This window comes from Enterovibrio baiacu (assembly GCF_004120195.1).
GTDB classification, from domain to species: domain Bacteria; phylum Pseudomonadota; class Gammaproteobacteria; order Enterobacterales; family Vibrionaceae; genus Enterovibrio; species Enterovibrio baiacui.
The window spans coordinates 57,672-115,342 of the sequence record NZ_SCHN01000008.1 but is presented as its reverse complement, the minus strand read 5'-3'; the positions used below and the strand labels follow the sequence as shown (position 1 = coordinate 115,342).

At 48.5% G+C, this 57,671-nt stretch carries 52 protein-coding genes and 1 tRNA gene (2 of these 53 cut by a window edge); 13 read left to right on the top strand and 40 right to left on the bottom strand.

The window, feature by feature from the left end:
• From fliL to EQP46_RS07330, 17 genes are all read right to left on the bottom strand, one after another.
• Nucleotides 1-483, bottom strand: the 5' portion of a protein-coding gene (fliL, locus tag EQP46_RS07410) for a flagellar basal body-associated protein FliL (protein WP_129493042.1). The gene continues 21 nt to the left of window position 1, outside the view; only the first 483 of its 504 coding nucleotides appear in the window; the start codon lies at nt 481-483; the stop codon falls past the left edge of the window.
• Between the two features lie 71 nt (nt 484-554).
• The gene (locus EQP46_RS07405) at nt 555-2,501 is read right to left on the bottom strand and encodes a flagellar hook-length control protein FliK (RefSeq protein ID WP_129493041.1); all 1,947 of its coding nucleotides are present in this window, start codon (nt 2,499-2,501) and stop codon (nt 555-557) included.
• Nucleotides 2,502-2,591: 90 nt separating this feature from the next.
• Complete coding sequence (gene fliJ, locus EQP46_RS07400) at nt 2,592-3,041, bottom strand: flagellar export protein FliJ (protein WP_129493040.1); 450 nt, start codon at nt 3,039-3,041, stop codon at nt 2,592-2,594.
• Nucleotides 3,042-3,048: 7 nt separating this feature from the next.
• A complete protein-coding gene (gene fliI, locus EQP46_RS07395; RefSeq protein WP_017009366.1) occupies nt 3,049-4,368 on the bottom strand; it encodes a flagellar protein export ATPase FliI in 1,320 nt (439 codons plus the stop codon).
• A complete protein-coding gene (gene fliH, locus EQP46_RS07390; protein ID WP_129493039.1) occupies nt 4,352-5,443 on the bottom strand; it encodes a flagellar assembly protein FliH in 1,092 nt (363 codons plus the stop codon). Before fliH ends, fliI begins: the two co-directional genes overlap by 17 nt.
• A gap of 64 nt (nt 5,444-5,507) precedes the next feature.
• Nucleotides 5,508-6,557 (bottom strand): flagellar motor switch protein FliG, encoded by a 1,050-nt coding sequence (gene fliG / locus EQP46_RS07385; RefSeq protein ID WP_017009364.1) that lies wholly within the window; start codon nt 6,555-6,557, stop codon nt 5,508-5,510.
• A complete protein-coding gene (fliF, locus tag EQP46_RS07380; RefSeq protein WP_129493038.1) occupies nt 6,541-8,304 on the bottom strand; it encodes a flagellar basal-body MS-ring/collar protein FliF in 1,764 nt (587 codons plus the stop codon). Before fliF ends, fliG begins: the two co-directional genes overlap by 17 nt.
• A gap of 15 nt (nt 8,305-8,319) precedes the next feature.
• Nucleotides 8,320-8,631, bottom strand: a complete 312-nt coding sequence (gene fliE, locus EQP46_RS07375) for a flagellar hook-basal body complex protein FliE (RefSeq protein ID WP_129493037.1) — start codon at nt 8,629-8,631, stop codon at nt 8,320-8,322.
• Nucleotides 8,632-8,757: 126 nt separating this feature from the next.
• The gene (locus EQP46_RS07370; protein ID WP_129493036.1) at nt 8,758-10,239 is read right to left on the bottom strand and encodes a sigma-54-dependent transcriptional regulator; all 1,482 of its coding nucleotides are present in this window, start codon (nt 10,237-10,239) and stop codon (nt 8,758-8,760) included.
• Entirely contained in the window at nt 10,236-11,285 is a 1,050-nt protein-coding gene (locus EQP46_RS07365) for a sensor histidine kinase (RefSeq protein WP_129493035.1), read from the bottom strand. Before EQP46_RS07365 ends, EQP46_RS07370 begins: the two co-directional genes overlap by 4 nt.
• A gap of 162 nt (nt 11,286-11,447) precedes the next feature.
• Entirely contained in the window at nt 11,448-12,923 is a 1,476-nt protein-coding gene (locus EQP46_RS07360) for a sigma-54 dependent transcriptional regulator (RefSeq protein ID WP_129493034.1), read from the bottom strand.
• A 174-nt stretch (nt 12,924-13,097) separates the two neighbouring features.
• The gene (fliS, locus tag EQP46_RS07355) at nt 13,098-13,502 is read right to left on the bottom strand and encodes a flagellar export chaperone FliS (protein WP_129493033.1); all 405 of its coding nucleotides are present in this window, start codon (nt 13,500-13,502) and stop codon (nt 13,098-13,100) included.
• 12 nt (nt 13,503-13,514) lie between these two features.
• On the bottom strand, nt 13,515-13,808 hold the full coding sequence (locus tag EQP46_RS07350; protein WP_129493032.1) for a hypothetical protein: 294 nt from the start codon (nt 13,806-13,808) through the stop codon (nt 13,515-13,517).
• Nucleotides 13,809-13,819: 11 nt separating this feature from the next.
• Complete coding sequence (gene fliD / locus EQP46_RS07345) at nt 13,820-15,187, bottom strand: flagellar filament capping protein FliD (RefSeq protein ID WP_129493031.1); 1,368 nt, start codon at nt 15,185-15,187, stop codon at nt 13,820-13,822.
• Nucleotides 15,188-15,203: 16 nt separating this feature from the next.
• Nucleotides 15,204-15,626: a flagellar protein FlaG gene (locus EQP46_RS07340; RefSeq protein WP_129493030.1), complete on the bottom strand. Its 423-nt coding sequence runs from the start codon at nt 15,624-15,626 to the stop codon at nt 15,204-15,206.
• A 68-nt stretch (nt 15,627-15,694) separates the two neighbouring features.
• Nucleotides 15,695-16,828, bottom strand: coding sequence for a flagellin (locus EQP46_RS07335; RefSeq protein ID WP_129493029.1), 1,134 nt, complete (start codon nt 16,826-16,828; stop codon nt 15,695-15,697).
• Between the two features lie 443 nt (nt 16,829-17,271).
• Complete coding sequence (locus EQP46_RS07330; RefSeq protein WP_129493028.1) at nt 17,272-18,414, bottom strand: flagellin; 1,143 nt, start codon at nt 18,412-18,414, stop codon at nt 17,272-17,274.
• Between the two features lie 463 nt (nt 18,415-18,877).
• On the opposite strand from EQP46_RS07330, the gene EQP46_RS07325 reads away from it, so the two are divergent.
• Nucleotides 18,878-20,980, top strand: a complete 2,103-nt coding sequence (locus EQP46_RS07325; protein ID WP_129493027.1) for a tetratricopeptide repeat protein — start codon at nt 18,878-18,880, stop codon at nt 20,978-20,980.
• A gap of 100 nt (nt 20,981-21,080) precedes the next feature.
• On the opposite strand, the gene EQP46_RS07320 is transcribed toward EQP46_RS07325, so the two are convergent.
• Nucleotides 21,081-22,298, bottom strand: coding sequence for a sugar efflux transporter (locus tag EQP46_RS07320; RefSeq protein ID WP_129493026.1), 1,218 nt, complete (start codon nt 22,296-22,298; stop codon nt 21,081-21,083).
• Between the two features lie 185 nt (nt 22,299-22,483).
• Between EQP46_RS07320 and EQP46_RS07315 the strand changes: the two genes are divergently transcribed.
• Nucleotides 22,484-23,368 (top strand): AraC family transcriptional regulator, encoded by an 885-nt coding sequence (locus EQP46_RS07315; RefSeq protein ID WP_129493025.1) that lies wholly within the window; start codon nt 22,484-22,486, stop codon nt 23,366-23,368.
• A gap of 181 nt (nt 23,369-23,549) precedes the next feature.
• Here EQP46_RS07315 and flgL read toward each other — a convergent pair whose 3' ends face one another.
• The 14 genes from flgL to EQP46_RS07245 all read right to left on the bottom strand — a co-directional run bounded on the left by flgL (nt 23,550) and on the right by EQP46_RS07245 (nt 36,840).
• Entirely contained in the window at nt 23,550-24,743 is a 1,194-nt protein-coding gene (gene flgL, locus EQP46_RS07310) for a flagellar hook-associated protein FlgL (RefSeq protein ID WP_129493024.1), read from the bottom strand.
• Nucleotides 24,744-24,754: 11 nt separating this feature from the next.
• Entirely contained in the window at nt 24,755-26,632 is a 1,878-nt protein-coding gene (gene flgK, locus EQP46_RS07305; RefSeq protein WP_129493023.1) for a flagellar hook-associated protein FlgK, read from the bottom strand.
• 158 nt (nt 26,633-26,790) lie between these two features.
• On the bottom strand, nt 26,791-27,240 hold the full coding sequence (locus EQP46_RS07300) for a hypothetical protein (RefSeq protein WP_129493022.1): 450 nt from the start codon (nt 27,238-27,240) through the stop codon (nt 26,791-26,793).
• Between the two features lie 78 nt (nt 27,241-27,318).
• Nucleotides 27,319-28,299: a flagellar assembly peptidoglycan hydrolase FlgJ gene (gene flgJ, locus EQP46_RS07295; RefSeq protein WP_129493021.1), complete on the bottom strand. Its 981-nt coding sequence runs from the start codon at nt 28,297-28,299 to the stop codon at nt 27,319-27,321.
• Between the two features lie 4 nt (nt 28,300-28,303).
• The gene (locus EQP46_RS07290; RefSeq protein ID WP_129493020.1) at nt 28,304-29,395 is read right to left on the bottom strand and encodes a flagellar basal body P-ring protein FlgI; all 1,092 of its coding nucleotides are present in this window, start codon (nt 29,393-29,395) and stop codon (nt 28,304-28,306) included.
• Nucleotides 29,396-29,422: 27 nt separating this feature from the next.
• Nucleotides 29,423-30,208 (bottom strand): flagellar basal body L-ring protein FlgH, encoded by a 786-nt coding sequence (gene flgH, locus EQP46_RS07285; protein WP_129493019.1) that lies wholly within the window; start codon nt 30,206-30,208, stop codon nt 29,423-29,425.
• A 15-nt stretch (nt 30,209-30,223) separates the two neighbouring features.
• Entirely contained in the window at nt 30,224-31,012 is a 789-nt protein-coding gene (flgG, locus tag EQP46_RS07280) for a flagellar basal-body rod protein FlgG (protein WP_129493018.1), read from the bottom strand.
• Between the two features lie 16 nt (nt 31,013-31,028).
• Nucleotides 31,029-31,778: a flagellar basal body rod protein FlgF gene (locus tag EQP46_RS07275; protein ID WP_017009341.1), complete on the bottom strand. Its 750-nt coding sequence runs from the start codon at nt 31,776-31,778 to the stop codon at nt 31,029-31,031.
• A 185-nt stretch (nt 31,779-31,963) separates the two neighbouring features.
• Nucleotides 31,964-33,271, bottom strand: coding sequence for a flagellar hook protein FlgE (gene flgE / locus EQP46_RS07270; RefSeq protein WP_129493017.1), 1,308 nt, complete (start codon nt 33,269-33,271; stop codon nt 31,964-31,966).
• Between the two features lie 20 nt (nt 33,272-33,291).
• Complete coding sequence (locus EQP46_RS07265; protein WP_129493016.1) at nt 33,292-34,044, bottom strand: flagellar hook assembly protein FlgD; 753 nt, start codon at nt 34,042-34,044, stop codon at nt 33,292-33,294.
• Nucleotides 34,045-34,061: 17 nt separating this feature from the next.
• Complete coding sequence (gene flgC, locus EQP46_RS07260) at nt 34,062-34,475, bottom strand: flagellar basal body rod protein FlgC (protein WP_129493015.1); 414 nt, start codon at nt 34,473-34,475, stop codon at nt 34,062-34,064.
• A gap of 3 nt (nt 34,476-34,478) precedes the next feature.
• Entirely contained in the window at nt 34,479-34,874 is a 396-nt protein-coding gene (gene flgB, locus EQP46_RS07255; RefSeq protein WP_017009337.1) for a flagellar basal body rod protein FlgB, read from the bottom strand.
• Between the two features lie 202 nt (nt 34,875-35,076).
• On the bottom strand, nt 35,077-35,904 hold the full coding sequence (locus EQP46_RS07250) for a CheR family methyltransferase (RefSeq protein ID WP_129493014.1): 828 nt from the start codon (nt 35,902-35,904) through the stop codon (nt 35,077-35,079).
• 3 nt (nt 35,905-35,907) lie between these two features.
• Complete coding sequence (locus tag EQP46_RS07245) at nt 35,908-36,840, bottom strand: chemotaxis protein CheV (RefSeq protein ID WP_129493013.1); 933 nt, start codon at nt 36,838-36,840, stop codon at nt 35,908-35,910.
• A gap of 129 nt (nt 36,841-36,969) precedes the next feature.
• Here EQP46_RS07245 and flgA point away from each other — a divergent pair, with 129 nt between their 5' ends.
• The 3 genes from flgA to EQP46_RS07230 all read left to right on the top strand — a co-directional run bounded on the left by flgA (nt 36,970) and on the right by EQP46_RS07230 (nt 38,509).
• Entirely contained in the window at nt 36,970-37,668 is a 699-nt protein-coding gene (gene flgA, locus EQP46_RS07240) for a flagellar basal body P-ring formation chaperone FlgA (protein ID WP_129493012.1), read from the top strand.
• Nucleotides 37,669-37,753: 85 nt separating this feature from the next.
• Nucleotides 37,754-38,071, top strand: a complete 318-nt coding sequence (gene flgM, locus EQP46_RS07235; protein ID WP_129493011.1) for a flagellar biosynthesis anti-sigma factor FlgM — start codon at nt 37,754-37,756, stop codon at nt 38,069-38,071.
• A gap of 6 nt (nt 38,072-38,077) precedes the next feature.
• Nucleotides 38,078-38,509, top strand: a complete 432-nt coding sequence (locus tag EQP46_RS07230; protein ID WP_129493010.1) for a flagella synthesis protein FlgN — start codon at nt 38,078-38,080, stop codon at nt 38,507-38,509.
• A gap of 124 nt (nt 38,510-38,633) precedes the next feature.
• Here the strand turns inward: EQP46_RS07230 and EQP46_RS07225 are convergent, their stop codons facing one another.
• Nucleotides 38,634-39,062 carry an LPP20 family lipoprotein gene (locus tag EQP46_RS07225; protein ID WP_129493009.1) on the bottom strand — a complete coding sequence of 143 codons (429 nt, stop codon included), beginning with the start codon at nt 39,060-39,062 and terminating at the stop codon, nt 38,634-38,636.
• A 42-nt stretch (nt 39,063-39,104) separates the two neighbouring features.
• Nucleotides 39,105-39,740: a FlgO family outer membrane protein gene (locus EQP46_RS07220; protein WP_102318276.1), complete on the bottom strand. Its 636-nt coding sequence runs from the start codon at nt 39,738-39,740 to the stop codon at nt 39,105-39,107.
• A gap of 208 nt (nt 39,741-39,948) precedes the next feature.
• On the opposite strand from EQP46_RS07220, the gene EQP46_RS07215 reads away from it, so the two are divergent.
• Both EQP46_RS07215 and EQP46_RS07210 read left to right on the top strand, forming a co-directional pair.
• Complete coding sequence (locus EQP46_RS07215) at nt 39,949-41,082, top strand: flagella assembly protein FlgT (RefSeq protein WP_129493008.1); 1,134 nt, start codon at nt 39,949-39,951, stop codon at nt 41,080-41,082.
• Nucleotides 41,083-41,162: 80 nt separating this feature from the next.
• Nucleotides 41,163-41,238 (top strand) — tRNA-Arg (locus tag EQP46_RS07210).
• Nucleotides 41,239-41,421: 183 nt separating this feature from the next.
• On the opposite strand, the gene EQP46_RS07205 is transcribed toward EQP46_RS07210, so the two are convergent.
• The 6 genes from EQP46_RS07205 to ligA form a co-directional block, all read right to left on the bottom strand.
• The gene (locus EQP46_RS07205; protein WP_129493007.1) at nt 41,422-42,081 is read right to left on the bottom strand and encodes a YccT family protein; all 660 of its coding nucleotides are present in this window, start codon (nt 42,079-42,081) and stop codon (nt 41,422-41,424) included.
• Nucleotides 42,082-42,262: 181 nt separating this feature from the next.
• A complete protein-coding gene (locus tag EQP46_RS07200) occupies nt 42,263-43,309 on the bottom strand; it encodes a porin (RefSeq protein ID WP_129493006.1) in 1,047 nt (348 codons plus the stop codon).
• Nucleotides 43,310-43,806: 497 nt separating this feature from the next.
• A complete protein-coding gene (gene gltX, locus EQP46_RS07195) occupies nt 43,807-45,228 on the bottom strand; it encodes a glutamate--tRNA ligase (RefSeq protein ID WP_129493005.1) in 1,422 nt (473 codons plus the stop codon).
• Nucleotides 45,229-45,784: 556 nt separating this feature from the next.
• Nucleotides 45,785-46,435, bottom strand: a complete 651-nt coding sequence (locus tag EQP46_RS07185; RefSeq protein ID WP_129493004.1) for a YccT family protein — start codon at nt 46,433-46,435, stop codon at nt 45,785-45,787.
• Between the two features lie 188 nt (nt 46,436-46,623).
• Entirely contained in the window at nt 46,624-47,664 is a 1,041-nt protein-coding gene (locus EQP46_RS07180) for a porin (protein WP_129493003.1), read from the bottom strand.
• Nucleotides 47,665-48,192: 528 nt separating this feature from the next.
• On the bottom strand, nt 48,193-50,202 hold the full coding sequence (ligA, locus tag EQP46_RS07175) for an NAD-dependent DNA ligase LigA (protein ID WP_129493399.1): 2,010 nt from the start codon (nt 50,200-50,202) through the stop codon (nt 48,193-48,195).
• 229 nt (nt 50,203-50,431) lie between these two features.
• Between ligA and EQP46_RS07170 the strand changes: the two genes are divergently transcribed.
• From EQP46_RS07170 to EQP46_RS07145, 6 genes are all read left to right on the top strand, one after another.
• Nucleotides 50,432-50,908 carry a hypothetical protein gene (locus EQP46_RS07170; RefSeq protein ID WP_129493002.1) on the top strand — a complete coding sequence of 159 codons (477 nt, stop codon included), beginning with the start codon at nt 50,432-50,434 and terminating at the stop codon, nt 50,906-50,908.
• A 164-nt stretch (nt 50,909-51,072) separates the two neighbouring features.
• Nucleotides 51,073-52,887, top strand: a complete 1,815-nt coding sequence (secD, locus tag EQP46_RS07165) for a protein translocase subunit SecD (RefSeq protein WP_129493001.1) — start codon at nt 51,073-51,075, stop codon at nt 52,885-52,887.
• Between the two features lie 2 nt (nt 52,888-52,889).
• Entirely contained in the window at nt 52,890-53,786 is an 897-nt protein-coding gene (secF, locus tag EQP46_RS07160; protein WP_129493000.1) for a protein translocase subunit SecF, read from the top strand.
• Between the two features lie 667 nt (nt 53,787-54,453).
• On the top strand, nt 54,454-56,565 hold the full coding sequence (locus tag EQP46_RS07155) for a protein-disulfide reductase DsbD family protein (protein ID WP_129492999.1): 2,112 nt from the start codon (nt 54,454-54,456) through the stop codon (nt 56,563-56,565).
• Nucleotides 56,558-57,094 carry a protein disulfide oxidoreductase gene (locus tag EQP46_RS07150; RefSeq protein ID WP_129492998.1) on the top strand — a complete coding sequence of 179 codons (537 nt, stop codon included), beginning with the start codon at nt 56,558-56,560 and terminating at the stop codon, nt 57,092-57,094. Before EQP46_RS07155 ends, EQP46_RS07150 begins: the two co-directional genes overlap by 8 nt.
• Nucleotides 57,095-57,113: 19 nt before the next feature.
• Nucleotides 57,114-57,671, top strand: the 5' portion of a protein-coding gene (locus EQP46_RS07145) for a DsbA family protein (protein WP_129492997.1). 183 nt of this gene lie beyond the right edge of the window; 558 of the gene's 741 nt are visible here — the first part of the coding sequence; its start codon is at nt 57,114-57,116; its stop codon lies beyond the right edge, outside the window.

Below are 57,671 nucleotides of genomic sequence, written 5' to 3'. Positions count from 1 at the left end.
AAACAACACCCGCTCAACCACAGTTTTGCCGGTGACTTTTTCCATCGCCGCCTGAACGGTATCGACGGCTTGCTTTCGGACTTCCAGTTGCCCTTGTGGCGTACGCAGTTGCTCAACGGTTGCAGCCCCGAACGTGGTCAGAAGGCTATGTTCAACCAATGGCAAATTCTGCTTCGCCATCACTTCATTACTATCACCACGCACCATCAACTGCACTTTTACCTGTACCAGTCGTTGTTGCATGTCACCCGTGACGTTAAACACAAACGGTTGCGGCAGCGTCACGTAAATCGCTTGGAGACTCACCGGATCGGGCTCTTCGATAACGATGTCTTCTTGCGAAGGCTCATCGCCACCAGACATGATGAAGAATGCAGCACCACCACCGCCACCTAACAGCAGCAAAGCCGCCACAATAATGATGATAAGTTTCTTTTTACCACCACCGCCGCCTTCGCCTGCTTCGATATCTTCATCTGCCATATTTCACCTCAGCCCTAAGTCAATCCATTGTGGGGTTTCATCCCCTAAACATGCGGAGCAAGAATGCTACATTAAGCATAATAGTCAACACGATCTTTTGACGCGTTAACATAAACATCGCGATTTATGCCATTGAGATCTGTGTCTTGTTCCAAATCATTCCGTCCAGAGCGATTACCACCTTGTTGACCGCTCTGTCCGCCTTGTTCATTACCTTGTGCTTGGTTGCCTGTGAAGGCTTGTCGTCCACCCGCATCTTGTTGTTGAACAGACGACTGCGCAAGCTGCAAACCTTGTTGCTGCAGCATTTCACGAAGGCGTGGCATAGATTGTTCAACCAGGTCTCTTGCCTGTGTGTTTGCCACGGTGAACTGCACGGTCGCTTGGTCTTGATTCATCGACAGCTTGATTTGCATGCGACCCATTTCTGGTGGGTCAAGACGAATATCTACGTGTTTGAGGTTCTTCGACAGCATCATGTTGACGCGTTCCGACAAGGCATTTGCCGCTTCGGCTTGGTTTTGGCTCATTTGCAGTGGGGTTTGTGCCACGGCATTGTCTAATTTGGCTGCCGTCGTCGTGCTTTGATTCCCCAAGCTCGACGCCAACTGCTGTGCGAGATGTTCAGCTTTCACCTCTTTGCCGGCTTTCCCCGTCTCACTCAATGTCTTGGCGGCGGTAGCATCAAGCAACGCAGCACTCGATGCCGATTGCGTCAGCGTTGGGTCGGCCTGCATGTTTGCAGGGGTCCATGGAATCGCAGCGAAAGCACTCAACGGCGTTGATGCCTGTGCTTGCGGGTTTACGGCAGCTTGGACGGCAGAGGCCGCTTGATTCATGGTGGCTTGGGGCGCGAGGCCGCGTGCTGCCATGTCATTAAGCGTGGCTTGAGCATCGCCCTCCGCCATGGTGGGGGCAACAATTTGTGCCGCCTGCTGCATTCGCATCATGGCTTCTTGCCCCGCTTTACCTTGCCATTCAGGGTTTGCCCCTGCTTTAGCAAGCATCTCAGGCGTTACTTCGCCATCCACCAGAGGAGCTTGAGGCTGCACAGCGTTCAGTGCGGCAACAGATGCCAGTGTTGGATTTAGTACGTCGTTATCTATGTCTGATGCATCTTGCGCCACAATACGTCGTGTCATCTTAGGGGCATCAGACAATAATTCTTCAGGCTTCACGCCACTGCGTTGAATGGCCACCGCCAAGGCGAGTGCATCTTCACTGACCGCTTCATCTGGTGAGGCAGGTTGTGCTTTTTTCAGCAGTGCGACCAGTTCCGCATCAGACAAGGTTTTTAATGTTTCAGGGGCAACGCCCAATTTTTCGGAGACGGCATCAACGTGCTGTTGTGCAAGCTTAACTTCTTCAGTCTCTACGTTTTGCATACCTTGATGACGGATTGCAGGCTCATCCGCTTTCAGTTCGTCGTCCTGCAGTAACGGCAATGCTTTGCCAGCAACAACAGGCGCATCATCATTCAGCAACGCCATTTTTTCGTCGCTGAGAGAAACAGACTGTTCAACCGGTTTTAACACCGCATTGGCTTCATTCAAGCGCTGTAACAGGGCTTCACCGTCTTGCTTGGCGAGATGCTGTCTTTCAGGTTGAAGGAATTCACCGTCAACGTGTTTTGCGGTTTGAGCCAGAAGCACATCTTGGCTTTCTGATTCGAGGCCTGTCGCCTTAGCGCCGTCTGACGCGAGGCTTTCACCTTCAAGCAGCGCGTCATCCACTAACTCACCGTCCAGTAACACTTCTTCGCCATCACCTGACGCTGCCACGCTCTCGAGTAGCGCATCAGAAATAGCCTCTTCACTCGCCATTGCATCTCCGGATACAAGGTTTTCCGCAGAGACTTCTGCGGTGCCTTCTCCGTCGCCAGAGACAAGTTGAGCAAGTTGTGCAAAGAAGCCTTCGCCATCAGCACTGGAGGTTTCAGGCGACAGTACGCCTTTGGTCTCGCCTATCAGCGCTTTCTTAGATGACACATCGGAAAGTAAGAAACTGGTTTGGTTCATAATGATCCCGCTTCGGATACTTTATCGGTTTTGCCAGTCATACTGCTGCTGGCGAATCGTTAAAAAGTTTGAAGCAATTATCAGGCCAAGCTAGTAGGAATTGCGTTGTTGTCGGGAAAAACTCAGTGTCGCAAACTCGTCCATCTGCTTTTGCTCTTGCCTTTCAGCCCGCATTTTTGCTTCTTTCTGGCGTTTTTCTATGAGCCATTCGAGTGAACGCGTTTTTTGTCGACATTGCTGCCAATGCTCTTGGCAACGTTCAACGTTGTCTTCAAAGTCGATTGCCGCCTGGCGTTGTTTTGCCAACGTTTCATCGAGTTGAACGATAAATCGGTTGAGGTGACCATAGCTGCTGGCGCTCAGCCCTTCTTTGCCGCGCTCCGACATTTGGCGGAAATAATCCAAACGGTAGCGTTCAATCTGTTCAAGCTGAACGTAGTAGCCTTGTAACTCTTGTTGCGCTGACACCAAGGCAAGTTGGGCTTTATGCTCAAGGCCTTTCGCTTGCTCGAGTAACAGGGACATGGCGTTATCAGACATACGTTAGTTACCCCTGCAGCGTTGAACGCAACATGTTGACGCACATGTCGTAAGGCACCACATCTTTCATACCTTGTTGAAGGTAACCGTCAAGGCGTGGCTTTAACGTGAACGCTTGGTCGATCCCCTGATCGGTGCCCGGCTTATACGCGCCAATAGACACAAGATCCTGATTTTTCCTACAAACGGACAAAATTTGCCGCACCGCGCGAGACATCAACATGTGCTCGTCGTTCACGATATTTGGCATCACACGGCTCACCGAGCGCTCCACATCAATCGCGGGATAATGCCCTGCATCGGCCATTTCACGAGAGAGGACAATGTGACCATCCAAGATCGCACGTGCGGCATCCGCGATGGGGTCTTGAAGGTCATCACCTTCCGTCAATACGGTAAAGAACGCGGTGATCGAACCTTGTCCGTCACTGCCGTTACCCGCTCGTTCAACCAACGCCGGTAGCTTGGCAAATACCGAGGGCGGATAACCTTTGGTCGCTGGCGGTTCACCCACTGACAACGCTATCTCACGCTGCGCTTGGGCAAAGCGCGTCAGTGAATCCATCAGTAACAAAACGTCTAAGCCTTGGTCGCGGAAGTACTCTGCGATGGTGAGAGCGGTTTGGCAGCCTTTCAAACGCATCAAAGGGGAGGCATCAGCCGGTGCTGCGATCACGACAGAACGCTCACGCCCCTCTTTGCCGAGGATTTCATCAATGAATTCTTTAACTTCGCGTCCACGTTCACCAATCAAGCCAACGACAACCACTTGCGCCGTCGTGCCTCGGGTCATCATGCCCAAGGTGACCGATTTACCAACACCGGAACCCGCGAACAAGCCAATACGCTGGCCTTTGCCCACGGTCAGCAAGCCATTAATGGCTTTAATGCCCACATCAAGGGGCGTATCAATGGGTTTTCTTGCGAGCGGGTTGATGGTTGCAGGCACAAAAGGCGCGGTTTGACCCGTGAAAATATCGCCCAAGCCATCAAGAGGATTACCAACGCCGTCAATCACTCGGCCCAATAATTCAAGGCCGACAGGAATGCCTTGCTCTTCTGAGATTGGCGTGACACGCGCACCAGGCAAAACACCCGAGATTTGCTCACTTGGCATGAGATAAAGCGTGTCACCGGAGAAGCCGACCACTTCCGCTTCAATGCTGCCATGCAATGTTTCCACACTGCACAAACTGCCAATCGACGCGCGGCAACCAATGGCTTCGAGGGTTAACCCCACCACACGCACAAGCTTGCCTGATGCAACCGGACGTGTAGCAAGGTTTTCAAATTTGAGGGTATTTAGGCGTTCAGACAAGCTGACCATCTTCGTCTCCCGCATCGTCTACAGGCGATGGATCAGGTTCGCTGGTCGAATGCATATCTTGAGGTTCAGTGTCTTCGCTTGTTTCAGCGACTGTCTGCTCAGCCATGTTTACGGCGTCCGTATCGCTGTCGCTTTCCGTCTGATCGACGTGTGCATCGTCTGTTTGCACATCACCAGCTGCTAGCTCTGGTTCAGGCTTGCTTTCTTCTGCAGGAATGTCGCTGATATCCACATTGCGAAGCACATCTGCGCCCACGCCATCTTCTGGCTGTTCAGGCTCGCTCGTAAGATTTTGACCGACAAAGCGCGTCAGCAATTGTTTGATGCGATCTTCCATGCGGTAGTCGACCACAGAGTCGCCGCACGCAACTTGAATATCACCGCGGTTAAGCGATGGTTCAGAGAACAGTTTCCACTGACGGTCTTGCAGAGATTCCGCATTATGCGCTTCCATCACCACATCCATGTCTTCAGGATGCAGGTAGATGGCAATCTGTCGTCCCGCCATTGGCAAGGCCGACACCGCTTCACGCAAGGTGTTGAGAATCACTTGAGAATTGGTCGACACCTCGGTTTGAATGACCGCTTTCGTCAACTGAATCACCATCTCCATGATTTGTTGATGCACCTGATGGTCCACTTGCGTCAAAGGAAAGGCGAGTTTTTCGACAATAGCGTCAAGATGCTGACAGCGGTTTTCAATCAGTTGCTGACCTTCGGTTAAGCCTTCTTGAAAGCCTTCTTCTTTGCCAGCATCAAACCCTGCGGTTTTACCTTCTTCAAACCCCGCGTCACGGCCTTCAGTGAACCCTGCTTCTCGCCCTTCTTCCATGCCTTCTTCATAGGCAGAGTGGCGGATTTGCTCTAACGCATCGGGCGTAAGCATTTTGAAATCGATTTCGGGCTCTTCTGGCTCCTCCTCGATATCAGACGGTTCCCAGCTTGGGTCGTAATTAAGCGCGGTCTCTTTCGGCAAGGCCGAGTTGGGATCGTAATTCGGAATGGACCAGCGCTCTAAAACGCCTTCTTCCTGTTCCGTTGATCGGATGTAACCACGACGGCGATCTAAGCTCATGCAGCAACCTTACGCGATAGCGCAGACATCATGCTTTCTGAGGGCAAAACGGACATTTTCATGATTATAAGAACTCGTCCGCGCCACCGCTGCTGAGCATGATTTCGCCAGCATCGGACAAACGTCGCGCAACAGACAGGATTTCTTTCTGTGCCGCTTCCACATCGGCAACGCGAATGGGGCCCATGGCTTCCAAGTCGTCTTGCAGCATTTCGGCCGCACGCTTCGACATGTTGCGGAAAATCTTCTCGCGAAGGCCTTCTTCTGCACCTTTGAGGGCTTTTTGAAGCGCTTCTTGAGGAACGTCTTTGAGGATGGCCTGAATACCACGATCGTCCACTTCGGCAAGGTTGTCGAAGACGAACATAAGATCCTGAATTTGCGATGCCATTTCTTCGTCGTTCTGCTCGATTTGTTCCATCAATGCAGACTCGAGCGCGTTGTCCATGTAGTTCATGATATCGGCAGCGGCTTTCAGGCCACCAATCTTCGCGGCTTGTGCACCGGCTTGACCCGCGAACTGTTTCTCCATGATCTCATTAAGCTCATGAAGTGCCGCTGGTTGAACTTCTTCAAGGTTGGCAATACGCATGACCAAGTCGAGCGCATCACGCTCAGCAAACTGGGTCAAAATCTCTGCAGATTGCTCTGGTTCTAAGTAAGACAGAACAATGGTTTGGATCTGCGGGTGCTCGTTGATGATGATTGACGCCACCTGGCGTGGGTCCATCCATTTGAGGGAATCGAGGCCTTTTGAGCCACTGCCCAGCAAGATTTGGTCAACCAAGTTCGTTGCTTTGTCTTCACCCAGTGCTGCCACAAGCGCATTCCGGACGAAGTCTTCACTGCCCATACCAATGGCCGTGAACTGTTGAATTTCTTCTAAGAACGTACGATGAACAGCATTCACCTTATCTTGGTTCAAGTCAGTCATCATGGTCATTGCACCACCGACTTTTTGAACCTGCTTAGGCTCAAGGTGGCGGATGATCGCCGCCGCATCTTGCTCGGTCAAACTCAGCAGCAAAATGGCTGCTTTATCAAAACCCGACAGGGTTGATACATCAAAGTCGGACTTGCCGTCTTCTCTATCTTCTTTAGCCATCGCCGTCATTCACCCAACTTTTCACGACTTGTGCTGCAAGGTCTGGTTCATTTGCAACCAAGGCGCGGACTGCTTTCAGCAAGTCTTCATCTTTATGTAAGTCTGGCAGGTTGAGGTTCGAAGACCCCATCGAGAAGTTGCCAGAACCATCCAAATCGGAGCCAATCAAGCCGATGTCATCATCAGGGCTGAGCGGCAATCCATCAGGGCCAAGCATTTCGCCATTCGGGCCCAACATGCTGTCTTCGTCTTTGTGAGGATTGAGCAGTTTCGACAATGCTGGACGAATCAGTGCAAAAATCACCACGATGAACACAAGCGACGCCGCCAGCCAACGTACCCAGTCATTAAAGTTAGGATGCTCGTAAATAGGCACGTCACCGAGCACTTCAACTTCTGGCACAACAAACGGCACAGAAATCACTTCCAGCACATCACCACGCAACTCAGAATAGCCAACGCCACCAATCAAGAGGCGACGAATTTTCTCAAGCTCCGCGTCACCCACGGGTACACGCACTGTTTCGCCGGATTCGACATTGATATTTTCGAGGTAATCGACCGCAACTGACACTGTTTGACGTGAGACGACACCTGTTTGCGCACGACGGTGGCTGATGGTGGTATCCAATTCGTAGTTACGCGTTGCTTCACGGTTAAGCGTGCCCTTGTCGCCCACGCCACCGTTTTTCAAATCTTGCACATCTTCAGGGATTGCGGCGTTTGCAGGCGGTTGGTTACTGAGCGCGCCAGGGATGCCCGCAACAAGATCGCTGTTGTTGTAGTTTTCACGCGTGTATTCACTGCGCGTTGATGGGGTTGAAGGATCGAAACGTTTACGCGTTTCCTCCACCGCACTGAAATCCATGGTCACATCGACTTGTGAGGTGAAGTTACCCAACCCAAGAACAGGGATAAGAATGGAATTAATCTTATCTTGTAGCGCAGCTTCTTGTTTACGTTCTAGCTCGTATTCTTTGCGGCGCTGAGATGCCATTGCATCTTCGCTACCAGAGCTGAGCAAACGGCCATGTTGATCGGTCACGGTGACACGTGACGGTTTCAAGCTCGGCACTGCAGACGCCACCATATCAACAATGGAATCCACTTCTTCTTGGCCTAGCATGGTCGTGCCGCGCACGGTAAGGAAAACAGTGGCTGTGGCTTCTTGATTGTGGCGAACAAACACGCTTTGTTTTGGCATGGCCAACAACACGCGCGCTTTGCTTACACTGCGGATTTTTTCGATAGCGGCAGCAAGCTGACGTTCACGGCTCAACTTCAAGCGTTCACGCTCTAATTGCTGCGACACACCAAAGCCCATGTCATTCAGCAGAATGTCATCACCCGCTTCTCGCGGTGCATTCAAGCCGGCACGGCTAAGGTTCAGTTTGATCGTCGAATATTCTTTAACAGGCACACGGATGGTGTTGCCTTCAAGTTGGTACTCGGTTTTTTGCGCATCAAGGTGGTCGAGGACAGGGATTAGCTCTTCGGTTTCATACGTACCGAGTGGACGCATTTCTGGCTCTTGAACCCACACAAACAGCAATGCGATCAACGCAACACAGATAGCGACAGCAGCGACAAGAATAAGTTGGCGGGCAACATCGACCCCGCCGAGCACACCTGATGATGGCGTGACATCACGCTCCATCATGTCAGGGTCATGCAACGAACTCGAATCCCCAGCAACAGGCAGTGCTCCCGCACCGTCTGATACTGCAATTTGAGTGTTGTTGTTATCTTCCGCCACAGTTCATTTCCTACATTAAACAGGCATGTTCATCAGTTCTTTATACGCTTCAACTAGCTTGTTGCGCGTCTGTACCGTCGCTTCGAACGCGACGCTAGATTTGTTTCTTGCAATCATGACGTCTGACAAGCTGACACTGCGGTCGCCTTGGTCGAAACGGGTTGCAAGTTCACCTGATGTTTTTTGAATTCCATTTACCGTCTGAATTGCGGATGACAGTAGTTCACCAAAATCTTGGCCGACCTGTTGACCCGTCGCGTTACGACCCACATTTTGTGCTTCTAATGCCATGGTCTGCATTTCATGCTGCATTGGGGTAATTTTCATTGGTCATCCTCACTGTCAAAACTTTGGCAAATCATGCCTTATAAGGCTTTCAAGACGCTATGGTTAACAAATATGCAATTATCAAGCCAGTAATTATATCGCAGACAATCGCCAAAAATCATCGATTTACTGGGGAATATCGATGCCTGCATCGCGCATCTTGGCCAATTTGTATCTCAAGGTTCGAGGACTGATGCCTAAACGCTCAGCCACTTCTTTTCGACGCCCTTCGCAAGCGCGAATGGTTTCAAGAATAATGGCGAATTCTTGTTCACGGAGCTCCCCACCTAGGCTTTCCGGCATCGCATTCGGTGCACTGCTGATACCCTGTTCTGCATCGCTGATAGGCGCAGACGGCGAAGCCTCAGACAGGGAAGAATATTGCGGTGACGTTGGCGTTTGATGCTTGGCATCGGTAGTTAGCGACGGCGTCGCCACAGCAGATGCCGATACCAGATTTTGTAGGCTGCCCGCGTCTTGCCAATCAATGCCTTCCAGCAAGATGTCTGATGCTTGGATCTGGCCTTGTTCACACAAGATCAGCGCGCGCTGCATGACGTTGTCTAACTCACGAACATTGCCCGGCCAGCGGTAAGTAAGCAGCTTCTTTGCAGCTTGCGGTTGTAGGTGAGGTACAGCTTCACCCATTTTGCAGCAATGACGCTGTAGCAAATGTTCCGCCAATGGAATGATGTCGCCTTGGCGCTCACACAGCGGCAACCAAGAGATTGGAAACACATTGAGGCGATAATATAAATCTTCGCGGAAGCAGCCTTCTTCAACGTATTTACGCAGGTCACGGTTACTGGTGGCCAAGACGCGCACATCCAGTTTTATGCTTTTACGACTGCCTAAACGCTCGACTTCGCGCTCTTGAAGAACACGCAGCAACTTGGCTTGAAGGGATAAGTCCATCTCGCTGATTTCATCCAGCAATATGGTTCCGCCCTGCGCCTGTTCAAATTTCCCCGGACATGCTTGAACAGCACCGGTAAACGCGCCTTTCTCGTAACCAAACAAGGTGGCTTCCAGCATGTTTTCCGGAATGGCCGCACAGTTGATCGCCACAAATGGACCGTCAGCACGTTGGGATTGGCGATGAATGTGACGAGACATGACTTCTTTACCTGAACCACTCGGGCCAAGGATCATCACGTTCGCATCGGTTTTGGCAACTTTGTCCGCCAACGCAAGCAGCGCCAAACTTTTTGGGTCAGCAACCACAGCGTCGCTGGTGTCAGCTTTCACTGGCGCATAACGGCTGATCATGTTGAGTAAGACTTCTGGTGCGAAGGGCTTTGCCATGTAATCAATCGCGCCTTCTTTCATCGCTGAAACCGCATCTTGAATGTTGGCGTAAGCCGTCATCAACAATACAGGCAGTTTGGGGTAGTTCACTTTCAAGCTGCGTAACAACCCAAGCCCATCCATACCTGCCATTTGTACGTCAGACACAACAATATCAACCTGCTCGTTTTTCAGCAGTAACAAGGCTTGCTCGGCACTTTCTGCCTCTAGCCACTGATAACCCGCTAACGCAAGGGTATCAACGAGGGCTTCACGCAAGCCCGCATCATCTTCAACAATCAGTACTTTGCTCTGGTTCATTGTGTTTCTCCTGATGCCGCGTGCTCCTCAGCATCGCTGTTTTCTGCCAATGGAAGGCTGAGCGTAAAGCAGGTGCCTTGGCCTGGTTGTGATTGCAGTGTCAGCCTTCCCTTGTGGGCATGACAGACCATCTGTACAACGGCTAGGCCAAGACCTGTGCCTTGTTGACGCGTGGTGAAAAACGGTTCGAGTATTTTGCTTTGAAGTTCTTCAGGAATACCGGGGCCGTTATCGGCCACGGATAAAAACAGTTGCTCGTTCATTGCACGCGCATCGACAACCACTTTGCTGCCTTTACCCGCCACTTGAATCGCATTCACGACCAAATTAGAAAGCGCACTTGCTAGCGCATTAACGTTCCCTAGCAGCGCTAAAGATTCGTCGTCACAGTTGATTTCAAAATCGATATCTTGGCTGCTGACAAGGGCTTCAACCATGGGCTCGAATTCGTTCAGCAAGCTCTCAATCGTGAACAAGTTCACCACTTTGTTGTCCCCACCTTTGGCGAACAGCAGCATGTCATTCACCTGCTTTTCAAGGTCATGCAGTCTGTCGACCAATTTGGTTTGGAAGCGCTTACGGGTAGGCTCATTGATGTTGGGGGCGGCAAGGTTTGCAGCGTAAAGCAATGCACTCGAGAGCGGCGTTCGCACCTGATGCGCGAGTGATGCCACCATTTTACCGAGTGATGATAAACGTTGAAGATCGCTGAATCGCGACTGCAACAAACGTGTTTCAGTCATGTCAGTAATCAGAATAAGTTGGCCAGAATCGGACGCGGAAATTGCCAATTTAACGCGACGACCATCGCGCAATGACACTTCGTGACCGTCATCTTCGCGTGGCGAAAAAGCACGGTTAATCACATCCACCCAACGCACTTGGTCGAGCGGTTCGCCCAACAGGCGACGCGCTTCTGGGTTCGCTTCGGCGACACGGCCATAGGGATCGAGCAAGATAACGCCAGCAGGCATTACATCGAGGACTTGTTTGTAACGGAGAACCTGTTGATCCACGGTTCCGAGTGGCGAGTCTTTGGCTACCATAATCCTATACATTCAGCTCGTTTTTCTGACGCTGAGTGTCACTAAGCAGAATATGTGCCAATTATTAATTAATATATTTCAAGGTGTTATGCGTTTGGCCATAAAAAAACGAAGTCAAAAAAATGACTTCGTTTCTTTTATCGCCAACAGACTGATTAATGCTTAGACAATGCCTTCTTTATTCAGTCCATATTTACGCATTTTCTCGACCAAGGTGGTACGACGCATGCCGAGCATGTCGGCAGCACGCGCGACGATGCCCATCTGCGCTTCTAAGGCTTGTCGAATCATGTCGACTTCCAAATCGGCCAACATGGCTTTCAGATCAACCCCTTCAGGCGGAAGCCCCGAAGGTTGCGGGCCAAAACCAGGTTGCTCTTCATCATCAAGGTCGTCCATCGCGAATACCGCGCTTAACGCATCACGCTCGAGTTCTTCATTGTCTTCAAATGCACCATGCATTTCAGGCTGGAACTCAGGGATGTCGCTGTAACGGTATTTCTTAGGAAGACGGTTCACGTCGACCATTTGCGAAGGATAAAGAATGACCAATCGCTCAATCAAATTCGCCAATTCACGGACATTACCTGGCCACTCGTGCTCCATGAGCGAGGTGATCGCACGTGGTGTCAAGTGAACCATGTTTCCACCTTCTGCTTCCAAACGCGCCATAAGCTCTTGGATAAGAAGTGGAATGTCTTCAATGCGCTCACGAAGCGCTGGCATTTCAATTGGGAATACATTTAAGCGATAGAACAGATCTTCGCGGAACGAACCTTCTTGGATCATGGTATCGAGGTTGCGGTGTGTCGCTGCAACCACGCGTACATTTGCCTGAATGGTCTTATTGCCACCCACACGTTCGAAGTTTCGTTCTTGCAGCACACGCAACAGTTTGACCTGCATAGGCTGCGGCATGTCTCCGATTTCATCGAGGAACAGCGTGCCACCTTCTGCGAGTTCAAAACGCCCTTTTCTTGCCGAGATCGCGCCTGTAAATGCCCCTTTCTCATGACCGAATAGCTCACTTTCAAGCAACTCAGGAGGGATAGCACCACAGTTAACTGGCACAAAAGGCCCTTTACCACGGTTTGAGTGGTAATGGATGTTACGTGCAACGACTTCTTTACCCGTGCCTGATTCGCCAAGAATCAACACACTGGCTTCTGTACCTGCAACTTGCTCAATCAAATGACGCACATCACTGATGGTGTCACTGCGCCCGACCATGCTGCGGAACAAGGTGTTCTTGCGGCTCAGCTGCGGGATGTTGATTGAGTTCTTGCCCAAAAACTCTTGGCAATGACGCAATGCATCCGCCAATTGTGGATAGTTTAACGGCAATTCTAGCTCGCCAACAAAGTTAGCCAGCCCTGATAATTCAGTCTTATGTTTTGAAAGCGCAATAACCGGAATGTGGTTATTGATAGCCAGGTTTTCTAGAACCTGTGATAAACGTTGGGGAGAGTGAATATTACCAAGAAAACAAGCTCCCTCAGCTTGCTTCCAATGCATCTCGTTGAGCTCAGTGGTTGAACATAGCAGGTATTGCTCACCAATAAACTCCAAGATAACGCCTAAATCGTGACGAAATTTTTCATCATCCTCGATAACAAGTATCTTCGCTAAACCTTGCATGTGTGAGATATATCTGCCCCAAAACCATCTTTATTGTCAGCGCGCATATAGTAGCGGCAACAACAGAATAATCCAGCTATTGTAATTGTTGCTTGATATAAGGCAACTGGAGACACAGTAAAGCTGTGACTCCAGTGCCAAGACAATTAAGATTGTAGTGAAAGTAGACGCGTTTTATGCGCCTGCTTGAGTGATATTGTGATATTCGGCGGGTATTTGATCCCAAGCTGATTTAATTTCGCGCAAAATATCGATGACATCATCAATAGGTGCGTCCAAATTATCGCGGTTTGCTTCGGAAATTTGACGGATCATAAAGTCGTACAGTGCATCTAAGTTGGATGCAATTTCGCCACCCTCGTCCATCGACAAGCATGTTCTAAGACTAATAATGATATCCAAGGCTTTGCCTAGACGTTCGCCCTTCATAGCAATGTCACCTTGCAGCATGGCTGCTTTGCCCTGAATCAAACGTTCAATTGCCCCCGCCATCAACATCTGGATCACCTTGTGTGGTGATGCCGCGCTTAGCTGGCTGTCTACGGAGACTTTTTTGTAGGCCTGAAGTGACCCTCTCATAACATTCCTCACCTACTCGAATTTTTTGTAAAGTTGCACTGACTTACGCCCTTTGATAAATCGACTTGCTTGGGCGGCAGCACTATCACGATGTTCTTTTATCAATGTCATTATTTGCTGGGTTCTGCTAACAGCAGTTGACCAAGCCTCTTTTTCCGGCGGTTCCGGCAACATCGTAATGTCGGTTAAACAGTGTTTTCTTTCATTCAATAACTGTGCCATTTCACCATCGTCAACCACATCTGCTGTTAGCACAGCCAGCAAATGTTTATCGATACGTTCTAGCTTCACCAAGAGAGGAGACATGCATGCATCCCTTATGAAGGCATAATATTCATCATAGCGGACAGTTGAGATTGCATCTCCGCCATGGCGTTATCCATTGTAGAGAACTGCTTCAACGTCCGGTCTTGAAGATCAGTCATACGACGATCGAGCGTTTGTTGTTCGTCGCGTAAACGTGTTTTTTGATCGCTCAGGCTGTTTTCACGGTTGCGAATCGTACCGGTGATACCCGTAAAAGAATGGATCGTATCTTCCACTTTTTTGGCAAAACCGTCATTGCCACCAAAGAACCCTTCTAACGCCGAGAAATTCTGCGACAGCTGTTTGTCCAGCATACGGCTATTGATTTCTAAGCGGCCATCCATGGTGGTCGAGATACCTAGTTCACTGAGTGTGCGAATGGAGTCTGGTGCGCCTTCAACGGGTGTTGAAAAGAGACTGCGCATTTGACTGGTGGCAGAGCGAATCACGCTATCACCCACCAGTGGTCCACCTTGCTGTGTTTCAGGATCGTACTTAGAGAGTGCTTTGGTAACTTGATAAAATGCGTTGTAGGCATCGACAAATTTTTCTAGCGAGGCTTTCACCGCATCACGGTCTTCATCAACATTGACCGTTACTGGCCCCTCTTCGGGCGTGGTAACTTGGGAAACATCGAGGCTTACGCCACGAATCGCGTCGGTGAAGGAATTGGTGGCGCTAGAAACAGATGCCAGACCATCAATCAAAATGCGCGCATCTTTCGCTGCTTGCATTTCGTTCATGGCATTGAAGTCACTGGTTGGGTTGTACGCCAAGCCCTGTAGTGGGCTTGTGAGTGGCGCATTTACCGTCACAGCGATTTGGTTGTCAGCCCCCGTTTTGTCTCCCCCTAGAATCAAACGCGCACCACTGTCATCGTTAATCACCGAGGCTTTTACACCAGGGTTAGAAGGATGGCTGTTGATGGTACGAACGATATCCAGCAACTCACTGCTGTTTTGGGCGATATCTATGGTGGTTGAACGTCCACCGAGGCTGATGACCAATTGTCCGGCGCCGAAGTCGCTATCTGCGTCTAAGCCGCCTGACACCAATTTGTGGGATTGAGCAAGCTGTTGTACATCGATGGAATACACACCGGTAACAGCCAGGTGGTCTGCAGACGCAGAGACGGCTTCCGGATTATCGGAAGCCGTGCTCCTTGCTGCAAAGGTATTATTACGGCGAAAGTCATACATCAAGCCTTTCATCGTATCGAGAGAGTCTTTGAGTCTACCGTAAGCGCTGATGTTAGTTTCAACATCATTCATGCGCTTAACGATGCGCTCCTGCTTGGGCGCACGCTCAGCATCAACAATTTTGCTGACCATGGAATTGATGTCCATTCCACTGCCGAGACCGGCTGCGCTCAAACCCATATTTTACTCACCTCAGTTATACCTTTTCTGCTACTAGCCCCCTCGCATGAAGAGACAGTTGCTGTGCCAGCTCTAACATTTCTTTCTCAGGAATCTGTCTAATAATATCGCCGCTACTCATTTCATAAACAGTTACGATACTTTTTCCAGAGTCCTCATCGAGTCGAAATGACAAGCCTTTATTAAAGGTAGACACAAACTCATCCAGTCGGTCGACCAACATTTCAAGCTGTTCCTGCTGAAGTTTACGAGTGTCTGCGAGTTGGTTAACTTGCTCTACTCGGCGCTTTTGAAGCTTTTCAGCGTTCTCTGCCATCTGTTGTTGGTGTGTGATTTCGGGTTGAGTCCCCCCCACAGATTGATTACTGCTAGCAACTTTCGTGCCTGACTGTGGAGTCACATGAGACAGGGATGACGTGGAAACGGATGATATGTCCATTGCTGTTCACCTCCTGTTAGCTTATGACGGCGAGTGGCAATCTCACCGTCATTCTGGCTACATCTCTATTATCCTAACAGGCTCAGTGCTGCTGACGGTGCTTGCTTCGCTTGCGCAAGTATAGACGTACCAGACTGCTGCAGGATTTGAGATTTCGTAAACTGCGTAGTCTCTTTCGCGAAGTCAACGTCACGGATACGGCTGTTAGATGCACTAACGTTCTCGTTAACGTTGTCCAAGTTAGCAATGGTGTGGCTCAAGCGGTTTTGCTTCGCACCCAACTCAGCACGGTGTGAGTCGATGTACTGCATCGCGTTATCCACAAGACCAACGGCTTTCTGTGCGCCACCAACGGAGCTCACGTCAACATCTTTAACCGTTTCAGCAACTTTGGTTGCACCCGCCATGCCTAGAGACGTTGCTAGTGCACCAGCAAACGTCACATCAGAACCTGAAGCAGCAACGATTTGTAGTTCGCCGTTTTCAGTCACAGATGCACTGACTTTGCTGTCAGCTTGACCGTTGATGTAAGTCGCGACTTCTTCAACGTCATCGCCAGCTTTTGCTGAAACATTGATTGTTGAAGATACGCCATCTGCATCGACGATGGTCATGTTCAGAGAAGCGCCGCCCGTTGCGGTCCAATCTGCCATTGATACGCCAGCCGTAGAGGTAAAGGTGCTACCACCCATCATAGCTTCATCAGCACGGATGTTTTTGAACTCCATCATTACGGCTTCACCCGCATCAGCACCTACTTGGAAAGACTTGGTTCCGTAAGTACCGTTCAGTAGTTTCGCACCACCGAATGATGTTGTTTCTGCAATACGGTTAAGTTCGTCTTGCAGTGCAACAACTTCTTCTTGAATCGCTTTACGCTCTTCAGTGCCGTTTGCACCGTTAGCTGATTGTAGCGATAGGTCACGCATACGCTGCAGGATGTTGGTGGATTCTTCCATCGCACCTTCAGCGGTTTGTGCCATTGAGATACCGTCGTTGGCGTTACGTACTGCAACGTCAAGACCACGGCTCTGTGAAATCAAACGGTTAGAGATTTGCAGACCTGCTGCGTCATCTTTTGCACTGTTAATGCGGTAACCTGAAGACAAACGCTCCATTGATGCGTTCAGCGAGTCTGTTGAACTGTTCAAGTAACGCTGAGCGGTCATTGCAGGCACGTTAGTGTTTACTGTAATAGCCATAACTATTCTCCTTTAGTACTAAGTCCGGCTTCCGCCCAGCTATCTAGGGAAAACCAGTTCTAAATCTCTTACAAACCATGTAACGGCACCGTTGGAAAAACCTTTACACTTTTTTTTCCGTTTTTTTTACACCCAAGTAATGCTGGTGAATGGCCGTAAAATCATGGTGCTAACAAGGTTTTCGCCCTCGACAGAAAAAACTTTAGTGATGAATTTGTTTTTCTCGCCAAAACAACACGATAAGTGCGTAAAACAAGGGCTGTAGCGGTGGTAACACAGGAGAGGAACGCGCATTTAAAGGCACAAAAAAGGTGAGGTTCGAGGAGAAATCAATCAGAAAATAAGAAGGGAGAGCCGGAAAGAAAAGCCGTCACGGCGTCGTTTCAACAGGCATAAAAAAAGCGGCAAGTGATTGCCGCTTTTTATAAACGTAGTGAATGCCGTTATTGAAGCAGGTTGAGGGCTGCTTGTGGCATCTGCTTGGCCTGCGCCAGGATCGAGGTACTTGCTTGCTGTAGGATCTGACCTTTCGTAAGTTCGGTCGTCTCTTTCGCAAAATCTGTATCGCGAATACGGCTGTTAGACGTAGCCACATTCTCTTGAATGTTCGACAGGTTACTGATGGTGTGGCTCAAGCGGTTTTGCTTCGCACCCAAGTCAGCACGCTGGCTGTCAATGTACTGCATCGCTGAGTCAATGATACCCACGCCCATCTGTGCGCCACCCACGGTGCTCACGTCGATGTCTTTCGAGGTCACTGCCGAGCCTGCGCCCGTGGTCATGCCAAGTGATGCGGCCAATGTGCCACCGAAAGTGACATTGCCTGCCAGCTTCTCTTCTGCGACGAAGATTTGCAGTTGGCCATTCTCATCAACGGATGCTGTCACCATCTCATCAGATTGACCATTGATGTAGGTTGCAACCTCTTCGATGTCATCGCCTGCTTTTGTGGCGATATCAATGCTGACTGTTTTTCCGTCTTTGGTGACGAAGTCCATCGTCAATGACGCTGCACTCCCTGACACTTCCCAGCCTGCAGATTTTGCATTGGCGGCAACAAACTCGGTTCCCCCCATGCGGTAATCATCAGCACGAATACTGGTTAATCCCATGATGATCGCTTCACCGGAATCCGCACCAATTTGGAAGGATGCTTCGCCGAACGAGCCGTTCAACAGGCGACGTCCACCAAAAGCCGTAGTCTCTGCAATACGGTTTAATTCATCTTGCAGGGCTGCCACTTCTTCCTGAATCGCGATACGTTCAGAACTGCCGTTCGCGCCGTTCGCTGATTGCAGAGAAAGATCACGCATACGTTGCAGTATGTTGGTGGATTCTTGCATTGCACCTTCAGCAGTTTGCGCGATAGAGATACCATCGTTCGCATTACGCATAGCGACATCTAAGCCACGGGTTTGGGCAATGAGTCGGTTCGAGATCTGCAGACCCGCAGCGTCATCTTTTGCGCTGTTGATTCGACTACCAGACGACAAGCGTTCCATCGACGTATTAAGATCATTGGTCGATTTGTTCAGGTAACGCTGCGCAGTCATCGCAGACACGTTGGTGTTAACTGTTACACCCATTTTGCTCTCCTTTGACTTTCGCGTATTCTTGCGAAACAGCCTACCCGCGACAAGATTAGTCCGATTGCTTAGCGGGGCCAGCTTCAGTTCGTTATTGGGGACGGTACCAAACAGTATTGATACCTACATGCCCAAACCTATTCAAGTTGTGTGCCAACTTTAGGAAAGTCTTACTTTATAAAGGCTTACAAATTTAAACGCGGAGATATCGGCCGAAAGCGGCAAAGATTTAACCACTTTTTCAAATAAGAACGGCAATTCATATCCCCTGCGTGCCCCCACTTCTTTAACCTGCTTTACTGATCAAAAAAGCGATACCATTAATGAGCGCAATGTCTCTTTATCTAAAAACAAATCACTCAATAGCGACACATTATTATTAGTTATAGGCAATAGGCACGGTATTTGCTGCATTTTCTTTAATGCTGCCGCTTGCTGCAGATACAAAATAGATGGATCAGATATGACCGATACCTCACAAACCAACGACGGCACCATGTCGATAGAACAAGCCTTCGAACATGGCGTTTTCCTGTATCAACACGAAAAGAAAATAGAAGCACGACAAGTCTTTGAGCAGATCCTAGTTGTTGCGCCTGACAGCGTCCCTGTGCTGCAAGTCTTATCCGTGCTCGATGTGGAGGACGGTTTGTGGCAAGAGGCCATCAAAAAACTCGATCGCGCACTGCTCGTGGAGCCGGGAAACGCGTCACTCTTGTTTGATAAAGCCAATATTCTGGCGCAGCAAGGCATGAACAAAGATGCGCTAGAGATCGTTGATAGCTTGCTGGGCGTGTTGCCAGACCATGAAGAGTTGCTTGCCATGCGGCAACAACTGACCGCGACAATCGGTCAACGCGGCGAAAGCCGTCGTACAGCAAAAGAAATGGCATCGTTGCAACAGCAAAAATCGTCAGCCATGAACGATGAAGTCACGCAAACCCTCGAACTCGCTGAACAAATGATGGCATCGGGCAACACAGAACAAGCCAAACAACTTTACCAAGCGCTGATCAGTGTGGCGGGAAATGTCATCCCAGCCTTGGTTGGGCTGGCAAGGTTGGAGCTTGCAGCAGACAACGTGGGTTTGGCGCGTCAATTTTTGATGCGCGCCTACGTTGAACACGCGCCAGAAAAAGACGTGGTTGTTCTCCTTAGCCACTGCGACATCAAGCTTGAGCAATTCGCCTCTGCCCGCAAGTTATGCCTTGCAGGCATGAAGCACTGGCCGGAAGATTCCATCCTTTGCCGCCTGCTTGTTCAAAGCTACGAGAAAGAACAAAACTGGCTTGAAGCCTATCGCGCGGCAACGGAAAGCATCAAACAACATGGCAAAGACGCGGATTTACGTTATCGCCTTGCCACCGCGAGTTTTAACTTGCTCAGAACCCGACACAATTTCACACCGTCAGCCATTATCGAGTGCCAAAAGCACATCGAACGCGCAGCGGAAATGGCGAATGAAGAAAACAAAGAGCGCCTGTCTACCTACCTCGCCGAAGTGCTTTGGTACAAAGGTGACGCAGAAAAATCCAAGCACTTGCTCGAAGAGTATTTAACGCGCTTCCCGAATGACATTGATGCGGGCTTTAACGTCAGTTTCGTGTACCGCACCCTCGAAGAGTGGGACAAGTATTACAAGGCCAATGAGCTCGGTATTACCTGTGGTCGACGTCTGCGTTACAAGGGCGAATTGCCACAATGGAATTTGAACCGTCCTAAAGACGACATCGTGTTGGTGATGCCGGAGCAAGGTGTAGGGGATGAAATTCTCTACTTCCACAACCTGCAATTGGTATTGGACAACTGTCAGAAAGCGTACGTGGCCTGCGACCCTCGCCTTGAGAGCGTGCTCAGTAACGCCTTCCCAGACGCCATCATGGTGCCCGTGAAGCGCACAGACAACACAGACATCACATTGCCACAGGAGGTCCTGGCTGACATCACCAGTTGGATTCCCGGGGGAAGTTTGGCGGCATTGTGTTTTGAGCAGTACGGCAGACATGTTTTTCAATCTGGCTATGTCAAAACGCCAGATGCATTGAAGCAACAATGGCAATCGCGTTTAGATGACATCCGTACGAACAACCCAGGCGCACCGCTGATTGGATTGTGTTGGCGAAGTGGTTTGGCAGCGGCAACGCGTAACATGCATTACTTGGTCGCCGAAGAAGTGGCGTATTTGTTGAAGCAATTCCCCAATGCCGTCTTCATCAACCTTCAATACGGCGAGTGCAGTAAAGAGTTGAAGAAGATTCACAAGCTTTCAGGTGTTCACGTTGTGCAGCTTGAAGGGCTAGATTTACGTGACGATTTCGATGGAACCGCGGCCGTCATCGCGGGTTTAGATGCTGTGGTCACCGCAGGTACCGCCGTTCACCGTTTAACAACCGCCGTCGGCACGCCTTGTCATGTCTTCTTTGCAGGTACGACAGAATCTCGCTTTGATCAGCCCGCAGACATTTATTGCGAAAACGAGTACGGCTATTTCTATCCGCCAATGCTTGAAGACAAGTACCCGCTGTTAACATCCATGGCGAAACACGTGCAAGCACGCTTGAAATAATTCACACGACGTTACCCGCGACAAAAACAAAAAAAGGTCAGCATCCGCTGACCTTTTCTCTTTTATTCGCTGTCTTCTCTTCGCTTTCACGATACGTGAATCAATGCACCTCAACCGATGCTTCAGGTGGACAAGGCTGTTTTTTCTCTCTGACAGAAAGCATCAAGAGCAACAGCGCCACCAGCCCAACCATGATCATTGCGCCAATCACGGAGTGATAATCAAAGAACTGCGCAATCACCCCCACGGTCACACTCGAAATCAGGCTTGCCACCATGATGGCATTGTTAAACAAGGTGGTCGCCACACCCATTTGGGTCGACATTTTGTTTTGGATAACCACCATGCCAAGGCCCGCACAAATCCCAACTGCCGTGCCGTTTAACAATTGAAGGGCATACATTTGCCACAGTTCTTCTGCGCCCCACAGCAAGGTGTAAAACAAACACGCCGCAGTAACGCCAAGGATCATCAGCTTTTGTGGGTCAACACGCGTTGCCCATAGTCCGGCCAAAATCATGACAGGGATTTCAACGAAGGCTGCCAGCCCCAACAATTGCCCTGCCACCGCACCATTCATCGCCAGTTCTTTCGACACGTACAATGGAATCGTGGTGACATACATGTTGTTCGCCCAGAACAGCATGAACACGGCGGCAATGTACATGGGTACACCGTCAATACGTCGCCATGAGTGATTAACAACAGGCGCTGCTGTTTCTTCTTTCTTGATGGTCACTGACGGGAACAAACGCCAAACGATCATCACAGAAATACTCATCATGGTGCCCGCAAACACAAATGCCCCGTTGAAGCCGACCGCATCTTTCACGATGAACGCTAACGGTGGACCAATCACCCAAGACAACGACATCATGGCGCGCATCAATGACAGAAAAAGCGTGGCGTTATTTCCCAGTTCTTTGTCTGCGTACTCGCGACCAATGGCAAAGGTTTGCGGCATTGCCGCGGCGCTAAAGCTGGAAATGCACACCATCACCGCCAATGCTAAGTAATAGTTTCGGATAAACAGAAACAGCACCATGACAACAATAAAGCTCATTTGCGATGCCAAGATGATTTTGCGTCTGTCTAAACCGAGGTCAGATCGCTTAGCAATGCGCTGTGAAACCAACACGCCGCTCAAAATAGAAAACGCGAGAAAAATCCCCATTTGTAAAGGCGATGCACCCAGCGCATCAACCACAAATAGGCCTGACAGAGGGTAGAAAAAGCCGCTTCCAAGCCCAGCAAAGAGGCATACAAGCAGGTAACCCAAAGGCGTTTTTTGCGTTAAAAAACGACCGTAATTTCTCATCTCAAATTCTCTCTATCTAAAACGGGTGCACTTAATTTACGTAGTGAATTTTAGAAACAAACACATTGCATATGTGATAAATATCACGCAATAACTAATACTATTCCTTCAACATCTTTCTTTTCACTGACAACATGCGTAAAAACTGATGCGAATACCGCCAATTTGATGAAAGAGCACGCAAGATGAAGCCAACCATTGAACCCGTTGATAAATCGACAAGTTTGTCTTGGCATTTCGTTGATTATCACTGCGATCATACGGTGAGAGAGTCCCACTGCGGTTGGCACTATCACAACGAAATTGAACTCGTGGTATATCAAGACCCACATGGGGTGGTGAGCGCCAAAACCGTGCTGGGTGACTACATTGGCGATGCGGAACACAACTGTGCGTACCTCATGGGCCCGGGGCTGCCGCATATGGTTAGCAGCACGGCATCCGCAACAGAAGAGCACCCCGCCAGTTCACACGTACTTTGGCTCGATCAATGCTGGCTAGAATCGCTGATTGCAACCGTGCCTGAATTGTCCCCTATTTCAGCGTTGTTGGTCCGCGCCCACAAAGGCCTCAAATTTTCGCCTGATACCGGTGAGAAACTGCATGCATTGATGCGTGATGCCTGTGATTTGAAACCGTCCGTTCAGTTCTCACATGTCATCGACATCTTACTGCTACTGTGCGAAGACAAAGCCGCCAAGCCCCTCACATCAAGGCCTTACTGTTTTTACGTCGCCAAAGACTCGCCAATTAATGACAAGCTTGAGAAAGCACAGCAGTTCATTGCAGACCACTATCATAAACCTCTCGGCGTGGATGATATGTGTCGCCACTTGCATATGAGTGAAAGTTCGGTGTACCGCATGTTCGAAAAACATTTCTCAGAGAGTTTTTCTGATCACCTAAAACGCTATCGCTTAGGCAAAGCGTGTGAACTGCTGATGCGCACAAAAACGCCCATAGCCGTGGTGGCTGAAAAGGTAGGGTTTTCAAATCTGTCGAATTTTAATCGCCAATTTAAAGCGATTAAGAACATGACGCCGATGGCGTTTAGAAAGCAGTTTTTGTAGCGAAGCGAGAAGCGAGAAGCGAGAAGCGAGAAGCGAGAAGCGAGAAGCGAGAAGCGAGAAGCGAGAAAATCTTAGCTGTTTAGAGCGACAGTCCACCAATTTTTAGCGAGATAAATAACGACCTTAACAGTGTTTTTGATTTTATCTCGCGTCTAGAAACTGCTCTTTCTCGCCATCTTGATTAAATGTAGTTAAACAGCGACAGCTCTTTGGTTTTTGAAAACGCTTGTTGCGACGCTTGCAGTGCCAGCAGATTTTCATTCATGTCTATCACGGCCGTCGAGTAATCCAAGTCTTCCATCGTTCCGAGTGAACGGTTTAGCACCAGTTTGAAATCTTGGTGCATGCTCTCTTGGCGATCGAGCGTGTTCAAGCGCGTACCCACTTCCGAACGTGCTTTGTTCAAATGCTTAAACGCCGCCGCAAACTGTTCTGTCACTTGGTGCAGCTCTGCAGTCGCTGATGCATTGAAGATACTTTCTTCAGACAACTCCATGCCTTTTCTAAACGCATCAAACACGTTGAAGGTGTCTTGGCGCGCCAATGTGATGGAATCGCCATCCAGCATTTCGCCTTCAAAACTCGCGCTTAGCGTTCCCCATTGCACACCGGTGGCTGGGTCGTAAACGCCCGAACTCACCATCGCGCCATTTTGCGTCAGTTCGTACAGCGTTTGGCCATTGCCATCGACACTGAAATTCACCGCATAGTCGGACGTATCCGCATTGTTGGTGTTGGTCGCTGACGCTAATAACAACAGAGAACCACTTTCCAATGCATAGTCAGGCTGATAATCACCAAATGGGTTTTTGATTTCCATGAAGACTTCATCACCCGGATCGCTGGTTTGCACTTCGACTGCAGGAGCAATTTGTGCCGTACGGTGATAGCTGTCGCCGGCATAACGTACATTGCCCGCGTTATCACGGTAGAACGGCTGCTTGCTCGCTTGCGTGCCCGAGAACAAGAAATTGCCGGACTCATCTTTGGCATTCACCAAGTTCATGAAGTTATCGTACAAACCTTTCATGTCTTGCTTGTGCGCAGCACGGTCGTCGTCTGAAAGCGAGCCGTTGATCATTTCCATCGTGGTGCGCTTGGCGCTATCGATCAATTGTTCCGAATCATCAATCGCGATTTCAGCGCGGGTTTGGCGGTTACGCGCCAGCGTGATCGAATCAATGTACTGATCGAGTTGCTTGTCTTGCTGACGGAAGTTCTGAATGTAGATAGACGCAACAGGATCATCGCCCGAGGTGAGCACGCGCTTACCTGTTGCAAGCTGGTCTTGGTTGTCTTGCAGTTTGACCTGCTGGCGCATCAAATCATTCGAGACAGACTGATAGTTGTGGAAACTGGCAATACGGCTAATCATCAGTCATATCCTTATCGGGTTGCACTCAACAGAGTTTCAAAGGTTTCATTGGCTGCGGTCATGATGCGTGAGGAAGCCATGTACGCTTGTTGAAACTTCATCATGTTTGCGGCTTCTTCATCGAGGTTAACGCCAGAAATTTCTGCGACGCGCCCGGCTGCGGCATCATGTTCAACGCGGCTTACGTCTTCCAAGCGCGCAAACGAGGCCTTTTGCACACCAATGTCAGTGTTCAAGCCTTCATACACGTCAATCAAGCTCGAGCGACCACCGTCCATCAGTTTCTGCGTTTGCAGCTTTTGCATGCGGATCAGGTTGCCGTTCTCTCCATCTGCGGGTTGGAGGCTAATGGCGAAGACATCTTCCGGCGCAGCACCATCAGAAAGCTCAAACACAGTACCATTCACATTCACAGCCCCAGCAGGCGGGTATGCCTGCGGTGCAACAAGAATGTTCCCTTTCATGTCCAACACAGCGAACTGGGTGGCATCTGGCGAGATCGCGACTTGAAATTCTTGCTGCGCACCTTGCGTCAGTATTTTCACATCGCCTTGGCCAGTAATGTTGGATTTGGAGCTCACGTAGCTTTGGGCGGCAATTTTTGCCGGGTCTTCCATGGTGACGCCAATTTGCCCTGCCGCTTGTCGAAGCGGTCGGATAATCACGCGCTCGCCAGCAGCAAGTCCTGCATCAACTTGGATTTTCAAACCATCATATTCAAACGCAGGTGGCGTGCCTGTAGGAGTGACATTTACCGTGTTCTTTTCTGGGTCAACTAAGGTGTATTGGCTGCCGTCGAACTTCAGTTGGTAATCACCAATTTTAAGCGCGGACAAGTTTTCGATCGTGACTTTGATATCTGCCGTCGAGTTTGAGCCTTTGATGACGCGATCTCGAGAGATTCTATCGTCGTTGAAATCCGTGAAGATTTTCTCACCAATCGCGCCACTCAAATCAAAACCTTGGGATTGCATGTCATTCAGCGACATGGAAAAACCCGCCGCCAGTCGCCCTAACTCGTCGCGCACTTGGCCTAATGTACTATCACGGTACTCAAACATCGCGCCCAATTTGCCGCGAATATCATCATTATCAATGGCTTTGAGGGTTTTGCCTTCCACCAGTGCCAATCGGCGTTTTTGGTGGTCTGGATCACCAGGGACGGTTTTCAATTCACTGGCATGTAAACCAGATACCAAGGTATGCCCGCTACCAATAATGACGTTATACAAACCATCATCACGTTGGTTCACGCTCACTTGGGTAAATTCGGACAGCTCGTTAATCAAGCTTTGGTGTCTATCTAGCAAATCGTTATCAACGGCTTGGCTTTTTAACAAGGCCCTGTGAATGTCGACGATTTCCGCACCAATATCATTCATACGCGTCAGCGTGGCATCGATTTCAACGGAAGTATCCATCTCTTGCGATTGAAGAATGTTGTTCATGTCGTTGAGACCCGCAGCAACCAAGCGGGATTTTTCGAGCACCACTTTACGTGCGCCCATGTCACTCGGGCTGTCTGTCAGGCCTTTTACTGCACCATAGAATTCATTCATGTTTTCAGGAATTTTCTTGGCGGAGTGGGACATCATGTCATCCAGCATGGTGAGCTGGCTGTTGCGGGTTGTCGCATGGCTAAGCGCAGAGGTGGAGATACTGAATTCGTTGGCGGCAAACTTATCGTAATTACGACGCACCGACGCCGCGTGTACACCTTGCCCCCACTGGTTTGCAGACCAATAGGCAGTGTCGTTCGCGCGCTGCTCTACAGACTGGCGACTATACCCTTCCGTGTTCACGTTAGAGATATTGTGGCCCGTTGTATTCAGCTGTCGTTGTGCTGTTAGGACGCCTTGAGCACCCAGCGCCAGCAAATCAAAACCCATTCAGCCCCCGTATGCGGTAATGCATAGCCGATAAAACTTCTAATACGATCTTCAATTCAAGAATCGTGCCATAACCTTGATATCTCTATATCGGCAATACGGCGGGTTTATGAAGTGATTTGTTTAATTTTCACACAAAAACAGGCAAGGGCTTGCCGTTAGGCGGAGAGCTGATGCCAGAGGCCAAAGGAAAAGTTCGGCAGTATGTCTATGCCGGCAAAAGACTTGAGTAAATACAGCGATACCGTGACCACGCAAAACAGTACAAAAGTGCCAAGAAGGAGGATTAACACGCGCGAGATATTGGAAATCGTTTGTTCAGCGCGGGTTAAATCACGGCGGTTACGACCAAACAAAAACACGAGATAGTATTGCCAATTCCATGCCCCGACCACGGTTCGAATATCCACCATGTGGCTGGCTTTGGCACGTGTGCCATACATGATTTTCACTTGCAGCAATTGCGCATCGGTGAAGGTCTTTTCGACATCAGAAGGGATCTTTTCGAGGAAGGCGCGAATGAATGGGTCGCGTCGGATCGAACCCGTTTTAAGCATTTGTATGCTTTCGCTGTTTTGATGTGTCGCGTCTTTTTTCTGTTCTAGCATGCTCGTTGCCTTTCAGTCACTAACGCTAAAACAGCGTCTCGCTCATGCCTTAGGCCGAGCGAGACGTAACGTCTGGAATTATTGGTCCATCAACCCTTTCACGCGATTGAATACGCTGATCACTTTGTCAGAGTATTGCGGATCGGTTGCATACCCCGCTTTGTGTAAGCCTCGAATAAATTGCTCGGGCTGTTCTGACTGCTCAAGGGCCGTCGCATAGCGAGGGTTCGTATTCAAAAAGCGGACATAATCATCAAAGCTGTCCTGATAGGAAGAATAGGATCGAAACGACGCCATTTCTTGCACAGGAATATCATTGTGGAACTCGAGCGTTTGGGTAGCGACCTTTTGCCCAGCCCAACGCGGGTCGGCTTTGATGTTGAAGAGGTTATGGCTATTGCCACGTGCATTGGTGATCACTTTCTTACCCCAGCCCGTTTCCAAGGCCGCTTGTGCAATCAACATCGCAGGATCAGTGCCCAAGCTTCTTGCTGCGCGCTGTGCGTAAGGCGTGAGTCGCGAAACAAATTCATCCGGCGTTTCAAAAGGCTTGGTGTTCATTTCAGGCGCAAAGGCACCTTGCTGTGGCTGCGCCTCAACGATTGGTTTAATGGCTTGTTCCAATTCTTCGAGATTTGGCAGCACTTGCTCTTCATCAGTATTCACTGGCGGTATGCGCAAGGTTGGCGATAAATCAATGCGTCCACTTGCCGTGTTCGCGCCCACATCCATCGGCTCACCTTGTGCGCCTTTGAATTGCTGTACGATCAAATCCGCAAGCCCGAGCGAACCTTCACGAGACAATGCGCTCGACAATTGCTCATCCGCCATTTGCTCGTAAAATTTTGATGTACGGTTATCAATCAAATCAGATTTGAAGGCGTCATTGGCATCACGCATCGACTTAAACAACATCTGCGTGAAAATCGCTTCAAATTGCTCTGCCGCTGCACGCATGGCTTCATCTGATTGCTCGCCGTCGCCGTTCGATGCTTTCTGACGCAATGCGTCTAAGCGGCTAAGGTCATGAATAAATCCAGTATCAATCGGCGTTTTCATAGGCTTAAATCACTATCAGTTGACCGTCGATCGCCCCTGCTTGCTTGAGTGCTTGCAAGATGGCCATCAAATCCGACGGCGCTGCGCCGACACCGTTAACCGCACGTACCAAGTCATCCAAAGTGACGCCCGGTTTGAAGTGGAACATACGTCCATCTTCTTCTGATACTTCTACACCAGAATCAGGCACCACAACGGTTTCACCGCCTGAGAATGCGCCCGGCTGACTCACCTGTAGGTTTTCATTGATCGTGACAGTCATACCACCATGGGTAATCGCCGCAGGGCGAAGACGTACATTTTGACCAACAACGATGGTGCCGGTACGGCTGTTCACGATAATTTTCGCGGCAGCATCGGCAGGCACAAATTCGAGGTTTTCAATGGTTGATAAGAAGGCGACACGCTGAGATAAATCACGGGGTGCGCGTACACGAATCGAGGTCGCATCCATCGCAGCAGCCGTGTTAGGGCCAAGAAAGCTATTGATAGAATCTGACATACGCTGCGCTGTCGTAAAGTCTGATTCAAAGAGATTGAAGGTGATATGGTCGCCACGACCAAACGGAGACGGCACTTCTTGCTCTACTGTCGCGCCATTGGTGATTCGACCTACCGTCGGCGTATTGCCCACGATTTTTGAGCCATCAGCCCCCTCCGCACTGAAACCGCCCACAATGAGGTTACCTTGCGCCACGGCGTAGGTTTTACCATCAAGGCCTTTCATGAAGGTTTGGACTAACGTGCCACCGCGCAAGCTTTTCGCAGAACCGATCGATGACACTGTGATGTCAATTTTCTGACCTTGCTTGGCAAACGCCGGAAGCTCTGCACTCACGGCAACGGCAGCCACGTTTTTGGTTTTCGGTTTGGTGCCAGGCGGCAACTGTATGCCGAAGTTTTTCAGCATGGCATTAAAGCTTTGATCGGTGAAAGGCGTGCTTTCCCCTGTACCTGCAAGGCCGACGACCAAGCCGTACCCGACCAATTGGTTACTGCGCACACCCGCCACTTCCGACACATCTTTAATGCGGGCAGCATGGGCAATAGGGCTTGCCAGTACAGCAATCAATAAAAGCGTTAGCCAATTCTTCACGTCAAATCTCCGACAACGTCATTACGTTTACAGAACAACATTGAAGAATCGTGCCAACCAGCCCTGATCTTGCGTATCTTGTCGATCGCCAGTACCAGAATACTGAATGCGCGCATTCGAAATACGCGTTGAAGCCACGGTATTTTCTTGGCTGATGTCATCAGGACGGATGGTGCCGCTCAAACGAATATATTCGTCGCCCGTGTTCAGCGTCAGCCATTTTTCACCACGAATGATCAAGTTGCCGTTCGCCAACACATCAATCACTTCAACAGAGATCGAGCCGCTAATGCTGTTGCTCTGGTCGGCACTGGTTGAGCCGCTGGTTTTGTTGTCATGCCCCGCAGCGTAAGACAAGTTGGAATCACCAATCGTGACTTCCTGACCACCCATCTCAAGCGGATCCATGCTCAAATCGCTCGATTTGTTCGCATCGGTGCTGGCGCTCTTTTTCGCTTGTGTTTTTTCTTCCAACAGCACGGTGACGATATCGCCAATGCCGCGCGGTTTGGTGTCATCATAAAGATCTTGCGCCTGCGCAACACTGAACAGCGAACCTGTGGCTGTCGTGTAATGCTCAGGTTGACGCGGCGGATGTAACGGAGACCAAGAAGGATCCCCTGCGACCGCATCTTCACGCTGACGGAGCAATCCAATCAAGCCTTCGCCTTGCGGCTCGGTGTTGCCTTCGACGGCATCAGTCTCTGTGGTGGCTTGCGCCACTTCGTTTTGCGCAAGTAGCGCTTCTGGATCCATCAAGCTACAACCCGATACAGTCGCCAGCATCAAACTTGTTATTAGTAACTTCTTCATCCGCGCTTTACTCCGTTAAAGTTGCTGGTTCACGTAACTCAGCATCTGATCGACAGAAGAAATAACTTTCGAGTTCATTTCATAAACGCGTTGCGCTTCGATCATGTTAACCAGCTCTTCAGTTACGTTTACGTTGGACGTTTCCAACATTGATTGACGAATACTGCCCAAACCATCAAGCCCCGGTACACCTTCTTGTGGGTCGCCACTGGCACCCGTTGGCAAGTAAAGGTTTTGACCGATAGGCTCTAGGCCACCCGGGTTGATGAAATCTACCGTGGTGATCTGCCCCAGCACGGCGTTAGCCGTTTGGCCACGCAGTCGAGCAGAGACTTCGCCGTCAGTACCGATAGTCACTTGGATCGCATCAGGCGGCACGACGATTTCAGGCTCTAGAGAGTAACCTGCACCCGTCGTGACAATCACACCTTCATCGTTCAGCGTGAATTGGCCGTTGCGTTGGTAACCAATGTTGCCGTCCGGCAAGAGTACTTGGAAGAAACCGTCACCTTCGATCATCAGATCGAGGGCGTTGTTGGTGGTTTGCGCATTACCGTTGCTGTGCACACGTTGTGTTGCCACCACTTTGGCACCCGCACCTAGCATTAAACCACTCGGCAGTTCGGTATTTTGAGAAGACTGACCGCCCGGCTGATTGATGTTTTGATAGAACAAATCTTCAAACACGGCACGGGATTTTTTGAAACCAACGGTCGAGGCGTTTGCCAAGTTGTTCGAAATCGTCGAAATGTTGGTTTGCTGAGCGTCTAGGCCCGTTTTACTCACCCACAAAGCTGGATGCATAATGATTCCCTCTTAATTAACCCAGGCGCAGCAAAGAGTTGGATGCTTGATCCATTTCTTCGGCGGTCTTCATGAGTTTGACTTGCATTTCGAAGTGGCGCTGAAGGTCAATCAGACCTGTCATTTCACCAATGGCGTTGACGTTACTGCCTTCTAGTGCGCCGGTAAGCAGCGTAACTCCTGCATCAGCGGCATACGTGGCACCTGGATTGACAGGCTTGAACACGCCATTTTTATCTTTGAATAAATCATTGTTGTCAGGACGAACAAGTTTGATGCGGTCCACTTCTTCCATGGCTTCTGGTGGTGCGCCTTGCGGCAACACAGACACAGTGCCATCCGTGCCGATTTCAATTTTCGACACCGGCAGCGGTAAGAAGATAGGTGCGCCGCTTTCCCCTAGGATCAAATGGCCATGGCCATTTTGCAGCATGCCGGTTTGGTCCACTTTCAAGTTACCCACGCGGGTGTAACCTTCTTGACCCGTTCCGTCTAATACCGCCAACCAACCGTCACCTTTAATGGCAACGTCAAGTTCACGACCTGTTGTGATGGTTGAACCTTGAGCAAAGCTGTGCCCTGGACGCTCAGTCATATTGAATACGCGCGTTGGCAAACCTTCACCATAGGCCTGCATTGCTCGCGCCTGCTCTAAATCAGCACGAAAGCCTGTGGTGCTTACGTTAGCCAAGTTGTTGGCACGTAATTGCATGCCTTGCATGTCTTGTTTTGCGCCACTCATGGCGAGGAATAATGCGCGATCCATTTGACGTTCTCCTGTCGCTTATGCAAGACATAAAGCAAGAAGAGTGCCAATTTAAAATAACGCGGATTTACATAGTGTTAGTGCAATAAACACACAATAACAGAAGGAGGAGGGAGAGGAATTATCGGAAATGAATTGCCGCTTGACTTGCAAGCGGCAATTTCACGTATCGTTCAATGAGCCGATTAACGGATCTGAAGGATAGTCTGTTGCATCTGGTTACCCACTTCCAGTGAACGCGAGTTCGCTTGGAAGTTACGTTGAGCGGTGATCAAATCCACCAGCTCTTGGGTCATATCAATGTTTGATTGCTCGATGGTACCGCTTTTCACTTTACCAAAGGCACCTTGCATTGCTTCACCCCATACCGCGTCACCAGACTGCTGCGTGACTTTCCATTGGGTATTACCTGCCTGTGACAAACCTTGTTGGTTAGACACTCTCACCAGCGCCACTCGGCCTAGTGCAACGTTTTCACCGTTGCTGTACGTCGCCATGATGGTCCCTTTCGGGTCGATATCGACTTTTGCTAGGTAACCCGTGGTTGCACCATCTTCATTAAACTTACGCATTTCAAACGGTGACGCGTACTGCGTTGGCTCTTCAAAGTTAATCGCAAGCGATTGTGCACCATCTGCACCGTTCATTTCTAAGCCGGCACCGTTAGGCCCAAACTCAACGGTTTGAATCGGTTGACCACCGTTCACCGTGTTCACTGAACCGTCACTGTTGAATTCAATAGAGTGACCGACATGACCACCAGCACTGGTGAAATCACCCGCCGTTAAGCTAACAGGTTTCTCACCCTCTGGATCTGTTGCTGTGTAGTATACCGCCCACTTGTTCGGTGTGACGTTGTCTTTCACGTAATAGGTTGTCAGTTTGTATGGCTGACCTAGTGAGTCAAAGATCGTCGCTGATGTCGCTTTGTTATAAGTATCAGGATCTTCTGGATTGAACAGCGTTGGATCTTTTTCAGCACCACCCGCTGGTAGGTTCAAACCAATATCAACGTTCTGGGAAGCGCGAGGCTGACCAAATTGATCGGGCACTTGAAGTGATTTTGGCTCAAACGAACCCACTTGGCCGCTCTCAGTATCAACGTTATAGCCCAATAAGAACTGGCCTTCTGAGTTAACGATGTTGTTGTCTTTATCCAGATGGAAAGCACCGTTACGGGTTAATACGTTGTTTTGTGTCGCCAACTTGTCGTTCGCTACCGCAAAATAGCCGTTACCACTTACGCGAAGATCAAGCGGGTTGTTGGTGTAGATGCTTGAACCTTCGTGGAACTGTTGCGCCACTATAGAGGTTTGGACACCACTACCCGTGGTGGTCTTTGCGTTCGAGAAAATCGACGCCGAATAAACATCACCAAATTCTGCACGCGATTCTTTAAAGCCAAAAGTGTTGGCGTTCGCAATGTTGTTACTGGTGGTATTCATGTCCTTTTGAGCTGCCGCTAGGCCACTCAGTGCGATATTCAATGCCATTGCTGGAACTCCTCTATCCTTTAGCCTTTGCTCGCGCCGCCGACGTTAGCATTACCTACTTCAAGCACTTCGGTGAGTTTCACCGGTGATGTGTAACCTGCGATGTTTAGCATGACGTTGCCATCACCGTTACCCAGTAGGACACTGTTTACATTGGCGTAAGTCGATAGTTCGAAGTCTTGAGACTTTCCATCAACAAAGCCGCTTACGTTCATTGTGTATTTGCCTTCCGGCAATGGATTGCCGCGGTCATCCAAGCCGTCCCACTCTACGCGGTGGTCGCCCGGTGATTTCGCACCAATACTGAAGTTTTTAAGCAACTGACCCTGCTCGTTCTGAATACGTACCATAACGTCATTCATTGCTTGAGGCAGTTTAACCATGGCTGCAATGCCACCCGCAGCTGACTTGAAGCCTTCGTTACCAGGAACCAAGACGTCTTGTCCCACCAGTGACGACGCTTGAAGCGCTTGGCTTGAGGTCATCGCGGCATTCAATGAACCAAACTGTTCATTCATTTTGCCGATACCATCAACGGTGGCGAACGATGCCATTTGGGCAATCATTTGTTCGTTATCAACCGGTTTGAACGGGTCTTGGTTCGCAAGCTGCTTGGTCAATAGTGAGAGAAAGTCTTCTTGGTTCAGGTCTGTTTGACCTGTGACTTTTTCTCCCGTATCGCCGCGCTCTGTGCGTTGCTTTTCTTGTAGGGCTTTGAGTTGGTCAATGTAGCTACCGCCACCTGCACCACCTGCGCCATCAATCGGATTCATAATGCCGTCCTTCTACCTTACTTACCCATCTGTAGTGTACGCATCAGCATTTGTTTACTTGCCTCTGCCACTTCTACGTTGGTTTGATAGGAACGGGAGGCCGAAATCATGTTGGCCATCTCTTCCATTACATTTACGTTCGGTTTGAAAATGTAGCCTTCCGCATTTGCCATTGGGTGATCAGGGTTGAACTCGGCACGCAGTGGCTTTTGGCTCTCCACAATACCTTCAACACGAACAGGAACACTTTGGCCTTGCGACGCGAACTTGTTCAATTCCGCAGCAAACACAGGGTGACGCGCTTTATACGTTTCTTCAGCAGAACTGCTGACAGAGTTCGCGTTCGCCAGATTACTGGACGTGGTATTCAGTCGAACTGACTCTGCACTCATGGCAGAACCGGTGACATTGAACACATTAAATAGACTCATCCATTAATCCCCTTTCAGTGCCTTGGACATGTTTTTGAACTTAGAACCGAGAAAGTCCAGTGACGCCTGATATTCAAGTGCGTTTTGCATAAACAAGTTACGTTCTACCTGCGCATCAACGGTGTTGCCATCGCCGGTGTCAGGTTGGTTTGGAACGCGGTACATTTTCTGGCCGTCGACTTGAGAAGAGGCAGTAATATGCCGCCCATCAGTTCGGCTCAGGCCAATGCTTGCCCCAGAAGTTGCCGCTTGAAGCGCACGTTCGAAGTCCATATCTTGAGCTTTGTAACCCGGCGTATTCGCATTCGCGAGGTTACTTGCCAGTGTCTCAGCCCGCTGAGAGCGCACACCGACAGTGTGTTGATGAATACCCAGCGCTTTATCGAACGATATTGCCATGTGGCAACCTCCTAAAATTTCCTATTGATAGAAAAGCAATATGAATGCCAACTTTTACAGGTCACCATCAAAAAATAAAATCAACCATTTACAATCAATAAGTTAAATGGTCTTCCAGTCATATTTTCACGCTTTCACTTTCCATCAGATACAAAAAAAGCGGCAACTTCTGTGCCGCTTTTTACGTAGAGGACATGTTTGTCTATTTCAGGCGGTAGATAATGCCCGGATTACAACGGATCATTTCGAAACGATCAGTTAACCCAGTCAGTGATTCAGACGCGCCTAACAATAAGTAACCACCAGGGTTAAGGCTTGATGCCATCTGATTTAACACCTTCGCTTTCATTTCCGGCGAGAAGTAAATCAGTACATTTCGACAAAATATGATGTCGAATTTTCCAAGTAAGCCGTAGCTTTCCATTAAGTTTTGAGGCTTGAATGTCACCATGCGCTTAAGTGAGTCATTCACCTTCATGCGGCCTTCGCCTGCATCTTCGAAGAACTTACGCTTACGCTCAGGGGACAAACCTCGGCTTAGTGCCAAGTTGTCATAAATCCCAGCACGACAGTTATCCAGCATGGTCGAAGAAATGTCAGTGCCTGTGATCTGTGCGCTTTGGAACAGGCCCGGTCGCTTAGCAAGCACTTCTTGGATCGTCATCGCGATGGAATACGGCTCTTGTCCCGATGAACTTGCCGCAGACCAAATTTTGATTGGACGTTTGCTTTCCGCGACTTCTGGCAACAGCTTGTTTGCTAACACTTCAAACGGATAAGTATCGCGAAACCATAACGTTTCGTTGGTTGTCATCGCATCAATAGCAGCAACTGCCAAATCGCGATTACGGTTAGTCAGCACAAGCTGAAACAGCTCCGACATCGAGGCGAGTTTGTAGCGCGTAAGAAGCGGACTAAGTCGGCTTCTTACGAGATATTGCTTACTGTCGCCAAGAACAATGCCACATTTACTTTCGAGATATTTACAAAAATCACGGTACTCTTGCTCTGTGATCGCTATATTCGTCATGGATTAGTTTTCTTGACCTTTTACCGCGTTCATTACGGCTTCGCCGAGTTCATCTGGGTCGAACTTCGGTATGAATGCATCTGCCCCAACTCGCTCTACCATAGCTTCATTGAAGACACCACTGAGAGACGAGTGCAATACTACATGAATATCTTTGAGGTTAGGGTCTTTTTTAATTTCAGTTGTTAAGGTGTAACCATCCATCTCTGGCATCTCGATATCCGAGATGACGAGCGCAAGATCGTTAATAGTGCCTTCAGCCGCCATAACCTGGAGTTTTTCCAGTGCATCTCGGCCGTCATGTGCGAGTACAACATTATAGCCAATAGTTTCCACTGCACGTTTTACCTGGCGACGGGCGACACTCGAATCATCAGCAACGAGCACAGTTGTTGGGTCTGAGCTGCCTTCTTCAAATACCGGTTTGTTGGCCAGCACTTCCTCACTAATTTCTTCGTTCACCGGTGAAATCTGGTTTAGGATTTTCTCTACGTCGAGAATTTCTACCAGCTCGCCTTCAATCTCAGTCACAGCTGTGAGGTAGTTCGAGCTACCGGTACCTTCTGGTGGAGGCAGGATCGCTTCCCAGTGCATGTTAACAATGCGCTCAACCGAACCCACTAAGAAGCCTTGAGTGGAGCGGTTAAATTCTGAAATGATAATAAAGCGGTTTTCTGGGTCCGTGATTGGTAACCCACCCGTTGCCAAGCTCATATCGATCACTGAAATGGTTTGCCCACGAATGTGTGCCACACCTTTGACCAACGGATGCAAATTTGGCATGGAGGTCAGCTTAGGGCATTGGAGCACTTCCTTTACCTTAAACACATTGATGCCGTAACGTTGTTTTCGCATCAATCGGAAGGTCAATAGCTCTAGGCGGTTTTGACCCACCAATTGTGTACGCTGATTGACCGTATCAAGAATCCCCGACATAAGATAAACTCCATATTGCCCTGATTTTTTTTATCGTATTGCAGCAAACATTGGCTCAACAAACTTCATCGTCGAACCAATTCGTGGAACACTGCAGCTATGTTTAACATACTAACCAATTTGTGACTTATGTGTTACCAACGATTAGCTTGTCTCTTTATCGGCACATTTCTCATTGGCTTTAGCTCCATTATAGCCGCTGCTCCGGCAAATCAACTTGAAGCTGTAAAAGTTGCTGCTGAGGAATATGTTACGACTTTGATAACCCCGCCTGCGCAGGGAAAACTGAATGTGCAAGCAGGAAACCTTGATTCACGATTGCGCCTTTCAAATTGCCCATCCCCTCTCGAGGTGTCCGTGCCCGGGCGACAATCTTTGAACAAAAGCGTAACGGTGATGGTCACATGTAAAGAAGATGATTGGCAGGTGTATGTACCTGTTCAAATCAGCCTTCTTACACCCATCGTTGTCGCGAAGCGCCCATTAGATCGCGGTGTCATGCTCACGAACGACGATTTAACCATTCAGCTGGTCGACGCACGCTTCCAACGCGGTCAAACGTATACAGATGTGTCTACGGTTGTCGGTTCTCGTATTAAGCGCGTGGTGGGTATTGGGCAGCCGGTCCAAGGCGACGACATTTGTATGGTGTGCCGGAGTGATGAGGTCGTTATTACCGCAACAGGTAATGGCTTGAATATTATTGCAAAAGGTACAGCATTAAGTGACGGTGCTCTCGGCGAACAAATTAAAGTACGCAACAGTAAATCGAATCGAATCGTCGATGCTACAATCACATCCGTCGGCCAAGTGATTGTAAAATTCTAGTTTCCTGAAATTAAGTGCTAAAGTTCATATAAGTACGGCCGATACTGTGAGCAACAGAAGGTTCGGGCATTTATAAGGCTTTATTATGGCAAGTATTGATCATTTGCGTTCTGGTCAACCCATTAACACGAACAGAAGCAATCAAAACAAAACACAAAATACAGCATCAGAGACAGGCGCGACGAACGATGTTCGCCAAACTCGTGGTGATGCATTTTCAATGAGCGATGAGAGTCGAGCGATTGGCGCTATGAATCAACAAATGGCAAGCGAAGCACATTTTGACAGCGCAAAAGTCGCTGCAATTAAAGCAGCCATCGCAAACGGTTCTTACAAAGTCGATGCTGACCGCCTTGCGGCCAATATCATGAAGCACGAAGACGAGCTTCGTAGTATCAAGTAATTGACGATGTCTGACGAAACGCTCACGTTCGAAAATCAACTCGGCGCACAAGCTGAGGACGTCAACGCATTACTTGATGTGATGCAAGCCGAAACAGCCGCCATTGCTTCTCGCAAAGCAACAGAGATTGACGCGCTTGCAAAACAAAAACTCTCTCTGATCAATGCCATTCAACAACGCGACCAATATCTCGCTCGATGCCCCGAGCTTGCCTCTCCTTCTGACGAAACAAAAGAACAGATCTCAAACATTCAAGATGCGCTAAAACAATGCCACCAGCAAAACGAAGCGAATGGTATCGCCCTTCAGCGTGCACAACTCAGCATGCATAAGCTGCGTAATTTGTTTCAAGAAGCGGCAGGGAAAAGTGAAATGACCTACGATAGCGAAGGCCAAGCGTCTGGCAGTCGCACTCTCGGCACCAACATCAAAGCGTAAATTAGCAGCCAACTTCTCCACGCTAAAGCACATTCCCAACAAAAACGCCGCAGAAAAAGCACATGAAAAAAGCAGCCAGCGGCTGCTTTTTCCGTATTCGATGATGTAAAGCTTGAGGGCGTGTTTAGAATAGGATCGCGTCGTTACGTGGCACATGGTGAGATTCACCATACTCGGTCATTTTCTTCATTTTGCGTAGGTTCAACTCAAGCTCTGTGACATAGCTGTCGCCTACCTGATAAGTGCTCACGACTTCCGCAGCACGAATAATGCCATCCACCGCGCCGTGGGTTTTATCAATTCCTAGCGCTTGATCATCCACTTGTGTCAGCCCACTTACTCGAATGCCGTAAACCTGCTCTGACAACTCTTTGTATGCTTCGAGTTTTGATGCCCGCATGGCGCGAAACTGTTTCTCTTCTAGGGTGTCACCACGCTGAGCAGTGACTGACGCTGTGCCTACTGCAGTAAGCACGTCATCTGAACGAATACGTGTAATAGGCTGACAAGCATTAAGCAGCATTACCATCGCCAGCATTAGCCAAATTTTCATGTGAACTCCACTCATCAATCTTGTTTATTCATTTTTCGCGGTTCAAGGCTTCAATGTCACGGTGTCCGACATGTGCTTACGTTTGTCACCACGAATGATCACGCCATCAACAATGCGCACTTTTCGCAGCGTATCAATGTCTCGACCAATGCGATCTGCTGGCAAGAAGCCTTGCGCAGAAGCCACCACAACGCGTGAGCGCATGCCAACGATACGTGCATTCACTAACACCCCGCCGCCTTGGCGCAACATGGTGCCCGTCAGCACGTAATCAATTTGCTGCTCAGGGTTCAATTCTTTCCAGTTGCGACTAAGGGTGAAATCACCTTCAGGCGTCACGCGAATGGCCCCGGTGGTTTTAAAATCAATCACCGTAAAGCCACGACGCTGCATTTGGTAGATCATGCCTTCTGTCACGGAGTTTCCGAGCCAGTTGGTTTCATCCATTTCTTCGACGTCAACAAACGACACGACCGCCATCGGCGTTCTTGCCGTCAGGTAATTATTTGTCTCAAGCAACTCGGTCGCCAAACCATCGAGAAAATAGTCGAGAGTGTGCCGAGGTGTTTGTTGCAACAGAAATTGGCTCCCCGGATACGGTTCTTTACCGTTATAGATCGGGTTGTACGCACAAGATACGGTTGCGAGACTCAGTAATATCACTATCCAGTTTTTCATTGTCGTCTGGCTCCGGATACGTTTAACGCCTGATATTTCACCACATCAAACGTGTGAAATTTCAAATCCATTTATCGCACCATTTTTTGGGAACATTATTTGCATCTATACGGTTTATTCGCGCAATGTATTGCTAACCGCGTTGCCGCTTTTACTGCGATGTATCTTGGTCTAGCAATTTTTATACCTACTATTGGATATCAGGGCTATGCGTAAAAAAATTCTTAAGCCATTGGTTGCTTGTATTGCACTCTCAGCACCGCTTGCCAACGCGGCATGGTATGAAGTCACTGGCGTCAGCACCATTTTAGAGAACAAAGACCAAGCACGAGAACGCGCGCTTGAAGACGCCATTTATCAGGCAATAAAATTCTCTGGTGCCGACATCGCGGGCCTAACAGCCATCCGTCCTTACCTCAAAGAGACCCGCAACGACTATCAATTCAGCGGGAATGAAATCCGCCATATCCAAGTATTGAAATCGAAGCAATCTGATGGCGTCATAAAATTGACTGCTCGGGTTGATATCTACCCGACGGCAAATGCTTGCCACAAGAACCAATACAAAAAAGGGCTTGTGATGGGGCGTTTTGACATTGTGTCTCCGGATCATGCCGCACTCGGCGGTATTTTCCGCTTCGGTGATGACTTCACCGTTTTGCTTCAACGTCAGTTTGAAACGCAAGCACAAAGCTTTGTGGTTCAAGGCATTACGCCTCATGCCATCTCCCCTGCCCAGCCTGATGTTGCCACTATGATTGCCGAAGACACTGGCGCTCAATATTTGCTGGTTGGAAACATCACTGACATGTCGGCAACGATCGACACCAAGGTATTAAGAAAAGACAAAACCAACCGACAATTGGCATTGTCTGTCGATGTGATAGACGGAAAGTCGGGAGACGTGATTTATCAGAACCTGTATCGCGATATCGCCGAATGGCCTTTTGAGCGACACAGCAAAGTCGATACCAAAACCGCCCGTTTTTGGACATCCGCTTACGGAGAGATGGCGCAGCGAATGAGCAGAAACGTGTTGCTAGATTTAGAAACGCATTTGGCGTGCCGTGCAACGACACCAGAAGTCGTGCAAATTAACGGTCAGAGAGGGCAAATTAATGCCGGACGTGTTCATGGTGTGAAGTATGGTGATGAGTTGTCATTGTGGCATAACGCGTCTTTTACCGACCAATACGGTACGCACCGCACCCAACTCAAGAAAAGTGACATGCTACTCACCGTCACACGCGTGTATGAAAACTCGTCAGAAATCTCTATCTCGCCAGTGGAACTCGGTTCAAGTGTACAAATTGGTGATATGGTGACCAAACACACTCAATAACGTCAGATACCCCTTAACCTGATCCCGTATTTAGGTATACTGAATTTCGGCGCTGCACAATCCCACCTTGCAGCGCCAATGCTCCTATAGCTCAACAGGATAGAGCAGTCGCCTCCTAAGCGATCGATCGGGGTTCGAGTCCCTGTGGGAGCGCCATTTCCAAACTCTTGACACTCAAAGAATACCCCTGCGGTATAACTAGACGTTGAGTTACTATGACAGTTTCGTCAGCTATCAACTTTAATCTTGCCTTACATCGTTGATGACCAAGAGTCTTAATCTAGAAAAGGCCTTGTCGATGACAAAGCCTCTGCTCGAAGAACTATTCAACCATCAATGTTATTTTACGTTTTGTACCGCCCAAGATAGGAAAGCTTTTTGCTGCTCTGGCGACATACGTAAAAAATCAGCTTGGAGTAAAATAAAAGAATTATTCGTGTCTACCGAAGATGCTGATGCGGCTTTTGTAGCAATGGCAGGAGTGCTTGTCTTAGCTGCAACCTCTGTGGCTTCAACAACGGTTTGCACGCTTCCTTGCATTCCATTCTTTTTGTTGTAAAGGGCTAAGTCTCTAGCAAGGTCAGGCAAAATGCCAGGGCCTCTTAACAAAATCCCTTGATGAAAATCAACTTGATTTGCACCTTCAATTTTAACAGAAGGCTTTTGATCGAATCCGTTAATATCGCGTTCTGACTCGATTCTACGTGTTGGTGCAAGCTCAAACTTGGTGTCGCTCGCATCAAAAGTCACAACGATAGGACGAGAGTTGAATTTGTCATGAGAACTGCCGTTAGGCAAAAGCTTGCTCATGCGGATGACAAGTTGGTTTTGACCATTAGGCAATACTTGCTCTTTTTGGGTGCCAAAGTTAAAGCCTAACTCTTCGCCATTTATCACCATAAACTCAAGGTCACGGTGCAATTTGACGGTCACATCTGCAACCGCACCTGAAGATACTGACAGCGCTACTAGCGCGAAAACATATTTTAAAAATTTCATTAGAAAACCTTCTAGCCAACTCTAAAACTAACGTTCAACTTTTAACACAAATCCACGCGTCTATGTAATATCGACTTTTAAAATTCAACCCAGTTTTGAACACAGGTACATATAGAAAAAAAGCGAGCCAAGAAGGCTCGCTCTAATATTAACACTTACTTAACATCTGAAAAATTTCAGCTTAGAAGTAGTATTCAGTACCGATCATGAAGCGAGTACCGCTTCCTGCGTTTTCTTTGTCGTTCAACATTTCATAGTTACGAACGTCTGCGTACAGTACCCAGCTTGGTAGTGCGTACAGGATACGACCAGTGATTGCAGTTGAAGAGTTGTCTTCAGTTGCTTTGTCAGATTCGAAAGACTCTGCATAACCTACTTTCGCCAACCACTTGTCGCTTAGCCAGTATTGACCAGTCACAGAGATAGCGTCTTGAGAATCAACTTTACCTTCTAGGTCGTTGTTCATCATTTTGTAAGCTGCAGTGAAGGTTGCTTTACCAAACCAAACGCTACCACCTACCAAGCTGTAATCTACGTTACCCGCTTTAGTTGTTGGATCAGCTTTGTCTGTCTGATATTCGCCTTGGGTGTAGTGGCCACCGTGAACACTGAAGTTTTCGCCAGTGTACGATGCAGATACCGCGATTACAGCTGCATCAGTTGTTGTACCCATGCCGCTCAAAGATGCTTTGTAGTTGAAACCGCCGTAGTTAGCAGAGTCCCAACGTAGCATGTTGTCTGCACGGTCTTCGTAGCTCGCACCGATAGCATTGTTCCAGTCGAATACGTTACCTAGACCTGGGTTTGTGTGTGGCCAGTCAACGTAATCGTAAACAACGTTAGTACGACGACCAAATGTCAAAGTACCGATGTTTTCGAAATCAAGACCAACGTATGTGTCACGACCACCTAGGATACCGTGGTATTTGTTCCACGGGTCAGTGCCGCTATCACGGTTGTTTGCGTTACCTGATTCGATTTGCCATACAAAGTTAGGAGCAAAATCATCAAACTCAACTACGCCTTTAAAGCCGATGCGAGATTCAACTTCCACACCTGCGTTTGTATCGCCTTCACCTGCCGGTTCCCATACTTGGTAAGAAGCAGCTGCTTGGCCGTAAAGTTGTACCGCTTGTCCGTGTAGTTCAATCGCTGCGTTAGCAGAAGTAGACATTGCTGCAACAGCAACTGCCATACCTAGAAGTGAACGTTTAAAAGTTTTGTCCATGGAAAACTCCTTAAAAAGTAAATTCCCGGTGAAGAGTTCATTGCTCTTAGTTGGCCGCCGTGAGCAACGACACCGGTGTTTATTTATTGATTCGATATATCAACGATGTGCAGCTTAATTCGTATCGATTAAAAAAAAACACGCAGCTGAATGAAGTTTGAATTAGTTCAAAGTTAACATCTAAAACGATATATAACTCTTAATAACAACAACTTACAACCATGTGAATTTTTATAAATCAGCGTAATTTTTAGATAACCACTCATAAAAAAGAGGTGCGTCACACACTTCCTTCTCAAGCAGAAATATCTAATCCATAACCACGAAAATCTAAACTGCGTAAAGTGAGCTCGGACGCATAATTCGTTCAAGAAGAGAATTGCAGATTGCAGCAGAAACAAACGATTTACTTGCCTGCATGCATTAGAGAAAGAAAAAGCCCCTCGTAAAAACGAGAGGCTTTCGAATGCGAGCTTGTAATTAGTCGCTATCTGGCGTTATTGCGCTTCACGTTGAGCAATAAATGCGAGAGCTTGTTCGATACGAGAAACAACGCGTGCTTGCCCAACCAATGCCATCACAGCATCAACCGATGGTGATTGGCCTTGGCCGGTAACCGCAACGCGCAGAGGCATCCCTACTTTACCCATACCAAGATCGAGCTCACTGCACGTATCGGCGATCACTGCGTGCAGGTTTTCAACTGTCCATGCATCTTGCGCTTTTACTTTAACAAGTGCGAGTTCAAGCGCTTCTTTAGCAACTGGGCGAAGGTGTTTCTTCGCAGCGCCTGCTTCAAACTCTTCGAAATCTTGATAGAAGTAGCGACATTGCTCAGCCAACTCGATCAATGTGTTGCAACGCTCACCCACAAGAGCAATAACATCGGCAACAGCTGGACCGTTTTCCGTTGAAATACCTTTGGCATCAAGATGCCATTGAAGGTATTTAGCCACATACTCTGGCTCAGACGTCTTGATGTAGTGGTTGTTCAACCAAAGAAGCTTATCTGTGTTAAATGCTGATGCAGATTTACTCACAGATTCAAGGCTGAATAAGCTGATCATTTCTTCTAGAGAGAAGATTTCTTGGTCACCATGAGACCAACCTAGACGCACCAAATAGTTCAGTAGCGCTTGCGGCAAGTAGCCTTCATCACGGTATTGCATCACACTCACTGCACCGTGGCGTTTCGACAATTTCGCACCGTCATCACCCAGAATCATTGAGCAATGTGCAAATTCAGGTACCGCTGCGCCAATCGCTTTGTAGATATTGATTTGACGAGGGGTGTTGTTGATATGGTCTTCACCACGAACAACTTGAGTAATACCCATATCCCAGTCATCTATGACAACACAGAAGTTATAGGTCGGGCTACCGTCGGTACGACGGATGATCAAATCATCCAACTCACTGTTAGCGATTTCAATTCGGCCACGAATTTTGTCATCAAATACTACCGTCCCTTCTTTCGGGTTGCGGAAACGAATACAGAAAGGAGAACTTTCTGTGGCCTCAGCGTTTGCCGCAACGACTCTCGGATGATTAGCATCGTATCGCGGCTTAGTGCCAGCAGCCATCTGCTCTTCACGGATTTCGTCAAGAAGCTCTTTTGGCGCATAACATTTGTAGGCTTTATTTTCGGCGAGTAGCTGATCAACCACTTCGTTATAGCGATCGAAGCGTTTCGTTTGGTAGTAAGGACCTTCATCCCAATCCAAACCTAACCACTGCATACCTTCAATGATCGCATCGATTGCTTCTTGAGTAGAGCGCTCAATATCAGTGTCTTCAATACGAAGGACAAACTCTCCGCCAGTATGTTTAGCGTAAAGCCATGAATAAAGTGCAGTGCGAGCACCGCCTACATGCAAGAAGCCTGTTGGGCTTGGAGCAAAACGTGTTTTAACGTTCATGTTAATCCTATTACGTTTGGCAAAATTAGAGTGATGCGGAGAGAGCTCCGTAAGGGCGCTATTGTAAGCGGTGTGACGCGCATGAACAATGATAAGAATGTTTCATGAATCTTCTCATACGGAACGCCATACGATACTCCAAAAAGAAGCCTTAGAATCATCACGAATAAAATTAAATCTTATTTTTCATCACAAAACACAACATACGTCTAACATGATAAGTGATATGGCTCGCAAAGAGCTAAACAATAGGAGAGTAACAAATGAAAAAATTGATGGCTTTGTTTTCAATTCTAGCGTTATCGCTTTCGATCAACTTCTCAGCACATGCAAACGATGGAAGCGGAGGCTCCGCAACTCAAATGGGGCCGCTTGTAACATGCACATACAGTGATGGCTCAACAAACTATGTACCGTCTATGATGTGTACATATGAAAATGGTACCTTCGTGAGAAATTGGGGCAATCAATAGTAGATTAATAGCCACACGGAAAAGAGGCTTTACTTACAAGTAAAGCCTCTTTGTCATCGAAAGTTATTCATTCCGGTCACATGCTATTGCACATTTTGAACAGCCCACGATAGAAAGCTTTTCTGTTGCTCTTGTGTCATTCTAAGAAAATCAGCCTGGAGCAAAATAAAACGGTTGCCGCTCTTTTCCTGAATTTTATCCTTCAGTTGCACTGAAGCAGCAATAGGAAGTTCATTCAAAACGAGATCGGGATTTGCAACAGAGCCCACCAGAATATTTTCTGTTTTATTGAATAGCGCTAGATCCCGTTGTATATCGGGCAGAACACCAGGGCCTCGCTGCAACACACCTTGATGAAAATCAACTGCACCTGAACTTCTAATATCGATTGATGGTTTTAGATCAAAGCCACTCACATCGCGAGACGATTCTATCCTGCGTGTTGGAACTACTTCTAGCTCTGTGTCGCTCGCATCAAACGTCACAACCATTGGACGAGAGTTAAATTTTTCGTGTGCACTTCCCTTAGGTAAAAGCTTACTCACTCGAATAACCACTTGATTCTGGCCGTTAGGTACCGTTGCCGTTTTCTGCGTACCTAGATTAAAACCAAGCTCTTCGCCATTGATAACCATAAACTCTAAATCGCGATGCAATTTTACGTTCACATCAGCAAAAGAAACCGAAGAAACAGATAGTGCGGCTAATACCAAAACACTTTTAATAATATTCATTGTGAAAAACCTCTAGCTAACTCAAAACCGAACGACTTAGTCTTCAGCAAGATTGACGCGTTTGTACCATCACGACTGCTAACTCTCTATCTACCTGAGCGTATTTAAATAGAAAATGTTGATAGAAAAAAGCGAGCCTGTTCGGCTCGCTCTATTTGACTACTCTCTAAACTTCAATGAAACACGGCTTAGAAGTAGTATTCAGTACCGATCATGAAGCGAGTACCGCTTCCTGAATTTTCTTTGTCATTCAGCATTTCATAGTTACGTACATCTGCATACCAAACCATGCTTGGAAGTGCATAAAGAATACGACCAGTGATTGCAGTGGACTCGTTGTCAGTACCTAGGTCTGATTCGAAGGTTTGCGCGTAACCAACTTTAGTTAGCCACTTGTCGCTTAGCCAGTATTGACCGGTTACAGAAATCGCATCTTGGTCATCGTTAGCAAGATCATTGCTCATCATTTTATAACCAGCAGTAAAGGTTGCTTTACCAAACCATACGCTACCACCAATCAAGCTATAGCTCACGTCGCCTTTCTGGGTTGTTGCGCCATCTGCAGTTTCATCATACTCGCCTTGCGTGTAGTGGCCGCCATGAACACTAAAGTTATCACCGGTGTATGAACCAGCAAGAGAGATAACAGCAGCATCCGTTGAAGAACCCATACCACTTAGCGTCGCTTGATAATTGAAACCGCCAAAGTTCGCAGAATCCCAGCGTAAAACGTTATCTGCGCGGTCTTCGTAGCCAGCCCCAATCGCATTGGTCCAGTCGAATACGTTACCAAGACCTGGGTTTGTATGTGGCCAATCAAGGTAGTCGTATACTGCAACAGTACGACGACCAAATGTTACTGTACCAACATCTTCAAATTGAAGACCAACGTATGTATCGCGACCACCAAGGATACCGTGGTATTTATTCCAAGGGTCAGTACCACTATCGCGGTTGTTCGCATTACCTGACTCGATTTGCCAAACAAAGTTAGGCGCAAAGTCATCAAACTCTACAACACCCTTAAAACCAATACGTGATTCAACTTCAACACCCGCATTCGTCTCTGCGCCAGAAGCTGATGGGTCCCATACTTGGTAAGAAGCTGCAGCTTGCCCGTAAAGTTGAACCGCCTGACCGTGCAACTCAATCGCAGCATTTGCGCTACCTGAAACTGCTGCAACTGCTACTGCTGCACCTAATAGTGAACGTTTGAACATTTTTTCCATGGAATAAACTCCTAAAAGGGATATCTAAACGTCATTCCATTGCTTTTAAAGGTTGGCCGCCGAAAGCAATGATCTGATTACTCGTTCGTAAAAAATGATAAATTATTCATCACTTTAAATTTTTATAAACCGATTGAACTCTCCCTCAACCGATGTATTCAGCCTACTTCCACGTGAAAAAACATCAATGAGAACTTTATTTGTTATTAAAAAAATATGACTCGGTGCAAAGTTCCAACCATGTTCGTGATCAGGATCTCCATTTTAGATAAAAACATAAACCAAAGAATGTAAAACCATTTAATTCAATCACTTAAATAAATAACTCCATAATCAAAGCTGCACAATCCTCACACACAGCAATCCCAATCAAAAGAATTAAATCTCAATAAAAGCACTGATACTCAGTGGTGAGTCATGATATTTCTCGAGAAGAATTATTGGCGTTATTGATGTGTTGTTTTCCGCGCACAAAAAACGCCAGTCAAAGACTGGCGTTTATGCTCAACATGAAGCGACAGTATTTATTTAGGAGAGCAGCTGGATCATTCCGTCTTCATCTAAGATATCGATGCCAAGATCTTGCGCCTTGGTCAGTTTGGAACCAGCAGCTTCGCCCGCTATCAAAAGGTCAGTTTTCGCAGAAACACTGCCTGTGACTTTCGCCCCTCGCGCTTGAAGTGCCGCTTTGGCATCAGAACGCGACATCTGAGAAAGCGTGCCGGTTAACACAACCACCTTGCCCTCAAGCGGCAACGAGACACTTTCATCACGCGCTGTAATTTCTGGCCAGTGAATACCCGCTTCCAGCAGCGCATCAATCGCCTCTTTGTTGCGCTCTTCACTAAAGAAAGATGTCACGTGCTTGGCGACAATGACACCGACATCTTGAACGTCTATCAGCTTTTCTTCTGTCGCTTCTCGAATAGCTTCAAGCGTAAAGAAATGGTTCGCGAGGTTCGCCGCTGTTGCTTCGCCTACTTCTCGGATACCCAATGAGTAAATAAAGCGCGGCAGCGTGGTTTCTTTTGCTTTGTTCAGTGAATCCACTAAATTCTGTGCTGATTTAGGCCCCATGCGCTCTAGCATGGTGATTTGACCTGCTGACAACTTGAATAAATCCGCTGGGGCTTGAACCAATTCTTTATCAATCAGTTGCTCTACGATTTTGTCGCCAAGACCGTCTACATCGAGCGCTTTACGCGATGAGAAATGCTTGATGGCTTCTTTACGCTGCGCGCGACAAATCAAACCACCAGAACAACGCGCAACGGCTTCACCTTCAATGCGTTCAACGTGTGAATGACACACAGGGCAAGCCGCAGGGAACACTACGTCTCTTGCATCATCAGGTCTTCTGCTCTCAACCACATTCACGATTTGTGGAATCACATCTCCAGCACGACGAATAATGACGGTATCGCCGATTTTGACACCCAAACGGGCAATTTCATCCGCGTTATGAAGTGTGGCATTGGAAACCGTCACACCACCAACAAAGACAGGGTCAAGTTTGGCTACGGGTGTAATGGCCCCGGTTCGCCCCACCTGGAACTCAACATCCAATAACGTGGTGATTTCTTCTTGCGCTGGGAATTTGTAAGCAATGGCCCAACGCGGTGCGCGAGCCACAAAGCCCAATTGCTCTTGCGTCACAATGGCATCAACTTTAATCACGACGCCGTCAATCTCGTAAGGCAGCGCGTTGCGGCGTTCCATGATGTCTTGATAGTAAGCAATCACATTGTCTAAGCCATTCACTTTTTTCACTTCAGGGCTCAATGGAATACCCCACTGACGAAGTTGTTCTAAACGGCCAATATGTGAGTCGCCAAACGCTTCCGACATGACACCTACCGAGTAGGCATAAAAACGTAAAGGACGGGTTGCGGTGATTTTTGGGTCGAGTTGACGAAGGCTGCCAGCCGCGGCATTTCGGGGGTTTGCGAAGGCTTTTTCACCTTTTTTTAGATTTTTCTCATTCAGCTTATCGAAGCCATCTTTGAGCATAAACACTTCGCCACGCACTTCTAAACGCGCTGGCCAACCTGAACCTTGAAGTTGCAGAGGAACGTTTCGGATCGTGCGGGCATTGTGCGTGATGTTCTCACCCGTCGCACCGTCACCTCGAGTAGCCGCTTGAACAAGCACGCCGTTTTCGTACATCAAACTCACCGCGAGGCCATCCAATTTAGGCTCACAGCTGTACGTAAAATCAGCAGCGTCGTTCAATCGGTCTTTCATACGCTTTTCGAACGCTTTTAGCTCGTCATCATCGAATGCATTGTCGAGCGACAGCATCGGGATTTCATGACGGACTTGGACAAACGCACTGAGTGGCTGACCGCCAACACGTTGACTCGGTGAATCTGCTGAAACCAACTCAGGGTGCTCTGACTCTATCGCCAGCAATTGCTGCATCAAACGGTCATACTCCGCATCAGGAAGCTCTGGCTTATCTTCTACGTAGTAAAGGTGGCCATGATAATTAAGCTGCTCTTTCAGCGCTTGCAATTGTTGTTGGATATCCGAGGTCATCAATTCAGCCCAGTCAGTCTTCTTCACTCAAACGACGAGTAAAGGATAAATAGAATAAGGCCGTAGTATAACCTCAAGCGTATCTGCGTTGCAGTTACACAATATCGAAATTCACCGATGACGGATAAGGTTTGACCGATTTTCAGATCCCTCACAAAGCCGCATTCAGTGCTTGTTGAAAGAAGCACTCGCAAGTAATATGAAACCGAATTTATGGGTGAGTCCTTGTATGTGCAGTATTTGGAATAAACAACGAAGTCTATTGGGCGTCTTGCTCAGTTTGCTGCTCGTCTGTTTTTCTGCTGGCGCATCCACCACTTTCGAACGACAAACGGCAATGTCGGATCTGTCGACTATCGTTTTGTCTCCCCTGACTCACCACCAGCAAGATGCCACAACATCACAAAACGATGCGCATCTCGAACATCGTGCCCCTGCGAAATCCATCGCTCCCGGTTTATCATCCATTCTTCGAAATGGATCTTTCCTGCCTGAGCGATTACACAATACAGAACCAAACTACGAACTCGTTTTTGATTTTGAACCTTCAAGCATTCCATCACGATTGCAATATGTGCACGTCCAATCACGTCATTGGCACGATTGGACGTTAAGAGGCCCCCCTTCCTCTTTGCACCGTATTTCAGGATGGAAGGAATCCAATCTGCTCTATCGGTTTATCAGCCAAGCTGACACTGCGTCTTAACTCTTATCATTTTGAGCGTCTCGCTCACCGCTTTTGCACGTTTGAAAACTTAGTCATACGCGAACTTAGCGTATTGGCGGGTCTTTACGTGTCATGAATGAATACCAATCAAATTGGTAGGTATAAGACAAAGTTGCTGGCCAATTGCCAGTGAGACGATTGCTATGCAGTTAAAACCAAAACGAAAGACCGTGCTGAATCATTACCCAGCATGGAAATACGTCGTCCTTGTTACGACCATCATCATTATGCTTCTCAGCGCCCTTCCTTCTTGGTTTGGTGAAGAGGCGGCTGTTTTCATCAAACATAAAGATAATGGCATCGCCCCTGTCACACTAAAGCACCAATTGGATGCGCATAGCGTCGATGTGAAACGCATCGACCAAAAAGGCAACAGCACCACCGTTGTCCTGCAAGATGCTGCCGATCAGAACAAAACGAAAAGTATTCTGACGGAGTATTCGAACAAAGACGACATTGTCACCCTAGGCATGGTTCCTGCGGCCCCAAGTTGGTTGCTTGAAATGGGCTTTAAGCCCATCAAGCTCGGCCTAGATTTACGCGGTGGTGTGCAATTCTTGCTGGATGTAGATATGCAGCAAGTCTTCCGCTCTCACGCCGATCAAGCAGCAGATTCCGTCAAAGCCTTTGCCCGCGAAAATCGCATTCGTGGCTTGCGTGTTCATCAATCCAACGCTGATGGTTTTGTGGTGAATGCCCCCTCTGACGAGGCACAACGTGCGGTTCGACAATACCTTCGTGAGCAATTCCCGCAGTGGGATGTGCAAGGGAAAGGTGACTTGGGCTTGTCAATCAGTCTAAAGGAGGCAGAAAAGCAAACCCTCACCAACCTGACTGTGCAGCAAAACTTGCAAACCATGCGCAGCCGCATCGAGGAGTTGGGCATCACTGAAGCTGCTGTTCAACGCCAAGGTGAACACCGCATCCGCATTGAATTGCCAGGCGTTCAAGATCCTGCCGCTGCAAAAAATGTTATCGGCGCAACAGCAAGCTTGGCGTTCTATGAAGTAAAAACGTCACCCACGCCGGGCTCAATGATGATCCCTGATGACAAAGGTGCACCTGTTTATGTGAGCCGCAAACCGATTCTTTCTGGCGAACACATTGTGGATGCACGAGCAGGAATGGGCGAAATGGGCACACCAGAAGTAAACATTTCATTGGATGCCTCTGGCGGCAAAATGATGTCAGATTACTCGGCGAAGCACATTGGCGACCCAATGGGCACGGCGTATAGCGAATACAGCCGCGACAGCAAAGGCAATGTCGAGCAAACCAACACCATCATCAGCATTGCAACAATTCAATCTCAGCTGGGTAACCGCTTCCGTATTACGGGTGTCGGCCAACTTGAAGAAGCCCAAGACTTAGCACTGTTGCTGCGCGCAGGCTCACTGACCGCGCCAGTCACCATCGTTGAAGAGCGCACCATTGGCCCTTCTTTGGGTGCTGAAAACATTCAAAACGGTTTCGCGGCGCTGGCGCTTGGCATGGGGTTGACCTTGCTGTTCATGGCGGTCTGGTATCGCAAACTGGGTTGGGTGGCGAACCTTGCGCTTCTCATCAACATGGTGATGTTGCTGGGTCTTATCGCGTTACTGCCAGGGGCAGTTCTGACGCTTCCGGGTATTGCAGGTCTCGTGCTCACCATCGGTATGGCCGTTGATACCAACGTGCTTATCTTCGAGCGAATAAAAGAAAAAATGCGGGAAGGACGAAGCTTCGCGCAATCTATCGATCTTGGCTTTAGCAGTGCGTTTGCCACCATTTTGGACTCAAACATCACCACGCTAATTTCCGCCGCAACGTTATACGCAATCGGTAATGGCCCGATTCAGGGCTTCGCCCTCACATTGGGGCTAGGTCTTCTAACAAGCATGTTCACGGGTATTTTCGCTTCTCGCGCGGTGATTAACCTATTTTGGGGTAAAGATGCGCGCCGTGATGTGAGGGTATAACCATGATAACAGTCAAAAACATGACCAAATGGCGCCATATCGGCACCTTGCTTTCTTGTGTAGTGATGTTGATTTCCATTTTCACACTCGCGACGAAAGGCTTGAACTACGGGCTCGATTTCACGGGGGGAATGATCAGCGAAGTCAGACTGGATAAAACCCTGACAGCCAAAGAGATTCAATCCCACTTAGAAACCGCATTGAACCAACCCGTGTCAGTGGTGGAAGCGGGAGACCCAGGTCAGTGGGTACTTCGCTATGCCGCACCTGAGACGCTCAGCGATCAACCAGAAATCAAAACGCTACTCAATGGCTTTTCTGACAACGTTGAAATGCTCAACGTCAGTCTGGTTGGCCCACAAGTAGGGCAAGAACTGGCAGAGCAAGGTGGCTTGGCGGTACTGATTACGCTGTTGGTAATACTTGGTTATTTGAGCATGCGCTTCGAATGGAGACTGGCATCTGGCGCATTGCTGGCCTTGGTGCATGACGTGGTGCTGCTGCTAGGATTCTTCTCGCTCACGGGAATGGAGTTTAACCTCACCGTGCTGGCGGCATTGCTAGCAGTATTAGGTTACTCACTCAATGACTCCATCATCATTTCAGACCGCATTCGCGAACTACTAAAAGCCAACGTCAGCCTGCCGATTGCTGAATTGAACAACCGCGCCATTGTTTCTACTTTGTCGCGTACCTTGATCACGTCGGGAACCACGCTGATTTCGGTGGGGTCACTGTGGTTGCTTGGAGGAGAGCCACTGTACGGGTTCTCTATCACCATGTTCATCGGTATCGTTGCAGGCACATGGTCAACCATGACAGTTGCTACCATCATCCCCGAACTCACGCATCTTGGTCCTCAACACTACGCACCAGCGCCAGTGTCTGACACACCATAGACACGAACCAGCACGGATGTTCAATCCAACAGTAAGGCTCATCTTCTTGGGCCTTACTGCTTTTTACCGCATGCAACCAACTGGATTTAGATGTTTTTATAAAAAAATGCTGAACAAACATTCCCAATCCGCGTCCAACCGTGTTCAATAGAGAGATAAACAACAGCTTCGATAACGCCGAGTTTTCAGAGATTGCGACACATTAAACCCTACACAACATCGATCACACGCGCGCAGTGGGCACTTACCCTAGTTTGGTGGGTGGTGTTTGTGTGTTTGTCGCAAAATGCGGGCGCCTTCAATGCCTGCGGCATGAACCATGGCGTTGTAATAAATGAAGCCACGACGTCAACGCAAAGTACCTCACTAACATCCAACAATGACACCACTGCAATGGCGAGCAATGGCGAGCAATTGCGAGCTTTCTGAAAAGCTGGTTCAGCTATCTTCGTCATCGTGGGAGTCAGCGACATTTACCATGTGGGTGTTTGCGTTCGCCATTATTGCTTGGCTGCTGTCGACATCCACATTTGTTCCAAAGCACCCTGAACCCATTCCTCCGCCCCGGCGATTACACCTCACGTTGTGCGTTTTTAGAGAATAAACACATCAAACACTGGCACACGCTAGACGTTTTTATATTTGTTTAATTTCTAGGAATACACCCATGCACGTTCTAAACACACTCTCACGAAAGCTGGTCTTACTCATCGTGAGTTTGAGCATCGCTTTTTCAACCGTAATGGCGGCACAAGCTGAGACGCCGTCGACAGGCTGGCTCAATAACCCAGCCCACCCTCCGCTTAGCACCCGTATCGTGCTAACAGGGGCAACTAACGCTGACGCCAATACCTTTGATGGCTTTTTAGAAGTCCAATTGAATGATGATTGGAAAACCTACTGGCGAACGCCAGGTGAAGGTGGCATTGCCCCCAGCTTTGACTGGCAAGCATCAGAAAACATAAAAGATATCACTTGGCACTGGCCTGCTCCTCAACGCTTTGACCTGTTAGGTATTGATACCCTTGGTTACAAAGGGCACGTTATCTTTCCTCTCACGTTTACGGCAGTGAATATTCAGAAGCCTGTAAACATCAAAGGCAACGTCACGGTATCGTCGTGCACAACCGTATGTGTACTCACCGACTACCCCATTGATTTAACGGTAATGCCAGCCGCCTTGAAAACCGATCTTCAAGCGCTTCATTTATTCGCGCAAGGCATGAGCAATGTGCCTCAGCCTTCGCCGCTCATAGAAGCGCTTTCCGTCATTTGGGACGAAAGTGCGCAGCAGGTAGAGATCACTGCGAAAAAAACGACGGGCTGGCAAACGCCGGATGTATTGATTGATGGAAGCACCGACGCGGTTCAGGACACTTTCTTCTCCGTTCCCTACATTCAAGTCACGGGAAACACCTTGCGCGCACGCTTTGACGCAAGCAGCTGGATGGGAAAACCTGAGTTAAGCGATGAAACACTCAAAGTGACGTTTCTCGATGACAGCTTTATCGCAGAGCATGCATCAACAGCGAAAAGAGGCATCGCGACTTCGCCATCTCAACCGTCATTTTTCACGGCCATCTTATTCGCCGTATTGGGCGGATTGATTTTGAATATCATGCCCTGCGTCCTGCCCGTCCTCGGCATGAAGCTCGGCAGCGTGATATCCGTGCAAGGACTGGAAAAATCGCAGATCAGACGCCAATTCATTGCCTCTGCGATGGGAATTCTATTTTCGTTCTGGGCGATTGCCGCACTAATCAGCACCTTAAAGCTCACAGGGCACGCATTTGGTTGGGGCATTCAATTTCAAAGCCCATTGTTCATCGGTTTGATGATGGCAGTAACCGCTATTTTTGCCGCCAACATGCTTGGCTTGTTTGAAATCCGCCTTCCTAGCACAGCAAATACGTGGCTTGCCAGCAAAGGAGATAACTCTTACGCCGGTCATTTCACCCAAGGTATGTTTGCAACCTTATTGGCAACACCTTGTTCAGCACCTTTTTTGGGAACGGCTGTCGCGTTTGCTCTCACCACAAATTACCTCATGCTGTTTGTCATTTTCACCGCATTGGCGTTCGGCATGGCAGTACCTTGGTTGTTGGTTGCCGCTATGCCATCCATCGCCCAACGGTTACCCAAGCCTGGCCATTGGATGAACAGACTCAAAGTTACCTTCGGTGTGATGATGCTTGCCACCAGCATATGGTTAATGTCTCTACTACAAAGCCATTTTTCTTTGGGTTGGGTAGTCGCTATCGTATTCGTGGCGACAGTGATTTTTCTCTGGCGAACATCGTCAGTGTATGGGAGAAAAACGACGGTTCTCGTCAGCGCGTTTGCCATGGTTCTGATCGTGGTCGGCATTGCCACAGCAAGTTTGACAGCATCCAAATGGGCCACGCCGCTACCTACCGACCACAACTGGGAGAAACTTTCCTCTGCGCAAATTAGTCACTATGTCGGGCAAGGTAAAACCGTCTTTGTAGATGTGACAGCAGATTGGTGTATTACCTGCAAAGCCAACAAAATCGGCGTATTGCTTCAAGAGCCGGTTTACAGTGCGCTCAACGGTCAGAACATCGTTCGAATGCAGGGTGATTGGACGTCACCCAGTGATTCCGTCACTCAGTATCTTCAACGTCACGGCAGATATGGCGTGCCCTTCAACATTGTTTATGGCCCCAATGCACCCAATGGCATCCCTTTACCTGTGATCCTTTCCAACGACGCCGTACTCCATGCCATCAAGCTCGCACAAGGAACGTCTTATGAGTGACAACACGCCACAGAAAATGGAACCCAAACGTAAATGGAAGAACCCAAAATGGTGGCTTCGAGAGTTTGCGACTTTAGTGGTTCTTTTCAGTGTGATGGCATTTGCGATGGATTGGTGGCGAACCCAAGACATGCCAAAAGGCGCGGTGCCAGCAATGCCAATGACGACAATATCCGGCGATGCTATCGACTTGGTCGCCCTCAGCCATGAAGGACCGGTTGTGCTGTATTTTTGGGCGACATGGTGTCCGGCCTGCAAATTTGTCACGCCTACCGTTGACTGGTTTTCTGATTCTTACCCTGTGATATCCGTAGCAATGACATCAGGTAACAACCGCCGAGTTCAAGCTTATCTCGAGAGTCATGACCTTCATTTTGATACCGTCAACGACGAGAAAGGGAGAATTGGACAAACCTGGGGCATTCAAGCCACACCCACTATCGTCATCATTAAACATGGCCACGTCGAATCTATAACAACAGGCATTACAACGCCGCCGGGTCTGCTGGCTCGCCTGTGGTTTTCCTAACAACTGATGAGCTAAAAAGATGAAAAACACATTACTTCCAATCCTGTTGGTGATGATCGCCACCTTGACCTCTTTCAATGCCGTGTCCGAAACAGCATTGAATAAAACACAACAACAGCAATTGAACGCCATCACTACGCTACTTCAGAAAAATCCAGACATTATTCCTGGTTTACACCAAAGCCTGACGCAATACGTCGCACAGCAACAAGGCTTCAAGGGCATACTCACTGCCAACCACGACTACCTCTATAACAACCCAAATCATACCCAATTTGGCGCGACTGAGCCCAAGCTCACCATTGTGAACTTTACCGACTACAACTGCCCTTTCTGCAAACGCCTCGATCCGGTTTTACATGACATGGCCAAAGCCTACCCAGACATAAAAGTGGTCAACATCTATGTGCCGCTAAAAGAAATGGACGCCCCTCTGTCTGAGATGAATTCAGCGGCATTTGCACTGAACGTATGGCAACAGGCGCGTGATAAGTACTTTGATGTTCACCAGTTACTCCTCACCAAGCCTAGCGCTCATGATCAACGCTCTTTGGCACGTATTGCTGACAAAACGGGG

Bases quoted from the DNA above. Each gene is read 5' to 3' on its own strand.
- EQP46_RS07405 (WP_129493041.1), bottom strand. From the start codon at position 2,501: ATGAACCAAACCAGTTTCTTACTTTCCGATGTGTCATCTAAGAAAGCG.
- fliJ (WP_129493040.1), bottom strand. From the start codon at position 3,041: ATGTCTGATAACGCCATGTCCCTGTTACTCGAGCAAGCGAAAGGCCTT.
- fliI (WP_017009366.1), bottom strand. From the start codon at position 4,368: ATGGTCAGCTTGTCTGAACGCCTAAATACCCTCAAATTTGAAAACCTT.
- fliH (WP_129493039.1), bottom strand. From the start codon at position 5,443: ATGAGCTTAGATCGCCGTCGTGGTTACATCCGATCAACGGAACAGGAA.
- fliG (WP_017009364.1), bottom strand. From the start codon at position 6,557: ATGACGGCGATGGCTAAAGAAGATAGAGAAGACGGCAAGTCCGACTTT.
- fliE (WP_129493037.1), bottom strand. From the start codon at position 8,631: ATGAAAATTACCCCAATGCAGCATGAAATGCAGACCATGGCATTAGAA.
- EQP46_RS07370 (WP_129493036.1), bottom strand. From the start codon at position 10,239: ATGAACCAGAGCAAAGTACTGATTGTTGAAGATGATGCGGGCTTGCGT.
- EQP46_RS07365 (WP_129493035.1), bottom strand. From the start codon at position 11,285: ATGGTAGCCAAAGACTCGCCACTCGGAACCGTGGATCAACAGGTTCTC.
- EQP46_RS07360 (WP_129493034.1), bottom strand. From the start codon at position 12,923: ATGCAAGGTTTAGCGAAGATACTTGTTATCGAGGATGATGAAAAATTT.
- fliS (WP_129493033.1), bottom strand. From the start codon at position 13,502: ATGAGAGGGTCACTTCAGGCCTACAAAAAAGTCTCCGTAGACAGCCAG.
- EQP46_RS07350 (WP_129493032.1), bottom strand. From the start codon at position 13,808: ATGTCTCCTCTCTTGGTGAAGCTAGAACGTATCGATAAACATTTGCTG.
- fliD (WP_129493031.1), bottom strand. From the start codon at position 15,187: ATGGGTTTGAGCGCAGCCGGTCTCGGCAGTGGAATGGACATCAATTCC.
- EQP46_RS07340 (WP_129493030.1), bottom strand. From the start codon at position 15,626: ATGGACATATCATCCGTTTCCACGTCATCCCTGTCTCATGTGACTCCA.
- EQP46_RS07335 (WP_129493029.1), bottom strand. From the start codon at position 16,828: ATGGCTATTACAGTAAACACTAACGTGCCTGCAATGACCGCTCAGCGT.
- EQP46_RS07330 (WP_129493028.1), bottom strand. From the start codon at position 18,414: ATGGGTGTAACAGTTAACACCAACGTGTCTGCGATGACTGCGCAGCGT.
- EQP46_RS07325 (WP_129493027.1), top strand. From the start codon at position 18,878: ATGACCGATACCTCACAAACCAACGACGGCACCATGTCGATAGAACAA.
- EQP46_RS07320 (WP_129493026.1), bottom strand. From the start codon at position 22,298: ATGAGAAATTACGGTCGTTTTTTAACGCAAAAAACGCCTTTGGGTTAC.
- EQP46_RS07315 (WP_129493025.1), top strand. From the start codon at position 22,484: ATGAAGCCAACCATTGAACCCGTTGATAAATCGACAAGTTTGTCTTGG.
- flgL (WP_129493024.1), bottom strand. From the start codon at position 24,743: ATGATTAGCCGTATTGCCAGTTTCCACAACTATCAGTCTGTCTCGAAT.
- flgK (WP_129493023.1), bottom strand. From the start codon at position 26,632: ATGGGTTTTGATTTGCTGGCGCTGGGTGCTCAAGGCGTCCTAACAGCA.
- EQP46_RS07300 (WP_129493022.1), bottom strand. From the start codon at position 27,240: ATGCTAGAACAGAAAAAAGACGCGACACATCAAAACAGCGAAAGCATA.
- flgJ (WP_129493021.1), bottom strand. From the start codon at position 28,299: ATGAAAACGCCGATTGATACTGGATTTATTCATGACCTTAGCCGCTTA.
- flgH (WP_129493019.1), bottom strand. From the start codon at position 30,208: ATGAAGAAGTTACTAATAACAAGTTTGATGCTGGCGACTGTATCGGGT.
- flgG (WP_129493018.1), bottom strand. From the start codon at position 31,012: ATGCATCCAGCTTTGTGGGTGAGTAAAACGGGCCTAGACGCTCAGCAA.
- EQP46_RS07275 (WP_017009341.1), bottom strand. From the start codon at position 31,778: ATGGATCGCGCATTATTCCTCGCCATGAGTGGCGCAAAACAAGACATG.
- flgE (WP_129493017.1), bottom strand. From the start codon at position 33,271: ATGGCATTGAATATCGCACTGAGTGGCCTAGCGGCAGCTCAAAAGGAC.
- EQP46_RS07265 (WP_129493016.1), bottom strand. From the start codon at position 34,044: ATGAATCCGATTGATGGCGCAGGTGGTGCAGGTGGCGGTAGCTACATT.
- flgC (WP_129493015.1), bottom strand. From the start codon at position 34,475: ATGAGTCTATTTAATGTGTTCAATGTCACCGGTTCTGCCATGAGTGCA.
- flgB (WP_017009337.1), bottom strand. From the start codon at position 34,874: ATGGCAATATCGTTCGATAAAGCGCTGGGTATTCATCAACACACTGTC.
- EQP46_RS07250 (WP_129493014.1), bottom strand. From the start codon at position 35,904: ATGACGAATATAGCGATCACAGAGCAAGAGTACCGTGATTTTTGTAAA.
- EQP46_RS07245 (WP_129493013.1), bottom strand. From the start codon at position 36,840: ATGTCGGGGATTCTTGATACGGTCAATCAGCGTACACAATTGGTGGGT.
- flgA (WP_129493012.1), top strand. From the start codon at position 36,970: ATGTGTTACCAACGATTAGCTTGTCTCTTTATCGGCACATTTCTCATT.
- flgM (WP_129493011.1), top strand. From the start codon at position 37,754: ATGGCAAGTATTGATCATTTGCGTTCTGGTCAACCCATTAACACGAAC.
- EQP46_RS07230 (WP_129493010.1), top strand. From the start codon at position 38,078: ATGTCTGACGAAACGCTCACGTTCGAAAATCAACTCGGCGCACAAGCT.
- EQP46_RS07225 (WP_129493009.1), bottom strand. From the start codon at position 39,062: ATGAAAATTTGGCTAATGCTGGCGATGGTAATGCTGCTTAATGCTTGT.
- EQP46_RS07220 (WP_102318276.1), bottom strand. From the start codon at position 39,740: ATGAAAAACTGGATAGTGATATTACTGAGTCTCGCAACCGTATCTTGT.
- EQP46_RS07215 (WP_129493008.1), top strand. From the start codon at position 39,949: ATGCGTAAAAAAATTCTTAAGCCATTGGTTGCTTGTATTGCACTCTCA.
- EQP46_RS07205 (WP_129493007.1), bottom strand. From the start codon at position 42,081: ATGAAATTTTTAAAATATGTTTTCGCGCTAGTAGCGCTGTCAGTATCT.
- EQP46_RS07200 (WP_129493006.1), bottom strand. From the start codon at position 43,309: ATGGACAAAACTTTTAAACGTTCACTTCTAGGTATGGCAGTTGCTGTT.
- gltX (WP_129493005.1), bottom strand. From the start codon at position 45,228: ATGAACGTTAAAACACGTTTTGCTCCAAGCCCAACAGGCTTCTTGCAT.
- EQP46_RS07185 (WP_129493004.1), bottom strand. From the start codon at position 46,435: ATGAATATTATTAAAAGTGTTTTGGTATTAGCCGCACTATCTGTTTCT.
- EQP46_RS07180 (WP_129493003.1), bottom strand. From the start codon at position 47,664: ATGGAAAAAATGTTCAAACGTTCACTATTAGGTGCAGCAGTAGCAGTT.
- ligA (WP_129493399.1), bottom strand. From the start codon at position 50,202: ATGACCTCGGATATCCAACAACAATTGCAAGCGCTGAAAGAGCAGCTT.
- EQP46_RS07170 (WP_129493002.1), top strand. From the start codon at position 50,432: ATGTGCAGTATTTGGAATAAACAACGAAGTCTATTGGGCGTCTTGCTC.
- secD (WP_129493001.1), top strand. From the start codon at position 51,073: ATGCAGTTAAAACCAAAACGAAAGACCGTGCTGAATCATTACCCAGCA.
- secF (WP_129493000.1), top strand. From the start codon at position 52,890: ATGATAACAGTCAAAAACATGACCAAATGGCGCCATATCGGCACCTTG.
- EQP46_RS07155 (WP_129492999.1), top strand. From the start codon at position 54,454: ATGCACGTTCTAAACACACTCTCACGAAAGCTGGTCTTACTCATCGTG.
- EQP46_RS07150 (WP_129492998.1), top strand. From the start codon at position 56,558: ATGAGTGACAACACGCCACAGAAAATGGAACCCAAACGTAAATGGAAG.